Source organism: Mesobacillus maritimus (assembly GCF_019749255.1).
GTDB classification, from domain to species: Bacteria; Bacillota; Bacilli; order Bacillales; family Cytobacillaceae; genus Mesobacillus_B; species Mesobacillus_B maritimus_A.
In genome coordinates, this window is sequence record NZ_JACWFH010000005.1 from 115,343 (window position 1) to 156,840 (window position 41,498).

Consider the following 41,498-nt stretch of genomic DNA (forward strand, 5'->3'; position numbering starts at 1 on the left):
GGAACGAGGGCGGTCTGGTAAGTTTGGGCAGCGACCGTGCCTATGGGTCTCCCCTGTCCCATACTCCCATAGAAGTCTTCGTACATTCCGCTCCATCCAACGTGTCAGATAGCGCGATGTGCTTTAACACAACCCAAACTAATAGAAATAACCCAAGGATTCCTCCTTGGGCACGTTTATTTGATATCAACACAGATTCAAGATGGTGTCTTTGCTTCTGCTCTTTCAATTGATTCTACTAAATAATCAACTACATGTTTTGTTTCTATGACACTATCCATTCCTTCTCGATGAACGCCTAACTTCATTTGTAGAAAGCAGCCGGGATTAGCGGTAATTAGTACAGCTGAGTCAGTTTCTTTTACTTTCTCCATTTTTTTATCCAAGATTTCATTCGCTAACTCAGGCTGTAACATGTTATAAATCCCTGCTGATCCGCAGCAATACTTTTTCTCTGGTAGGTCTACATATTCAGCATTAGGAACCTTTTTTACTAGTTTTGCAGGAGCATCCTTAACCTTCATCACATACTGCAAATGGCAAGAAGGTTGATAGGTGACCCGCTCTCCACGCCCAGCCAATTCTGGTAGCTCCCCTTTTTCCACAACAATTTCACTGATGTCACGAATCTTTTCGGAAAACTTTTTAGCTCGCGCTAGCCAAGATGGATTATCACGGAAAAATTCTTCGTATTCAACTAAGGCTGCTCCACAACCCCCAGCATTGGTAATAATGTAATCAACATTTGCATTCTCAAATGCAGCAATATTTGCCTTTGCCAATTCAATCGCCTTGTCTGTTTTCCCACTATGATGGTGCAAGGCTCCACAGCACACCTGTGTTTGGGGAGTGACGACATCAAAACCTGCTTTAGATAACAGTTTTATTGAATTATCATTTGTCTCTCGAAACATTACGTCCATAATGCAGCCTTGGAAAAATGCGACTCGTCCTCGCGTTTCCTTTGTATCGTTTGCTCTTGGTGTAAATTCAGGGTGATGTTTTCGCTTCGAAGGTGGTAAAATCTCTGGCATTATCCTTTCCATTTGTTGCATTTGCTCAGGGAAAAACTTCATAATGCCAACCGCTCTTGTTACCTTTTGAAGACCACTTTTTTGATACATCCATAACAAATTCCCTACTTTATTAAGATTCTTTTGATCTCCTAATACCTTATCAAAGAAAAAGTCTTTTACATTGCGTACCGGTTTTGCTGTTCTCTTAATATCGTTCTGACTTGTATCAATTTTCACGCTCCGCTCATGGAATGAATTCATTTCCGTGGCTGCGGCGATTTGTTCTTTTGCGACCATCACAATATCTGGAACCTGGACATCCATTGGACAGGCATCTACACATGCAGAACAAAGAAGACAACGGTCCAATTGCTCCTTAATTTCTTGGTTTACAGGAATTTCTCCTTCCAGTACACTACGTGCCAATAATACTCTGCCTCTTGGACCATCAGCTTCACGTCCCGTAATGTTCAAGGTTGGACATACGCCGCGACAAGCACCACAACGTACGCAAGTATACATTGACTCTTCAGGCGTTAGTACTTTCAAGTTTTTCACCTCGCTTTCTATCTAGTTAGGGAGTGCCATTTTCCCAGGATTTAATATATTGTTCGGATCAAGGGTTCTTTTGATAGCGCGCATAATGTCCATCGCCGGACCATGCTCCACATCCATATACTTCGCGCGAACGATGCCTACTCCATGTTCTGCCGTGGTAGTGCCCTCCATTTTAATGGCAAGATCGTGGATATCATCAATCATTTTTTGAACGTTTTCCATTTCGACTTCGTTATTGCTATTCACAACTGGACCGGTATGCAGATTTCCATCTCCTACATGCCCATAAATCCCACAGACAATCCCATAACGATCAGCGATATTATGAATTTCACGCAAGGTTTCTGGAAGTCTGGAAATCGGAACACAAATATCTTCACCCCCGTATACACGGAAGCCTCCTGGCTTTAACAAACCTACTGCAGCACCGACAAGCTTCCTTGCCTGCCACAGCTTTTCACATTCTTCTGGTTCATCACTAAATTTAATGTAACTCGCATAGGTTTCAACAACCTTTTTTAAACGGGCTACTTGCGACGTTACTTCCTCCTTGGCCCCATCCACTTCGAATACAAGGATTGCTTCATTATCAACCGGTAAATTTAGTTCTGGTTTCATCATATTGACAGCTTTTGTACAATTAAAATCCATGATTTCAATCGCAGATGGCTGTAATCCGGAAGAAAACACTGCATTTACAGCTGCTCCAGCATCCTCCAATTGCTTAAAAGAACAAAGAATAATGCCTCTTGTTACCGGAAGTGGTAACAGTTTCAAGCGCAGACGTGTCACAATCCCCAATGTACCTTCAGAACCAATCATTAAATGAGCTAAATCATAACCTGAAACAGATTTTAATGCTTTTGATTTTGCTCCCCCGGTTACGATGATATCACCCGTTGGAAGAACCACTTCCATTCCAAGGACATAATGCCTTGTTACGCCATATTTTACCGCTCTTAACCCACTTGAGTTATTTGAAACCATTCCACCAACCGTACACATATTTGCACTTCCTGGATCTGGTGGGAAGCGCAATCCATAGGGCTTCAACGCCTCATTCAAATCATTTTGTACGACTCCTGGCTCAATAATGACCTGCATATTACGATGATCGATATCTAAAATTCGATTCATTTTAGAAAGATCAATTACAATTCCACCCTTAGTTGAAACTGCACCACCTGTTTGACCAGTGGCAGCCCCTCTTGGATAAATAGGAACGTTATGCTCATTTGCTAACTTCACACACTGGCTTACTTCTTCAGTTGATAGAGCAATGACTGCCACCTCTGGTTTTCTAGGGTTCAGTTGTGTTTCAAATGAAGCATCATAAGAATACGTAATCATATCTGTGTTCCTAGTTAATACACGTTCCTCACCAAAAATCTCCTCTAGCTTAGAGATGATTTTTTTATCTAAAGGAGGTCGTGCCATAGTCTCCGTCATAAATATTCTCCTTTATTGATTATTAATTTTCCTCCATAAAGTAGTTCGACCAATCCCTAATATTTTCGCTGCTTCCGTCTTATTCCCGTTCACCTGATTTAGGACATCAAGAATATACTCGCGTTCATATTCTTGAAGCTTCCCATTCTCTTCATTGGTCTGTTCTTTCCGCTTTGTTGTTAATTGTTGAAAGTCTTTACCGCCAGCCTGTAGGACCGTATCTTTATCAATGACCTCTCCATGTGAAAGAATCATTGACCTTTCAACAATATTCCGTAATTGACGAATATTTCCTGGCCAATGATAGCTTTGGAGTACTTCCATCGCTTCACCATCAAAGCCGATAATGTTTTTTTGAATATTCTGTTGTAATTCTTTGATAAAATGGCTACATAAAAGTGGGAGGTCTTCTCTTCTTTGTCGCAATGATGGAATCAAGATATCTAAAATATTTAAGCGATAATAAAGGTCAGCCCGAAATTTCCCTTCTTCGACCATATCCTCAAAGTCCCGGTTAGAGGCGGCAATTACTCGGATATTAATAGGAATAACCCTTTCATCTCCAATTCGCATAACCTCTCCTTCTTGAAGAACCCTCAATAGCTGTGCCTGAACAGATTCGGCTAATTCTCCGATTTCATCGAGAAAAATAGTCCCTTGATGAGCTAATTCAAAAAGACCTGTTTTCCCGCCCTTTCGTGCACCTGTAAACGCACCATCTACATAGCCAAACAATTCACTTTCTAATAAATTTTTCGGAATGGCTGCGCAGTTTACTGCAACAAAAGGACCGTCAGCACGCTTGCTTAAGCTATGAATTAAGTGGGCAAAAACTTCTTTTCCAACCCCTGTTTCTCCAGTCAACAAAACGGTAGAATCTACTTGTGAATACTTTTTCACCTTTTCTATCGCATTTTGGTAGGAACGGCTTTTTCCAACAATATTATCGAGATCATACTTCGTTACATGGCCACGATGAAGTAATTTCTTCCGAATTTCTTGTTCTTGTTGTTGGAGTTTCTGTAACTCTTGAAAGGTACAAACCGCTCCAAACACCTTGTTCTCATGAAGAATCGGGATTCGATTCGTAATGATCTTCACGCCATTTTCATCTTGAATACGATTTAGTTCCTCTTTTCCAGTACTGATAACCTTCCCCATCCTCGAGTTGAGGAGAATGTCATCAATCCGTTTACCAATCACCCTATCATACAGAATATTTAGAATCCTACGCGCAGAAGGATTGCAGACGGTAATAATCCCTTTCTCATCAACAGCAATAACCCCATCTGCTATAAAATCGAGAATTGCTTGGAGCTGTTTCGTCCGTTGCTCTTCAGTACGGCGAACCTCAAGCAAACTTTTCGCCTCTTGAATCGCTTGAATAATCGATTCTACTCCGGACCTAAGCACCACTGTCTTTACATTTGGATTAGGCACGTTCTTAATAAAAACGCTTTTCCCGATCAAAACATTTATGTTTCTTGCTAGCAAATGATGAACAGCTTCTTCAACCTCATCCACCGTTTGGATTGCATATTTTTCAATCGTGATTCCCAGTGCCGATTCAATCGCCTCGACCCCTTGAAGAATTTCCGCAGCATCAGCAATTCCAATTTTCTCTCCTAATTTCTGGGCTTCGACAATAGTGCGCAATAAATCATAGCCGGTTATGGGGATTTGAACGACAGGTATATCTAATTTGGATTCAATAATTTTTAATCCTAAGGTCCCTCGGCTAATGAGAACCTCGGTACCACTCTTTTCAAGCATCTTTGCAGTTGCAACCGCTTCATCAAAATTCACTTTTTGTACGAGGAGATTTTCCCCCATTTTCCTACATGCTTCTTTTGCAACAGGGATGATTTCATCAATTGGAGATAGAATAGCAATTTTCGACATACTCCCACACCTCTAATTTTCCTTATTTAAGACAAACCTTAATTCTATTCTAATTGATTATGTCCAAATGTTAAGAAAAATTAGATAATTATTTCGAAATATTTGCTTCAACATAGTTACACTATATACGTACCGGAAATTTGATGGGTTTTGATCTTTACTACACTTTCAACCTGGCCAAGTGGTCCTGACGGGGAAAGGACGCCAATTGCCCCGCCAAGCTCATATAAAAAGGTTGTAAGTCTTCTCTTTTCTTCTACATTAAGTTGATTAAGCGCTTCTCCACCTAAGATAACCCCATATCCAATCAAACTATCGTGAAAATAGTCATACAAGTAGTTACAAATCCGTTCTACTTTCTGACTCCCATTTAATTCGCCATTTAGTTCAATATAGATGGTCTCAGGAATCGTAAGTTCAATTGTTCCCACGCCTAAACATTTAGCCATTGCTGCTGGAGAAACCTTAAGTGGAATGGCACCAAAAGCCCCAAAGGCACCAATCTTCCCCTCTACACCAGTGATGACTTTCTCTCTAAGGGATAAATTTAGATGATGCTCTTCCTCAGGTTCTAACAACACCACACCATACTTTTCACTGAAAGTATTGATTTCAACACTGTCATCGAGTCGATTTTGTGAGATAAAGGTAGCAGATGGTTGCAGAACCTTACTAAAGTTTAATTCATAAAATTCCTCGATTATACTGAATATGCTATTACCCGATAACAACAGAATATCTGGAACTAAACTAATTCGTTCTCCTGGAAAAACATGATCCTGTTGAGCCTTTATAGCTAAGCCTTTCTCAATAATATTCACCCATTCCATCCCTCCTTAGGAAAGGAATATAACTAACAATTCGGATTTTCTAACCAATTCCTCTGTGCCCCTGATACGCCTGCCCCAAGTTCAACCTCATGACCACTTTTCTTCAATGCAAGCTCCATTGCAGCGAACATCTTCAACATATCTGCAGCATCTGTATAGCCCATATGGCCTAATCTAAGAATTTTATTTTTCACTTTTCCTAATCCTCCACCTAGAGCAATGTGAAATTCTTCTCGCATCATTTTTCGAAATGCATCTGCATTGTCTAATTTGACAGCTGTTAAGGTTGGGCTTGCTGCGGAGTCGTCAACGAGTAATTCAAGTCCAAGTGCCCGGACCCCAGCACGGGTCATATCACGGAGTGCAGCGTGGCGCTTGTATTCATTTTCAATTCCACCACCTCGTTCAATCATGTTACATGCTTCTCTTAACCCACAAACTAGGGCAATGTTTGGAGTATATGGAGTGCCCACACCAGACTCTAACCCTTTTTTATATTCCTTTAGATTAAAATAAAATGATGGACATTGATGATTCTCAATCACCTTCCAAGCTTTTTCACTCATGGTGATAAGAGCAATACCTGGAGGAAGCATTAACGCTTTTTGTCCACCAGTTGCGACTATATCAATTCCCCATTCATCCATATATAATGGTGTTCCAACAATTGAACTAACAGCATCAACCATAAATATCGCTTCTGTTTCTTTTACGATTGCAGCAATTGCTTGAATATTATTAATCGCGGATGTTGAGGTTTCACAATGTGTCGCAAATACAGCTTTGGCTTCCGGGTTCTCTTTTAACGCCTTACGCACTTCCTCTGGATCGACAATTTCTCCCCATTCTGCTTCGACCCGAACAACCTTACAACCGATATGATTTGTAATGCCTTGGAGGTATTCCCCGAAATACCCAACAACACAAAGGATGATCGTATCATTAGGACCCACGGTATTGATAATCGCCGTTTCTAACGCGGAAGCCCCGCTTGATGTAAGCGGAATAACGAGATTTTTTGTTTGGAAAATCATCTTCGATTTCTCGATTGTTTCTTGTAATACTTCTTGGAAAACAGGATTCCGATAGTCCATCATTGGATGATCAAAGCTTTGTTGCATCGCAATTTGAATCTCTTTTGGGACTTGCACAGGTCCTGGTAATCGTAGATCCATCTTTTCTTTAAACATTACATTCTCCCCTTAATGATCATTTTGAAAATTCTTTACTATTACCAATGCAATATTCATGCCAACCTTTAAATCCCCCTATTTATTACATTGTAATGATGCTTATTTTGTTTCATGTTTCATATCGAAACAATAAACGGAACAAATAAGCAGCTTATCGAAACAAAAAAGAGTACCAAGCATTATCCATTCAATGAATAATACTTGGTACTCTTCTTAATGAAAAAGAAGCATTCTTAAATCAGTTTTAAACCACTCAATAAAATCATCACAGCCATGATCGCCCTTAACGGTTTTGCAGGTATTTTCGCTGATAAAGTACTTCCGATAATAACCCCTGGAATAGAGCCAATTAAAAGATTAACGGTTAGCATATAATCAATGTTCCCTATCCCTGCATGCATGAGCCCAGCAGCTGTAACTAAAAAGAACGCATGAGCAATATCTGTTCCTACTAATTCCGTTGGACTCATTTTATATAAGTACAGCATTACTAATGCAAATAACGAACCCGATCCAATGGACGTTAATCCAACCAAAAATCCTAATACGGCTCCAATCACAATGGTCAATGTCCGTTTTTCCTCTAAAGGCTTCATTTGCATCGAATTAAATTCAAGTCTACCTTTCATGAAGGTTTTCACCAAAGTAGCCACCGCCACAAGGATTAACATATACCCTAACGCATGTTTTATGATATCCTCTTGATTGTTAAAAAAAGTATCAAAAAGCCGCAACATTCCTACTGCTAGGATTGCACTCGGTATGCTTCCTATCGCAAGGTATTTCATCAATTTGAGGTTTATCGTCTTTTGTCGCCAATGTTGCACCGATCCAAAAAATTTCGTAACCGAATTATATGCAAGATCCGTTCCCACAGCTACAGAAGGGTTGATTCCCAACAAGATTAAAATAGGAGTTAAAAGGGCCGCTCCCCCAACGCCTGTTAATCCGACCATAAATCCAACACATAAACCCATAATTATCATTCCAACACTCATTAGGCGCACACTCCCAAACCCTTTTTTACATACCACCAATTTATGTAAGGGTTATTAGCCTTGTTACCTAATGAATCGCCCAAAATAGAAAAACGAAAGGTGGTTATTCACCGAATCCGAATGGGTCGAAGCCCAACTGTATTTTAAGAAAAACAAGCCCAAAGAAGTCTGAGCTTGTTAAAAGTGATTATTCTTCTTTTTCTTTCAACTCAATTTTCTTACAACCCACATATAAGCAAGAAAGTATATCTAAACCTGGCTTAGCTTTAGATAATCCCTTAATATAAGGAGTCACTAAGTCTTTAAAATCTGCTCCCACGCCTTCTTCCTCTAAGATTCCATATACAAAGAGCTTTTTCTCATCAAATAGAAAAGCAACATTCCCAACTGCCTTATTGTCTGCATCCACCACATTAAGCACTTGATATTCTGGGGTAATAACTTCAGGTGAAAAATAGATTTGCATTGATTTCCACTCCTTTACAATCTGGCTTAGCGGTCTTTAGTTTAGGTTAACTGTAATTTTTCAAACAAGGTATCCTGGTTCTCTGAAGGTTTTGCCTTTTTCACATGGATAAGCATCATACATAATAAAGCAACCAATAACGTCAAACCCGCAGTTATTAAAAACATTCCTGTACGATTCCACGCCATTAAGGCTCCATAAATAGGAGGACCAATGGCAACTCCTAGAAAACGTACTGAACCATATAACGATGTAACAAAACCTCTCCGGTCTGTTGGTACGGAACCGGTGATAAAGCTATTAATGCATGGTAACGCTAATCCTGTTCCAATACTGCTGACAACAAGCACTGCAAAGAACGGGATAAGGTTTTTAAATAACACCAAAGTTGCAAAAGATGCCGTCATGAGAAGAAGACCAATAATAATTAACGATTTCATTAGCCCCATCTTTTTACCGATTTTGCTTCCTGTAATATAAGAAGTCGTTGTCATAAACAAAAGTGGAATTGCAAGTATTGCCCCTTTTAACACGCCATCAATCTTATAGGTAGTTTCAAGAATATCTGATATATAAAATAAAATCCCAAATAACGTAAACAAGCAAGTGGCTCCTGTTAAATACGCTGCAAATAACCATCTTCCCTCGGTTTTAAATACAGATACTAGCCCCTTTACATATTTCCCAACTGGTGGTGGCTCCATTTCTTTTTTCTTTTCTTTGATAAAAAAGATGGTTAATAGCACGGATATCCCACAGAAAATGGGGAATGCAAAAAATGCAGCGTACCAGAATAAAAGAGCTAACAATGACCCAATAATTGGACTAATGACTTTACCAAAACCATTTGAGGCTTCAACAAGCCCCAAAACTTGACTTTGTTCTCCGCCTTTAAACAAATCACCTGCTAATGCCATGGCGATAGGAGCCGTTCCTGCCGCTCCGATTCCCTGAATAATCCTCCCAGCGAGAATCCAAGGATAGGCATTGTCAAACCATGCAGCTGCTGCACCAGCCAAAATCCCACCACTTCCATATAGTATTAGTGCTGGGATAATGATAGCTTTACGCGAAAATCGATCTGACAAATACCCCAACATTGGAATGGATATGGCTGCCGCAACGGAAAAGGCAGTGATGACTAAACTCACCTGAAACTGAGTAATTCCAAGTTCTGATTTCATTTTCGGGAGCACAGGAATTAGCATCGAGTTTCCTAAAACAAGGATTAGCGGAATTGAACCGATGGCAGTTACGGTTAACCCTTTATGTTTTTGCTTTGACAATGAAAGCACACTCCTAACTGAAAGAATAAGCTTTTCTATTATTTGAAGGGTACAGTTGCTTTATACAAGGGCAATCGCCTAATTTTAATGAAAAATGCCCAATCCTTACACATTCGCCCAGTATTTGAATAATCTATCCTAGAAAAATAGAGGAGGGCACTTTCCCTATGGATTTTTTGAAATTACCGAAAAGAACCTCAGGAAACAGAACATATGGATTAACTTCGATTGCGGATTTTGGTACCCCAATAGGACGTTTAACAAATATTTTAGATGATTACAGTCATATCATTGACATCGCAAAAATTGGAATTGGTTCAGCCTATATTACCCCAAACATTAAAAAGAAAGTCGATTTATATAAGGAATATAACATCAAGCCCTACTGTGGTGGGACCTTATTCGAGAAGTGTTTTTATCAGAAAAAAATACCTGAATATCTGACGTATTTAAAAACACTAGGAATCGATTGGCTTGAGGTATCGAACGGAACATTGGATATCCCCCTCAAAGACCGCCTTAATGTGATTGAACATGCTAAAGAGGAATTCCATGTAATCGCCGAGGTTGGTTCTAAGGATTGTAATTTGGAAATGGATATTACGAAATGGAAGGAAGAGATGCAGATCTTTTTAGAAGCTGGGTGTGAATATGTCATTACCGAAGGAAGAGATTCCGGAACTTCCGGCATTTATCAATCCAATGGGCAAGTCAAGTCAGAGTTAATAGAAGAGCTTGTTAAGGGAATGGATGTGAAGAAAATTATTTTTGAAGCCCCCACTTCAAAGCATCAAATGTTCTTTATCAATCAGGTAGGTCCAAATGTGAATCTAGGAAATGTCAAGCTAGACGATGTTTTGGTTCTTGAAGCGCAACGCAATGGCTTACGGAGTGAAACCTTTTATCTGGAGGATGCAGATGCAAATTACGTTAATCAGACACCTACCCACTGAATGGAATAACAAAACATGGCTTCAAGGACGAAGAGATATAGAGATTTGCCCCCTTTCAGACGAACATAGGCAGGGTATCCTTGAAAACCAAAAGACCCTAACCATACAATCCCCTTTTGACATTGTGTTAGCAAGTTCTCTAGTTCGGACCCATCAGACAGCACACCTTTATGGACAGCAGCCTGAGACTGAGTCTTTGTTAGACGAATTAGATTTTGGCCCTTTTGAAGGACAGCCCAAAAAGAAGCTAATCGATGCAATCGGCACGGTATGGATTGAAGACCCTATGTCTTTGTCGTTGGGAGAAGATCTAGTGAAGCTTGAGGATAGGATCGTACAGTTTTTAAAGAAATATCGTCAGTACGACAATATCTTAGTATTCGGTCATGGGTCATGGATAAGAGCCATCTCATCTTATTGGAAATACGGCCATATAAACAATATGAACAAACTTACAGTAGCGAACAATGAATGCATTACACTGGAATTTATGACTGTAAGTTAGAGAGAGGAGCAATCCCATGTCAGAGATTACCTATGAGAACTGGAATGAAGAAGTTGTGAATGAGATTTTCGAGAAAAAACCTGATTACCTAGACATCTTAAAATGGGCCTATCAAGAATACAAAGACGATATTGTCTATGCCTGTAGTTTTGGTGCTGAAGGGATTGTCATGATTGATTTGATCCATAAAGTAAATAAAGAAGCCACCATTATTTTTCTTGATACAGGACTACATTTTTCAGAAACCTATGCGTTAATTGATCAGGTAAAACAAAAGTACCCAACACTCAACATCAAGATGGTCAAACCAAAATTGAATTTAGAAGAACAAGCCGAGAAATACGGTGATCAGCTATGGAAAAAGGACCCAAACTTGTGCTGTCAAATAAGAAAAGTAGCTCCTCTCAAAGAGGCGCTTTCTGGGGCAAAAGCTTGGATATCTGGGCTAAGACGTGAACAGTCCCCTCTGAGAAGCAAAACTCAATACATCAACAAAGATGATAAGTTTAAAAACATTAAAATATGCCCCCTCATCCATTGGAAATGGGATGAAATCCTAACATACATCGAATTAAACCAACTACCCTACAACCCTCTCCATGACCAAGGTTATCCTAGCATCGGCTGTGCACCATGTACTCAACCTATTTCTGACCATGCTGACTCTCGCGCTGGAAGATGGGCAGGTCAATCGAAGTCAGAATGCGGTCTTCATTTAAACAATTAAGTCTCTAAAAAACGAAGGAGGAACTTTTCGTGAGTAAAAGTGTTCCACATGGTGGGAAATTAGTGAATCGAATCAATACGAACCTAGAGATAGATTACTCCCTAAACGATATAGAGCTTGATGCATTAGAGTTAAGTGATTTGGAATTAATTGCAAACGGTGGATATAGCCCTCTAGAAGGTTTCATGGGCAAAGCGGACTATGTTTCTGTCGTTAACAGGATGAGACTTGCAAATGGGCTCCCGTGGTCGATTCCCATTACATTAGCCGTCAGTCCTGAAAAAAGGTCAGAAATTTCTATAGGAGAAGTCTTAAACCTCACGAAGGATGGTGTCATCTACGGAACTATTCTCATTGAAGAGATTTACGTTCCAAATAGATCACTCGAAGCTGAAATGGTCTATCGTACAACTGAAACGGAGCATCCAGGAGTTAAAAAGCTATATGATCGGTCTGAATTCTATATTGGAGGACCTATCACCCTGGTTAGAAGACCAGAGAAAGATCAATTTGAAGATTATTATTTAGACCCACTACAAACAAGAAAGACATTTGAAGAATTAGGCTGGAAAACGGTTGTAGGTTTTCAAACCCGAAATCCTGTTCACCGAGCACATGAATATATTCAAAAAACAGCACTTGAAACGGTTGACGGGTTATTTTTAAATCCACTTGTTGGAGAAACGAAATCTGATGATATTCCAAGCGATATTCGAATGAAAAGCTATGAAGTATTACTTAAGAATTACTACCCAAAAAACCGTGTATTTCTATCTGTGTTCCCAGCTGCGATGCGCTATGCTGGCCCTCGGGAGGCAATTTTCCATGCCCTGGTCCGCAAAAATTTTGGTTGTACGCACTTTATTGTTGGCCGAGACCATGCAGGAGTTGGGAACTATTACGGAACCTATGATGCGCAAAAAATCTTTAGTCACTTTACTGAAGAAGAATTAGGGATTAAACCGATGTTCTTTGAGCATAGCTTTTATTGTAAAAAATGTGAAAACATGGCTTCTGAAAAAACGTGCCCACACGATAAACAAGACCATGTTATTTTATCCGGAACAAAAGTAAGAGGAATGTTAAAGAAAGGGCAGCAACCACCCAAGGAGTTTAGTCGGCCTGAAGTCGTTGAGATTTTAATAAAGGGCATGCAAGAAGTTTATATCAAAAACTAAAGGATGTCGAAAATGAGAAAAAGCACAAACCTCACCTGGCATAACTCCACAATTACAAAACATGACCGACAATCCCTTAATGGGCATAAAAGCTGTGTACTTTGGTTTACGGGGTTATCAGGTTCCGGTAAATCAACCCTTGCAAACGCAGTCGACCATGCCTTGCATCATAAGCATTGCAAAAGTTATGTCTTAGATGGTGATAATATAAGACACGGATTGAATAAAGACTTAAGTTTTAAAAAAGAAGACCGTCAAGAAAATATCCGGAGAATTGGAGAAGTCGCAAAGCTTTTCGTTGACAGTGGACTTATCGTTACGACTGCTTTTATTTCTCCGTTTCGTGAAGACCGTGAGACGGTTCGAAGAATGTTCCCTGATCACGAATTTATTGAAGTATTTGTAGACTGTCCCATTGACGTATGTGAGGGACGTGATCCTAAGGGTTTATATAAGAAAGCCAGAAATGGAGAAATCCCAAACTTTACAGGGATATCCTCCCCTTATGAGGCCCCAGCCCGTCCTGAAATCACCATTCGAACAGATGAACTTTCCATTAGTCAATCGGTTGATAAAATTATCTCCTATTTACAAACGAAGAAGATCCTTTAAACAGGGTCTTTTTTATCTTTTCCGCCAATTCGCTGTCAAAAAACTTGGCCTTGTTAACCTTAGTTTATGGATAAAATCAATAATATTCGTTGAAAAAAACTGACATATAACAGCATAAATCACAATTTTATAATTAATGACGATGGAGGTTAAGAGAAAAATAAGCATATTGATCCAAAACATCACTTTGCCAGGCGGCAACCTTTTATAATTAGCAATCATCATCGCAGGAATAACCATTCCACCACTTGAAGCACCGGCCTTTATTAGCAGTCCTACTCCAATTCCAAAAAGGATACTACCCGCTGCCATATCCGGAATTAAATGCATTCTATCCAGAGTAGCAAATCCTGATACAAGACTAACCGTCGTGGATGTGATTCCTACAGCTAGAATGGTTCGAAACACCCATCTGAAACCAAAATATTGCAAGGCAAACAATAAAAAGACTGCATTTGCTAGCCATAATGCAAATCCTAGTGGGAGGTCGAGCAAATGATTCATGAGCAGGGCTAAACCTGCTCCACCACCAGAAGGGATTGAGTGCGGGAATAAAAACAAGGACATCGCTAATCCTTGCAACACAGCTCCAGACAGTAAGAGAATGTAGATCATCATTGTTCGATACATATCAAAAAAATGAATCCTTTACCTTTGTATAGCCCACTTTCATTCCCCCTGACAAGTTCCCTTGTCCATTTTATGTTTGAAGGAGAAAGAATATGAAGAAGCTTTTGAGATTCCGTTTGAAAGGATCACACAAGGGTTCATGCAAAGGATGAGTGAAATATCTTGTTGACAGTGTCATGGCAAACACATTGCTTGTAAATTCACCTTCCAGTTATGTCTTCCAACAACGACAAGAAGCGTTGATTTCGTTCAGTTAGCTGTCCGTTTTTGGTTAGTGCAAGGAATTCATCCTCTAAAAGAAGCTTAAGAAGTTGTCTGCGTATTTCGGGCTTTTCTACCCGGAGTTTTACTACATCCCGACAGTTATGTAAAAAGTCAAGATACTCAGCGTATGTCTCATCAAACTGTTGCGCTAATTCATTTTTGATTTTCTTTGCCAGACTAGGGCTAGATCCAGATGTGGAAACCGCAATTGTTAGCTTACCTTGTTGGTGAGAAGATGGGACGATAAAATTGCTTTTCTCCGGATTGTCCACAATGTTAACCAATTGATACTCGTTTACTGCTTCCGCTACTTGTTGATTGATTTCTCGTCTATTTGTTGCTGCAATCACTAAGAAGGAACTCTTTACATCATAGTGTTCGAACTCTTTTTTAACCCATTTTAGTTGGGCCGTTTGAGCCAAGGTCTGGATTTTTTCAGTCACACTAGGGCTGATCACCTCCACGACTCCTTCGGCTTGGAGCAAGGAGAGGATTTTTCGTTCTGCCACCTTTCCTCCACCAATCACGGTAATTTTTTTTCCTTTTAATCTAATCATCACCGGGTACTCATTCATTCGACATCCACCTCCTATTTTAGAGTGGCACCATCCGAAGCAAGGATGGTGCCAACGAACATAAACTACAGGTTCAAATCTTTCTTTTGATAAAAACGATACGTCAGCGTTGTAAAAGCAAGAATAAGAAACACCGATAAAAACAAGAAAACTGGCTCTAGCTTTCCATTATTTAATATTGTTGCCGCTTCAAAATATTTAAAGGGAGTGATGTACTTCAGCATTTCGATTTTCTCGGTCATATTAATAAGAATGGAGAGAATAAACAGAACAAGCATAATCCCCGTAGAAATGACAGAGGCTTTTTTGGATTTTCTATAAACAGCAGCAACTACGGAACCTAGCAATAAGAATATCAGCTGTAGGATAAACATTCCGCTCATAAGCAATAAAAGACCATCAGTCACTGTTTCAGCTTCCGCAAATCTTTCCACCATTATAATAGAAGATAAGAGTGTGACCAAGTTAAAGAGTACGATGTGAATGAGAGCAGTTAGTAGTTTCATACTAATGACTTTTGCTCTTGAAACTGGTTTAACAAGTAAAAATTCTGCCGTCTTATCCCGCTCTTCCTTCGCAATGATATTTGCACCAAGCATTACTGCGTGAATCGATGCCATCACAATTAAATAGAGATACAATAGTCCATAGAACCCAAGCGCTGTTGCTAAATCAAACCCAGATGTCCCCATGATAGCCTGCAATGATTTCGGCATTTCCGCCATAAGCTCATTCATGGTTTGACCAGTCCCCTTCATACCTGCATACTTGCCCATTCCTGCGATAACCATTGCCAAAACACCGATACTCCAAATAAGGAGTGACTTTAGATTCGCCTTCATCTCTCGTATCATAATATTCATATTCTCACATCCCCTTATACTGAATGGATATCTTTCTTACGGTAAACTAGGAAACTCGTAAGCACTGACAATATGATTATGACAGCTCCGACTAAAAGGAATGATGTCTCAAATCGTAAGTGTTCAATAATATAGTAGTCATTGACATAATTAAAGGGAGTGAAAAAGCGTAGGGCTTCATCATCAGTACTTGAACTAATCATACCAATCATAAAGAAAGCGAACACGGTGCCAAGTGATACGGCAATGACTGATTTTACTTTTGGAAGTAATACAGCAAGGAATACCCCTAAGCCTAAAAAAATCAACTGTAGAAAAAGTAGGGACCCTGAAATCATCAGCAATGCCTTCCCACTATATTCTTCTGTTTTAACCATTGAAACGGTGCCCAATACTGCCAGAATAAAAGCAAGATTTGTCAAGATCAATGAAGTGAAACAAGCTAATAGTTTCGCAGTCATCACTTGTGTTCTAGTTACAGGCTTGGTAAAGAGAAACTCTGCTGTTTTATCTCTTGATTCCTTCGAAAATATGGATAAACCTAAATTCATCGCCTGAATTGCCCCACATAATTTTATATAAAGAAAGGCATAAGAAAAGTAGCCTAAAATGGTTGCTAACGTATCAAAGGATAAGCCGATCGCCTTTTTAACTTCCTCCGGAAAACCCTCAAGAACCTTCATAAAGTCCTCAGCATCACGAGAAAAGGCAGGGAAAAGAGACATGAACAAGACAACGATGGCAATTAACGATAGTGTCCAAATAATGGTCGACTTCCGATAAGCTTTTAGCTCATGCAGGTACATGTTCATCAGGCTACGCCTCCCTTTGATAGAAATGCATAAAAATCTCTTCTAAATCCGGCTCCTCCACCCAAAGGTTCGCTATTTCAATTCCAGCTATCTTTTGCATGATATGATTGATATTGCCACGGAAAATAAAGGAGATTGTTTTTCCTTTTACCTCTAGTTGATTCACACCAGGGAGACGACTAAACAATTCATCAGGAACCTTTGAAACGGTTTCAATCTTAAACTTTTTATAATTGTTCTCTTTTAAAGTCCGAATCTTTTCGACTTGAACAATCTTGCCTTCTTTAATGATCGCTACGCGGTCACATAAACGTTGAACTTCACTTAAGATATGAGAGGAAAAGAGAATGGTTGCTCCTTTTTGGTTCTCATTCTCTAGTAATTCAAAGAACCTTTGTTGCATTAACGGATCTAAGCCACTTGTTGGCTCATCCAAGATAATGAGTTTCGGCTCGTGTAGCAACCCTTGAACAATCCCAACTTTCTTTTTGTTTCCTAATGATAAATCATCTATTTTTCTTGTTAAATCAAGTTCCATCATTTCTGCTAATTCTTTTATTTTTTTCGCACAGTCTTTTTTATAAAAACTAGCTGAATACTTGAGCAAATCAATGACCTTCATATTATCATAATAAAACACTTCAGACGGCAAATACCCAATCTCTTTTTTGATTTCAGGAGCATGCTTTACCACATCTTTTCCGAAAATAGTTGCACTCCCACTCGTGGGATAAATGAGAGAGAGTAGCAAACGAATTGTTGTGGATTTCCCCGCTCCATTCGGACCGATAAATCCGAATATCTCCCCTTCTTCTACATGAAAGCTAACCTCTGTAATTCCCCTAGCCTTTCCATACATTTTTGTCAGGTTATTAAGTTCAATTACGTTCATGATTACCCCTCCCAGATAAAACTATTGATAAAAGGCCGTTTTCAACATTTGTATATAGAGATCTACTTCCGCAAATTCTGCACTGAAATCATTGTCGCTTTGATTTGTATGTTTTACTTTCTCCATTACTTGATTGCTATAGCCTTCTAATGTCCAAAAAACAATCTGAATTGCCCTTTTCATATCGATATTTTCTTTGAACATGGTCGTATCAATGTTTTCAAAGATTTTGGCGTAACTACTTTGCATCAGTTCATGATGACTATCATCCAATTCATTTTTAATATCACTTGATGTTTCCGTATAAGCAGAAATAAAAAAGTTGAAGATTTCAGGGTATTTTTTCATCATTTGGCTTTTTAATATCATGATATTTTTCAAGCGTTCGAACACATCTGGTTCCGCGAACCGCTCTTCATTAAAGAATTCATTTTGCAATACATCAATAAAATGCTTGTGTAAAAATAAATACAATTCCTTCTTATTATTAAAGTAGTGAAAAAGCAATCCTTTTGAAATGCCTGCTAGTTTTACGATTGCATTCGTCGATGCATGATCATAGCCTTTTTGGGCAAACTCATTCAAGGCAGCATTGAGAATTCTTTGTTGCTTTTCCTCATCAATGTTTAAAAACTTAGAAGTCAATGGTTTTCATTCCCTCCTTTACCCAATTGACCAACCTGGTCAACTACATTATATTCCCGTTTGACCATATTGGTCAATAGAATAATTGTAAATAATTGGTGACCATATGTGAGGAAGATTACTTCCTATCTTTGATTAATATTAAGGTAAATGAAAAAACTGGAGGGCCTAATGATTACAAAGTGGCTGACCGTAAATTTTTTAACAATTTTTATCATTGTCCTTTGGAGCAACTTGCAAGGCTATGATTCAAATTCAATACTATTGAGCAAGATTTTTGCCCAAGTGGCTTTCATTCTCCTACTCATTAATCTCAATATGTATTTTGTTTTTCTTATAATCCGTAAAAGCAATCGAAGAGATATTAAAATTAGACTTGCAAAAATTTCAATAAGAATGATGAAATACCATGTGGCGATTGCCGTGACTGCAACTTTACTAGTTTTGCTACATTCGGGGATTATGGTGTATGCCTATTATGAAAATCTCATGAAAGGAAAAACCATTAGTGGGATCATTCTTATAGCTATTTTATCGATTCTTTTATTAAGTGGTTTCTTACGGAGAAGAAAAGCAACTGGTAAAAGAAGAAAATTTCATTATAAGATGGCTTTCTTATTCTTTGGCTTTTTGTTTTTACACATATTTTTATAGATAGCCTCCTCGGATCCTCGGGTAGAAAAAAGCCTGCCAGTAATCGGCAGGCCTACTAATATAGTTACGCTAAGAATCGACTTAAAAATGACTGAAGTCTTTCACTCTTGGGATTTTCGAGAATCTCGCTTGGTTTTCCTTGTTCTTCAATTTGTCCATTGTGGAGGAATACTACCCGATCGGCTACATCACGGGCAAAGTCCATTTCGTGCGTGACAAGAATCATCGCCATGTCTGTTTCTTCTGCCAGATCCTTAATAACTTGAAGAACTTCCCCTACCAATTCAGGGTCTAAAGCAGATGTAACCTCATCAAACAACATGACTTTCGGACGCATCACAACCGCACGCGCAATTGCAACCCTTTGCTTTTGCCCACCGGACAACTGCTCAGGATAAGCATCTAGCTTATCACCCAATCCTACCTTATTTAACATGTCCACCGCACGTTCTGTCGCTTCCTCTTTCGATAAACCAAGGACATGTATCGGTGCCTCGGTAACATTTCTTAAAATCGTCATATGTGGAAATAAGTTAAAGTGTTGAAAGACCATTCCAATATCTGTGCGCAATCTTCGCAAATGTTTTTCATCTGCTGGTACAAGCTTTTCGCCCACTTTTTTATGCCAGAGAGGCTCTCCACCAATTGTTATGACACCTGATGTCGGTTTTTCTAGCGTCATCAGCATGCGGATAATGGTCGTTTTACCGGACCCACTTGGTCCGATTAGTGCTACCTTTTCTCCTGGTTGAATAGCCAAATTCAACCCTTTTAATACTTCATTATCCCCAAATTGCTTTTTCACATTTTCATATTTTACTAGTGCTTGTTCCTGGTCAGCCACCTGCTGATTGTTTAACTGCTTCTCCATCAGTCCCAACGACACTCATCCCTTTCTGTTTCTTATTCGCACTATAGCCGAGCTTTGACCTTTTCTCTAACTTATTAATTAAGATTGCTGATGGATAACTTAACAATAAGAACAATAAACCAACAATCGTAATCGGCTCTAGGTATCTAAAGTTTGCAGCCCCTATTAACTGGGCTTCTTGTAAAAACTCACCTACACCGATGGCCATTAAAATTGGGGTCTCTTTAAATAACACGAGTAAATAATTTCCTAGCATTGGGATAACAGGAGGTATTGCTTGTGGAAGGATTACTCGGAACCATGTATGGATTTTAGTAAAATTCATTGCTCTTGATGCTTCCCATTGCCCCTTAGGCACGGCATCAATTCCAGAGCGGTATACTTCTGAAACGTAGGTTGCATAATGGATTCCCAAAGTCAATATCCCAGCAAGATACTTATTGAGGGTAATTCCAATTGCAGGTAAAGCAAAGTAGACAAAAAATAGCTGTACGAGTGGAGGTGTACTTCTTACAAACTCAATAAACCAATACGTGAGAAAAGCTAATGGTTTAAAGCTTGATCTCCGTAAAAAGGTTAGGATAAGACCAAATGTGAGCGAAACGAGGTAAGCACCAAACGTTACCCCAATGACAAGCCAAATCGCACTCGCGATATCCGGAAAGATTTCAATTGCAAACTGCCAATCCCAGGTCATGCTTTTGCCACTCCTCTCGATGCGTTTTTCTCTAATTTACGCACTCCAAAAATGAGTGGCAACGCAATGATAAAATAGAATAGTAACAAGACGACGAAAACTGGAAACGTGTAGCTTAGATTGTTGTTTTGGATAATTAATCCTTTATACGTCAGATCCGTTAACGTAATCAATGAGACGAGCGAGGTTCCCTTCAGTAATTCAATCGCATTGTTTCCAAAGCCAGGGAGCATAATTCTTAATGCTTGTGGCAAAATCACCAGTCGCATTCGTTGCCATCTTGTCATATTTAATGCAATGGAGGCTTCGGTCTGTCCATTCGGAATCGCTAAAATCGCACTACGAACCACTTCAGAACCATAAGCACCATAGTTTAATCCTAATGCCACAACTGAAGCGAGAAACGGAGAGAATTGTATCCCAAATGCTGGTAGAGCAAAGAAAATCCAAAAAAGCTGAACTAATAATGAAGTGCCTCTAAAAAGTTCAACATAAACAGCTGTTATCTTTCTTACAAGTGCAAACCTAGATAACCTGGCAAGGCCAGCAACAAAAGCAACAGAAATCGCAAGGGCTACAGATGCAACCAATACTTTTAGGGTAATTGTAAGTCCAGGTAAAATTAAAGGAATAATCTCTTTATAGGTATCCATATGATTTCGACCACTTCCTTTTTGTATTTAGTTTGAAATGTAAAAAAGCAGGCGCTGCGTGCGCCTGCTACAGAGCGCCATTCTTTGTCAAAGAATTAATTACAAAGTTGCTCTGTTGTCATTTCTCCTGGCATATCCGCCTCAGTAAAGCCAAACTCACTATTGATGTCTAATAGCTCACCAGATTCTTTTATTTTAGCTAACTCTTCGTTATATGCTGCCACTAATTCTTCATCCTCTGTGCTGAATGCGGCTGCCCCATACCCACGAATACTCTCCCCATCAATAACAGGCTGAGTAAAATCTTCAACTCGTTCAATATTTTTGGCATTTGCAGTGGCAAGTGCAGATTCAAGTGTAGGGCCTGTCATCGTAATCGCATCTACACGACCTGATTCAAGTGCCGTAATATTGGAAGGAATATCTTGAACAATTTCAAATTGATCTTCATCAATTCCCATCGAAGTTAAGTAGTCAATCTCAATTGCACCATTCATGATTGCTACTTTTACATAAGGATTATTCACGATGTCTTCATAGCTGTGCAAATTCAAAGGATTTCCTTTTTGAACGGCTAAAGCTTCTCCAATACTATATTCCGGCTCCCCAAATAGGACCTGTTCACAACGCTCTGGAGTTATGTACATTCCAGCCGTGATCACATCAAATTGTCCAGATTGCAATCCAGGAATAAGTGATCCAAACTTCGTTAAGACCCCTTCCACTTCCTCGATTCCAAGCTCCTTAAACACCGCTTTTGCAACTTCGACTGACTGACCTGTCAAGTTGCCGTTTTCATCTTCGTAAGCGTAAGGTTTTTCACCGGAGAATCCAACCACAATTTTCCCTTCTTCTCTCGCTTTATCAAGCACAGATTGAGTACCCTTATCTTTTCCATTTGAATTAGACGATGTACTTGAACAAGCGGCCAAAAATAAGACTAATAGACTAATTGTTAATACAGAATATAACTTCTTCAATTATCTTCCCCCTTAGCTATTAAGTTTACGTGAATCAAATCTACCAGACAAATCGTATTTTTCTGAATTATTAGTGATTATCCCATTTCTACTAGTACCTGTGCATTTCAGTAGCAGAATAACTCAATATTATTAGCAGATACTTCCATATCCTCTACTATGCTCCAAGCTGAGTCAAATATATGAATAGATGTACCTATTAATAGACTTTTATTCCAATAAAATAATGAAATTCCTTGTTTTGATTGTGAAGAAAATTGTACCTTGTTGAAAAATGGTACAATAGAGAATGATTTTAAGATAAAGGGTGTTCTACATGAAAAAAATCATTGTTGTAGGTGCTGGCATATTAGGAGCTTCTACTGCCTATCATCTCTCTAAAAAGAACGTTGAGGTAATTATTGTTGATCGAAAGGATAAGGGTCAAGCAACAGACGCGGCGGCCGGGATTGTCTGTCCATGGTTGTCACAGCGCCGAAATCAAGCCTGGTATCAACTCGCCAAGGCAGGTGCCCGTTTTTACCCAGAATTAATTGAAGACTTAAAAAAACATGGAGAAACAGAAACAGGTTACGCCAAAGTAGGCGCATTAAGTTTACATAAAGACAAGGAAAAATTAATCAAATTAAAAGAACGTGCCATAAAAAGAAAGCCTGATGCTCCAGAAATAGGAGATATCCTCGAGTTAAATAAAGAAGAAACACAAGCTAACTTCCCTCCCCTTGATGAGGAGTTTGAATCAGTTCAAGTAAGTGGAGCTGCACGTGTGGATGGACGTGCCCTTAGGGATGCATTGTTGCGTAGTGCTCAGCAAAATGGGGCTAAACTTGTGTACGGGGATGCTACCCTTTTATCGAACGAAAACAAGGTAATTGGAGTTATAGTTGGGAATAAAACCTTGCTAGCTGATAACGTGGTCATCTGTGCTGGGGCCTGGGCGAATCAATTGCTAAAGCCTTTAGGTATCCACTTTCAAGTTCGATTCCAAAAGGCACAAATTGTCCACCTAGAACTACCAGATACGAATACAAATGATTGGCCAGTCCTCATTCCTCCAGGTAAGCAATATTTACTAGCATTTGAAAACGGGCGTATCGTTGCTGGGGCAACTCATGAAGATATCGAGGAGTTTGATACAAGAATTACAGCTGGTGGCTTGCAGGAAGTCATTAACACGGCGATTGATATTGCTCCAGGCTTAAACGAAACCACGTTCTTGGAAGCAAGGACAGGGTTTCGGCCATTTACTCCAGGATTTCTCCCCGTCATTGGTCCACTACCTGAATGGGATGGAATTGTCATCGCAAATGGACTAGGAGCCTCTGGGTTAACAATGGGACCCTATATTGGTTCAGAACTTGCAAAGCTAGCAGTCGATGAGGAGATGGAAATGGATATCAACCTTTACTCTGTCGAAGGGGCATTGTCGGAATAAAAAGAAACAAAAAAGCAGCCAAAATTCAATCCTATCATGAATTTTGGCTGCGAAGTTTTTCTGAAGAATGAGGATTCGGGAAAATGACATGAAAAACCGAGCCTTTTCCTACGATGCTACTCACTTTAATTCTTCCTTTCATTGCTCGAATAATACTATAAGTAACCATCATTCCAAGGCCCGTTCCTTTCTTACCTTTCGTGGAATAATACGGCTCACCCAAGCGATTCAACTGTTCCTCGTTCATTCCATAGCCCGTATCTTTGATAATAATATGAACCTCTCTTGTTGATTTTACAGTTTCTACTGTCATAAACCCACCGCTAGGCATTGCCTCAAGTCCATTTTTCACAATATTGATAAATGCCTGTTGAAACTTTAGGCGGTCACCAGTGATTTTAATATTCCCACTATAAACTTGGTTAATTTCAACGGCATGCATGTTCGCAAGTGGCATAAGCACGCTAAAAACATGACTTAGTTCGTCTTGAACGTTGATTTCCTCTACCTGTTCAAGTGCCGGTCGAGCGAATGTAAGATAATCATCTATGACCTGTTCCGCACGATTTACTTCTTCCGTCGCAATTTTAAGAAACTCGTTCCTTTTCTCAACTGGGTAATCTTCTTCTCCAAGCAATTGTAGGAATCCCTTGACACTAGTAAGTGGGTTTCGAATTTCATGTGAAATTGAAGCACTTATGTTACTAACCGCTTCGATTTTTTCTGCTTTGACTAGTTGTTTCCGCATAAGTGAATTTTGGCGAATCAACTCCATCGTAGAAGATATGAATCCCGTAGCAATTGCTGGCACAACTAAAAAGCTGACCCAAGTCTCTGTTAACTGAATCGGTACTTGTTTCAACAGCACAATCATCATAAGGATAAGAGAACACATGAAAGAAAAGAGGACTGACACCCCTACCCGCTGATTAGCAGCTAGATTCATAAACCACTTACGAACCCAGCAAAAGAGAATAACCATAAACAAAAATACGAAGGTAGATACCCAAAACCCATAATTAATCCCGACTATGCCTCTTATGATAACCAAAATGATGAATAATGGAATAGAAAGACCTGCATATAAACTCCCGATAATAAAAGGAACTTGCCGGAGATCAAAATAAACCCCATTAGCGATTGTTGTAGAAAAGACGATACAAGCAATAAAACTCAAGCTATAAAATAATAAATTAATCCAGCGGATGGATTCTGATTGAACTTGTCTTTCTATCATCATTTGCAAGAAAAAGAGCAAAACCATCAAGATTGAAAAATTTAGTAGCAAGTTTTTTGTAAATTCCAAAGTCCCACTCTCCAAGTGCCGATACTAAACAGCCTGATTAAAAAACTAGATTCCAAATTACCTCAATAATTTTAACGGGCAAAAAGGCAAACATCAATACATTTTTATTACAATTTAAAGGACAAAAAAGACAGGAACCATCAAATGATAATTCCTGATTCTTTACGCATTTAGTTTTGCGTACCGCTCATTCTCTAAAAGAAGTTGTCGATGGGTCCCATTCATAATAAGCTTTCCATTATCCAGGAAAAGAATCCGATCATCTGGACTAATCCCAGCTAAGTGATGGGTAATAAACAGGATACTTTTTCCTCTAAGAACGTGGAACATGTTTTCTAGTAAGTCTCGTTCTGTGCGTGGGTCTAGACCAATGGTCGGTTCATCCAATATAACAATTGGATTGTTTTGTAATAAGATTCTCGCTAGAGCAATTCGTTGACGTTCACCGCCTGAGAATCTCATTCCTGATTCGTGTAATTGTGTACTAAAGCCTTGCGGCAAAGATTGGATATAATCATAGAGTTTCACTTGCTTCGCTGCCCAATAGACTTCCTCATCGGTAGCATTCAGATTTCCTAACCGAATATTATTCAAAATGGTTGTGTCAAATAAATGTGGGTTTTGATTTAGTACAGAGATAACCTTTGAACTATCTTTCGCAAAATGGCTTGCTGGGATGCCATTTAAGCTCACACTTCCACGATTTGGAATAAAGATTCCCAGTAGTAACTTGAGAATAGTCGATTTTCCTGATCCACTTGGACCGAGAAGAACCAATTTCTCTCCCTGATTGAGGGTAAAAGAAAGATCCTTTAATGCCATTTTTCCAGATTGATAGGTAAAAGTAACTTGTTTAAAGTCTAGCTTAACATTCTTTTCAGCAGCAATCCTTTCTATCTCTTTTGTGGAAGTGAACTCTTTAAGAGCTTGTATTTCAGATGGACGATTGTTGCCAAAACTTTCAAGTCGCTCTAATGAATTTTGATACCTCGGCAGCTGACTAACAGCGTCACTTAGTGGTAGAAAGACTTCTGTTATTGGAAAAATGATCAGCACAAAGGCCGCAATGAAAGTAACCGGTAATAATCCAAGTTCATGCTGCTCGGCAGCCCATATGATAATGATTAGTACGAGCCCCGCAACTACTAGCTGAGAAAGGACATTTCGAATTCGGTTAAAACTTCTTCGCTTTCTATCTGTTAAAATTAATTCTCTTTCTTTATGTTCATAGGCCTCAATAAACTGGAGCTGCCGACCACTGAACACCCAATCACTTATTCCCAAAACGGCATCCGTTAGTACTTGATATAGCGCTTTTTTTCCTTGTTTGTATAAGATAATTTTCCTTTTCGTTGCTACAAACGATAGCAGCGGAATTAAAACTACAATCACAAACAAATGGAGAGCCACCCATCCCGCCATTTCAAATGAAAAGAAACCTAAAGCAAGAATACTTAGCAAATATAAGCAAAAGCCAACTATATAAGGAAAAATTGTTTTTAAGTAAATATCCTGAAGATGTTCAATATCATCTGCTAGAACACCAAGCACATCTCCAGTTCGAAACTTTGACTCCATCACTAATACTTCTGGTTCAATCATCTTATACAATCGTAGCCGCATCTTAGACAAGATGTTTAGAATTACGTTATGTCCCATTAATCTTTCAATATACCTACTAACCGCTCTAAAAATACTAAGAGCTCGGACAGCGACTATTGGAACATAGACCATCAAAATCGTTTCTGGCTTTGTAGCCGATTTAGAAATCAAATATCCTGAAGTAAACATTAATAAGGTTGCAGACAGTACCGTTAGTAACCCCAGAAAAACAGTAATCATAATTAGTTTTTTATTTTCTTGAATATACGGATAGATCCATCCCTTCCCATTTTTCATAACGTCCGCCCACCTTGTATTTGTTGCAATTCATAATACTTCCCTCTTTTCTTCATCAACTCTTGATGATTTCCTTGTTCAACCACTCTCCCATCATGGAGAACGATTATCTCATCCATTTCTTTCATCCAGTGTAGTCGATGGGTCGCTAATACCACTAGTTTGTTGTTAAACAATGATAGCATTCTTTCTTTTATATCCATCTCTGTTTCAATATCTAAGTGTGCGGTTGGCTCATCTAGCAATAGAACCGGACGATCTTCTAGAAAGGCTCGAGCAAGTGCCACTCTTTGCGCTTGTCCCCCACTAAGTTCTCTACCAGATTCACCAATGTTCTCTTCCAAACCATCATTTAAATCCCATATTAATTCCGTTAAACCAGCCTGATCGGCTGCCCTTTTTACTTCAACCATCGAAGCATTCGGTTGATAGAAGCGAATATTATTTGCCAATGAATCGAAGAAGATATAAGGATGTTGTGGCAGATAAAGAATTTGTCGCTGCCATGCCCTATTTTTCAAGTGATGTACCTCTCGTCCATTGATTGCAATTGCTGGACAGTCTGATTGTAGAAAACCTCCAATTACGTCAATGAGCGTGGATTTTCCTGCGCCACTTTCGCCCACAATTCCGATTTTCTTTTTCCCTTTTATCCGTAAGCTGATATCCTTTAGAATTCGTCCTTCATTTTTATGATGAGAGACATTCAAATGATTGAATTGAAGCTCATCCTCGTTGGACCAATTAGATAGCTCCCATTCTTTTTCCTCTATTAATAATGGCTCTTCTAAGATACGCTTCATGCTTTTAGCTGCTTCTTGACCATTCAACGTTGCATGAAAATCACTTCCAAGTTCACGTACTGAAAGAAAATACTCGGGGGCGAGAATTAAAATAGTTAGTGCTGGACCGAGTAGCATTTCCCCCTCAATTAGTGCCAATCCTAAAAAAACGGCGACAATCGCTACCGAAAGCATCGTGAAAAAATCAAGGGCAAATGAAGAAAGGAATGCAACACGAAGAGTGCTCATCGTTTCTTTCTTGTATTGTTTGCTAACACCCGCAATGCTTTGTTCATGGCTTTTACTAAGACCTAAAAATTTCAGTGTTTCGAGTCCTCTTAAGGAATCAACATAATGGTTAGATAAAACACGATAAGACTTCCATTGTCGATCTGCTTTTGCCTTGGCAACTAGCCCTAGTAAAATCATAAACATAATTAGAATCGGCAATGAGGCAGCCAAAACAACGGATGATTTCACATCTAGACTCCATACATAAATCCAGATGATGATAGGCAAAACCAATACTGCCACTACTTTGGGTAGAAACAACTCTAAGTAATCTCTTACCTGTGAGACTCCTTCCATCACCAAGGTCACAAGTTCCCCTGTTCCCTGTTTCTTAGCAAAGCGTGGTCCGAGGGTAAACAGCTTTGTTAACATTTCTTTTCGCATAATGGATGTAGTTTTTTCTGCGTATTGATAAACGAGTTTATCCTTGAGCCAAACTAGTAGGTATCGGGATACAAAAGCAACGGTAAAGAACCCAAGTGACTCAACAAAAGTAGACTCTATTCCTAAATAAAAAAGGGAAGTGACCCCTTCTGCAAGATATTTTGCTTGGAGAAGGATGGCCACCCCTTGAAGGGCTGTGATAAAGAGTAAAACCACAATTAATGGCTTAATGCCGTTATAGTGTAATAGTTCCTTATTCATTAATAAATCATATCCTTACCATTTACGCGTTTTCTGAACACATAATAACTCCAAATCTGGTAGCCGATGACAAATGGCAATAAGGTTACCGCAACAATGGTCATTACCTTTAACGAGTAATCACCTGAAGCAGCCGAATAAACGGTTAAATCATTGGCGCTCGTAATGGAACTAATCATTACCCGTGGGAATAGAGCAACAAAAAGCAACCCAACTGTCATCATAATTCCTAAACCAGACATCGTGAAAGACAGGGCATCTCTCTTTTTCGCTAGTAGGATAATCACAGAGCTATAAGCTAAGACAATAAGGCCGATAAGTGGAATGGTAACCCCTGCTCTTACCGTAAATAGATTTGTTTCAAAATAGGAAAGTCCTACGAATAACACAAGTGAAGCCAACACAGCATAGATAAGCTTTTGTCCTTGCTTACTTGCTCGCTCTCGAAGTTCCCCAACTGTTTTAAGGGTGACAAACATTAGCCCATGCAGGTAGCACAAGAGCGTAACCGTAATACCTCCAATAACAGAGTATACATTCACATAATCTGTGAATCCTGCATAGATATTCATGTTCGCGTCAATTGGCATCCCTCTCAAGATACTTGTAAATAAAACCCCAAATAAGAATGGTGGTAGAACACTGCCAATGAAAATGACCCAGTCCCACGAATTCTTCCATTGTTGAGCTTTCTCTTTCCCTCTGAATTCAAAAGCTACCCCTCTCCCAATCAGAGCAAGTAAAACAAAGACAAGGGGAATATAGTACCCACTGAACATCGTTGCATACCAGTGTGGGAATGCGGCGAAAATGGCACCACCTGCTGTTAACAGCCACACTTCATTTGCGTCCCAGAAAGGGCCAATTGTATTTACCAGCATTCTTCTTTCTATATCATTCCTAGCCAGGGTCCGTGTTGCCATGCCTACCCCGAAATCAAATCCTTCTAAAAAGAAAAATCCAATGAATAATACGGCCACTAAAATAAACCAAAGCTCACTTAATTCCATCACCGGTAAGCCCCCTTATTAAATGGATCAATGGATACCTGAGGATCCTCTGCTGTGCTATAGACTACTCCTTTACGGATTTCCCTTAGGAACAGAAAAACGAGAACAATCGCAAGTATTGCATAAACCAAAGTGAAAGCAATTAAGGAAAACAGCAAAGCTTGGGTAGATACATTCGGTGATACTGCCGCAGAAGTCGTCATCAATCCGAATACGGTCCATGGTTGTCGGCCAATCTCAGTCATTACCCAACCGGCAGTATTTGCTACAAAAGGAAACGCAATGAGCCAAACCATCGTATGCAAATAAAACTTACTAGTTTCTAGTTTTTTCCGATAGGTTAAGAATAAGCCAACCGCAGACAGTAGGATCATTACCCCCCCTGCTCCCACCATGATTCGGAAACTCCAAAAAGTCGCGTTTACCGGCGGAATATAGTTTCCTTCCCCATAAGTAGCTTCATATTCTGCTTGAAGGGTATTCATGCCGCGTACATTTCCTCCAAATTTGCTATATGCTAAGAAACTTAGGGCATAAGGAAAATTTAATTCAAAAGTATTCCTTTGCGTCTCCTCATCAATAATCGCAAATGCAGACCAAGCTGCCGGATCTTCACTATCTTCCCAAAGTCCCTCGCTAGCAGCCATTTTCATTGGTTGAGATTCCATTAGATGCTGTGCTTGTGTGTGGCCAGATATTGAAATACCTAAGCCTGAAATAAGACCGATAATCAGTGCAATATTGAAAGACTTTTTGAAAATATCTACTTGGAGATTCTTCCTAATTTTAAATGCACTGACACCTGCGATAAAAAATGCACCAGTTGCTAGAGCTCCAAAAATAACGTGTGGGTATTCAACTAACAATTGCGGGTTCGTTAACAACGCAAAGAAATCGTTCATTTCCGCACGCCCGTTTTGAATAACAAAGCCCACTGGTTCTTGCATAAAAGAATTCGCGGCTAAAATCCACAACGCGGATAGCATGGTTCCAATCGCAACCAACCAAATACATGCTAAGTGAACCTTCGGTGAAAGTTTTTTCCAGCCAAAAATCCAGAGACCAATAAAAGTTGATTCCATAAAAAACGCTAATAGTGCTTCAATCGCTAGCGGTGCTCCAAATACGTCTCCAACAAAACGACTGTACTCCGACCAGTTCATACCAAACTGGAATTCTTGAATAATACCTGTAACAACCCCTACTGCAAAATTAATTAAAAATAAATGCCCCCAAAATTTCGCCATTTTTAAATAGACTTCCTGTTTTTTCACTACATAGAGGGTCTCCATCAAGGCAACAAGAAAAACAAGACCAATTGACATGGGGACAAATAAAAAGTGAAAAATCGTCGTTGTCCCAAATTGGAGCCTCGCTAATATTAATTCGCTCATCCCCCTACTCTCCTTTGCTTAAATTTTTTCTTTCTATCATTTATAAAACTTCTAAGCTTAATTCCCTTTCAGTTTAGCAACTATTTAAGAGGAATCTGTGAAGTTCTCTTATAAAATTTTGAAGACTTTACGAATTTTCAATTAAGAATTGATAGGGTGTGACATTGGTCCTTGCAAACACCTATTGGCCAGGGTTACGTCATAAAAACGTAAAAATTAACAACAAAAATACGGAGTGGTATGATATCGAAAGGGTTCAGTCACTCCCCAAAATCCACCAATGTAAATTAGATAAATTTCAACACAAGCGCACTTAAGATTGAATATGATAAATAATGCAAATACCCTAATGGGGTTATGATTCTCCCTATTACTGGACGTTAACCAAGTATATTGGAGCTGTGATATACGATGAAATTACCCGCAATTTTATCTGGTCCGATCTTAAGACGTGTTGAAAAACAACAAGTGTTTATTTGGATTGCTACAAGCCGTCCTTTTTCAATAGAAGCTCACCTTTATAAAATCAACGGAGGTTCAGGGAACGAAACCTTTCAGTACAACCTCATAAATACCCAAACAACCACAACTTCCATAAGACTTGGAAAAAGACTTCACATCAATTTAATAAAAGTTGAACCATTTGAAGGTTTATTTCCAACTGACACTCTATTAGGCTATAACCTTTTCTTTTTAGAAAAAGAAAAGGTTATAGATTTAGGGAGTCTCGGTTTATTAACTCCTGAAAATCCAGAATCACTCGTATATGGGGGATTAGAATACCCGAGTTTTTTCATCACTGGAAAGGAAAGCTCGATTCTTTATGGATCCTGTCGAAAACCACATGGAGATGGCGAAGATGCTTTAGCAGCCGGAGATGAAGCCATTTGGGAGACCTATCTTAATCTTGATAAAAGACCTGGCTCATTATTTTTAGTGGGAGATCAAATTTATGCCGATGATGTGCCTGACCCTATTGCCCCATATCTATTTGAGCTTGGAGAAAGGTTAGTCGGGAATAACGAACCCTATTTACCTACTCTTGATAAACGCTTAGAAAAGGAGCCTTATAAGTCGAATTTATATAAAGTTCATGGTAGGAAACCTATAATGGATGAGTTATGCCAATTCACATCCAGGAAAAGTGATAATCACCTTATTACTTTCGGTGAATATGCTGCCATGTATTTATTATCTTGGAATCCACAAATCTGGGAACTGTTTGAACAATCTTCATTTAACAAACTCATGCAAGATGATGATTATTATATTCAGTCTACCGTAACAGACGAAATTGACAGTATCGAGACCTATACGAAAGCTCGACAAGAATTAAAATTTAATGAACAAGAAAAGCAAATCCATAAATTCAGAAAGAATCTTCCAAAAGTCAGAAGATTGTTAGCTAATATTCCTACCTATATGATCTTCGATGACCATGACCTGACGGATGATTGGAATATCTCACATGACTGGAAAGAAGCGGTTAAAGGGTCCCCTCTTGGAAGGCATGTTATTGCCAACGGATTGGCCGCTTACTGGGCATTTCAAGGTTGGGGAAATTTTCCCGATCAATACAATCATCAATTTCTTTCAACAATGAAAAAGCAATTATCCTCCAGGAAATTCAATCGAAAAACGTATCATAAATGGATAAATCTTTTATGGGAGTTTAACTCTTGGTCCTTTACCGCTCCCACGACTCCTACAACAGTATTTCTCGATACGAGAACACAAAGAACCTTCCCTAATCCATCCAATCAACATTCAATTAGGGCAAAGATAAAAAAGACTATTGAAGGACCAGAGCTTGTAAGTAAGGAAGCATGGGTGCATGTAACAAATCAATTGAGGAAAAGTGGATGGAAACCAGGAAGTCCACTAGTCGTTGTCTCACCGGTACCTTTTTATGGAATCGATCTTATTGAGACGTTTCTGCTCCGGTTTATTGCACCTTTGAAACTAATCGGAATCCCTGTCAAAACGATTTTTGATATGGAAGCTTGGAAATATAACGGGCGCGGTTTCACCCAGTTTCTACGAACCATTGCTCACTGGGATCCAAGCACATGTATTATTTTATCAGGAGATGCTCACACCGCCTCTTCTGCCCTCTCCCATATTAAACAGGATAATGGCAAAGAAATGACACTTATTCAATTCACCAGCAGTCCACTAAACAATCCAACCTTTTCAGGATTGATAGGAGTCGTGCTAAAGAGTGCGGTATGGTTATTCAAGAAAAATACTCATTCATCGTCCATCTACCGAAGCTGCGATGCGAGTTATTCGCTTTTTCAAACATTATCCAGTTCCCCAGCTTCGAAAACCACATCCTTATGGTCCGAAGAGATTCGCTATCTCCCTATGGAGGACGGGGCTTTAATTAAAACGAAAAACAATCTAGGTTATTTGAGTTTCCATGATAAAAATAAATTAACGAATACTTTTATTGAAAACACTGACGCAAACTAGACTCCCCACATCCGCTCATTTTATGTTTTTTATCGAGTAAAAAAGTAGTAATAGCTTCCCTTCGCTCAAGAGATAATAATGTCGTTGAAGCGAAAGGGGGCTCTTTTTTTTATGAGATGGCAGAGGGAACTATTGAAAATTATGCAAAATAATAAAGACAAAAAGCTTGCATTGGTGATTGATACTTCAAGCAAGCAAACTGATCATGAGGTTGTTGAAAATGTCATTAAGTTTGTAGGGGAAATGAATCCTGAAGCGACATTGGTTCAAGCGGATTTTAAAATACGGAGCATCGATAAGATTAAAGAGGCCAAGGGAATCAAGTACTTTTCCCATGGTAAATCTTCCTATACCGAGGTTTTCGAGTGGGCAAATGAACAAGAAATTGAAACGGTTTTATACGTTACAGATGTAACTGGATTTTTATATGAAGAGCTAGAGGTTAAGCCTTATGTTTATTGGTTGATACCAGATCAGTATAAACCAAAAGTGCCATTTGGAAAGCTACTGAACGTCGTGTAAGCACGGGATTTATGAACATAAAAAAGTGCCTAACTTTTAATAGGTCAGGCACTTTCATTATTTTACACGCTTTGTTTCATGACTTCTGCGTATTCTTTTGAAGTTCTTACCTCTACTGTTAAGGTGCCATCTCCGTATACCGCGTTTAATAAAATTGGAACTCCAGTTGTATTTAGAAAGCGGAAATCCTTGCCACCGTAAGAAACGGTTGCATCTCTTCCTTCTGGAACATAGCCAACTGAAAGGGAGTGATGATGCCATTCTACATAATCAACCCCTATTTTATCTACGGCATTAAATAGGGTTGAAGACGTTTGACAAATTCCCCCGCCAATCCCCATGACCAATTTCTTATTTACAATTTCTTGTGCGGGCTGATACCCATGTTCAGCGTCACTAGGACCAACGGTATCGTTAAAGGAGAAATGGTCACCAACCCCAAGAATTACATTATCAATGGCCTTTGCGGAAAGCTCAATGTTTTTATTTCTTCCCACTACCCCTCTATTAAAATACGTTGTATAGGAGGCGACGACCACTTCATCTAATGTAGCAACATCCTCTTCCTTGTAGCCACTTTCAGTTACATAAACTGGTAGTTCAATATCCCCACCTTCTTCAGAAGCATTTAAAATGCTCTCCACTAACTCTGCTTCTTCAAGGACAACGGTTGGTTTACCTTTAATAATATTGCCATTCTCATCAATTCGATCAGGAATATTTCTTTGGTCATAACCTGGTTCCGAGTCTGTTCCCCTTGCTAACTCTTTCGCCCACTCTGCAACTTCTTTCTTATATTTTTCATCATCCGTCCCAAATCCTAGTACTTCGGGCACTATCGTTCTTAAGACTTTGTTTGTGTTAGGCTCTATCACATTCACATGGACCGGTACTGCTGCTGGTTCGTCGATTTGGACAATCTCGATGGGATTTTCTTCTTTTTCTTCCAGCTGTTCTGTCTCTTCCGGTTGCTGCTCTTCTTCTTTCACCGTTTCTGTCGCACAGCCTGTTAAACCTACTAAACTACAAATCAATAAAGCTGAAATTCCCCATGAATATTTCCCCATTTTTACCCCCATCCCGGATTTATATATAGTGAATACGTCCTTAGGATTAACCGGTATGCCCTAAGGAATTTATTTACATTCACTTATTTTATTTCGCATACCATCTAAGTATTCCTGCCTAGAAACCATTTTTTTGCAATTTTTTTACAAAATTATTGCAATTTTCGCTCTTATTATGAATAGATATTGTAGAATGGGTACAAAGACAATCAGGAACTAACCAAAGGATGTTTTACGAAAGGAGCGATTAGAATTGAATCATGTGTCAACCTTTAAAAGTGCCAACAAACTACTCACAGGGAAAGGTGCTACAGAGAAACTACTAGAAGAAACAATACGATTAGGAATGAACAACCCCTTGATTGTGACGGATGAAATCTTATTAAAAATTGGTGTTGTAGAAAAAGTAACCAAGCTTCTGAAGGATCATCACTATGGTCTTTATACCGGAGTAAAACCTGAGCCTGAAGTGTCCCTTGTATCAGAATGCAAAGAAGTGTTTTTATCTGGTCAACACGATGGGTTTATTGCCTTAGGTGGTGGAAGTGCGATTGATATTGCTAAAGCAGTATCAGCTTATGCTTCTTTTGACGGTGCGATTGACGAGTTGTTTGGAACAAACCTCGTTCCCGAAAAAGGAGCACCCATCATCGCGATTCCAACCACGGCTGGTACAGGGTCAGAAGTAACCAATATTAGCATCCTTTCCGATACAGAAGCGCAATTAAAAAAAGGCATCGTCAGTGATTATCTACTACCAGACGTGGCAATTGTGTCCCCAGAAATGACCCTTACGATGCCAAAATCCGTTACAGCAGCAAGTGGGATTGATGCACTCGTTCATGCCATCGAAGCCTATATTTCAATCAACGCATCCCCGATTACAGATGCTTTAGCGCTTGGAGCGATGAAAATGATTGCAAAGAATTTGCCAAAAGCCTATGCCAATCCTCATCATCTCGAAGCGAGAGAAAACATGGCAACAGCCAGTCTAATGGCGGGTATGGCATTCGGGAATGCCGGAGTTGGTGCTGTACATGCACTAGCCTATCCTCTTGGTGGTCGGTACCATATTCCGCACGGTGTCAGCAATGCCCTATTATTACCTTATGTGATGGAATGGAATCTTATTGCTTGCCCCGAAAGGTTCCGTGATATAGCCGAAGCTTTGGGGGAAAATACGTACGGACAGTCCGATACAGAAGCCGCAAATATAGCCCTTCAGGCGATGAAGAGATTATGCTTAGACGTCAACATTCCAAAAGGGTTAAGAAGTTTTAACATCCCGGAGGACGCTATCCGTGAAATGGCTGAAGATGCCGCCCAAATTACAAGACTGTTAAAAAATAACCCTAGAGTCTTGTCCACCGATGATATAGAGGAAATCTATCAGTCTGCTTATTAGATGACACTATGTTAAAATCTGTAGTAAGAAGTTCGTAAGGGAGGAATATCATTGCAAGAATATTTATTATACATTAATGGTCAGTGGAGAGGAAAAGAGCTTGATACCTTTGAAGTAACCAACCCGGCAACTTCAGAATGTATTGCCTCTGTACCAAACGGGGGTGCAGTTGAGGCAGAGCTAGCAACTGATGCAGCCTATGAAGCCTTCAAATCTTGGTCAGCTTATACGGCCTATGAACGCTCAGAAATTATTTGGAAATGGAATCGATTGATTGAAGAGAATAAAGAAGAGTTAGCTAGAACGATGACCATGGAACAAGGCAAGCCTTTTAAAGAAGCATTAGGTGAAATTGCCTATGCGAATGGCTTTGTTGCCTGGTATGCCGAGGAAGGCAAGCGTATCTACGGCGAAACCATTCCGGCATCTGCTAAAAATAAACGATTGTTTGTACAGAAACAGCCTGTTGGAGTCGTTGCTGCGATCACCCCATGGAATTTTCCAGCAGCGATGATTACTAGGAAAATAGCTCCTGCATTAGCTGCTGGATGTACGGTGGTCGTCAAGCCTGCTGAACAGACCCCACTAACCGCGCTTAAATTAGTTGAGTTAGCACAACAAGCAGGATTCCCTAACGGAGTGATCAATGTTGTAACCGGTGATGCTCAAGCCATTGGACAATCCTGGTTAGAAGACAAACGGGTTCGGAAATTGACTTTTACAGGGTCAACTGAAGTCGGAAAACTCTTAATGAGAGGCGCTGCAGATACCGTTAAAAAAGTCTCTCTCGAACTCGGTGGTCATGCACCTGTTATTGTGATGGAGGATGCCGACCTTGAGAAAGCAGTAAATGGTGTCATTGCTTCCAAATTTAGAAACGCCGGTCAAACATGCGTTTGCTCAAACCGTATTTATGTCCACGAATCGATTGAACAAGCGTTTACAACAAAACTGGTTGAACAAACGCAACAATTACAAGTTGGGAATGGTTTAGAAGAAGGGATTGACCTTGGTCCATTAATTGATACGGCAGCTATTTCTAAGGTTGCGCTACAAATAGAGGATGCTGTTAAAAAAGGAGCAACGGTGCAAATAGGCGGTAAAGTAATTGAGAATCTTTATTTTGAACCAACGATTTTAACAAATGTGGAAGATCATATGATGTGTATGATGGAAGAAACATTTGGACCTGTTGCACCAGTAACAACTTTTAGAACAGAAGAAGAAGCCATTTCTCGCGCCAATGATTCAGATTATGGGCTTGCTGCTTATGTATTTACAGAGAATATTACCCGTGGCATCCGGATAAGTGAAGCGTTAGAATATGGAATCGTTGGTCTTAACGATGGTCTCCCTTCTGTGCCACAAAGTCCCTTTGGAGGCTTTAAGCAAAGTGGTCTAGGCAGAGAAGGTGGGCATCACGGGATAGAAGAGTTTTTAGAGGTGAAGTACATTTCACTTGGCCTATAATAGGAAAGAGTCGAAGCAACGAAAAGCTTTGACTCTTTTTTTATGTGACTTATGGGGCATTCTTTATTCTTTCACTAGAGGAACAAACCTTATTTCTTCCTGTTCTTTTCGCTTCATATAATCCTACATCTGCTTGTTTTAAGAGTAGTTCAGGAGTGTCCACGGTTTCTAGGTAAGTTGCAACCCCAATCGAAATGGTAACCATGATTTTTGTTCCATCTGTAAGGGTGAAGGTGTTTTTTTCAACTGCTAGTCGTATCTTTTCTGCAATGTTCAATGCTAGAATATGATTACAACGCGGCAACAATACTGTAAACTCTTCCCCACCATTCCGTGAAACAATATCGATAGGCCGAAGCATTGTTTTAATTAACAACTCTCCTAACTGTTTTAGTATATCATCTCCTGCTGCATGACCATAGGTATCATTTACCTTTTTAAAGTAGTCAATATCAATCATTAAGAGACTTAGCTTCTCACTTTTTCTTTTAGCTTGTTCAAGCTTTGAATTAAACAAGAAATCAAATTGGCGTACATTGTTTAACCCTGTAAGAAAGTCCGTATTCGATAGGTGCGTCATCTCCAAGTAAGCCTTATTCATTTGGTCAATAAAATTCGCAAAAATAAAGACTAGCATCCCCAAGAAAATTGAAATGCCCAAATACGTTAGCATGACCGATATTGTATGGTTAGCAGTACCTAATAGAAGAAGATACATGAAAGTAAGGATAGAAATACTGAACAGAACCATATAGATCCATTTTTTTATTAACTTGATTTTTAGGTTGGATATGAACGCAGAAAAAATAGCTATTAACAAATAGGTAGTTACGATAATGATTAGGGTTTCAAACGTCCCTTCAATAAACAGGATACGGTTGAAACAAATAATTATCGCAGATACCATAGCTGAAATGCCACCACCATATAAGGCAGCAATAAGGATTGCCATATATTTAAAATCCAAAATCACTTCTGGTGCTAATTGGATACTGAACAACATCAATAATGAACCAAGCACTCCACTCAACAACCCAAATAACAGCTTTTGAGTAATGGTATCAATATATGGGTATCTTTTAAAAATGATCCCCCCAGAAAATAGAAATGTCATGACAATACAAACATGAATAAATAATTCTTTTAACATATGATATCCACCTATTAAGGAAAAATAGAATACAAGTAAATATTTATTATATAAGGATAGGACCTTCTTTGGAATCCTCCAATAAAAAAATATTCCCGTTACTGGTTACATTATGTCGGGATTGTGAACATACCACCTCTACACTCTACGTAAACTTAATAAGCCAGACCACTGAAGGACCTGGCTTGTTAGCAGTAGTGTAGCTTATTTATCTCGATAGATTACGCCGAATGGGTCTCTGCTAGTAGTTGCCTATTATAATGACGGTCTACTAAAAATCCATAAATTGATGCTAAAACTTGTTGAAATAACATCCCAATGACAACTGGTACAGCTACTGCAGCTGGGAAGTACGAAACCGCCAATACTGCTCCTGCACTAATATTTCTCATACCACCGGTAAAGGTTAAAGCTACAACGGTATCACGATCGCCCTTAAACAACTTACCAATCCCAAACGAAAATAAATATCCTGTAAAGGCAATAAAAAAGACGGTGACCGTAATCATCAACAGTTTACTATCAATTTCACGTAAATAAGGAGCAACCGCTGACCCATTAATCATAACAACAACCCCTAATCCTAGCTTTGAAAATGGTGCTAGCTTAGGGCTTAATTTTTGTTTGGCTTTCCCCTCTGTCATTTGATTCACCAACATCCCGAGAATAGACGGAAGAACAACCATTAAAAATAGTCCACTCATCATACTGTAGACGTCCATATCTACTCTTCCCCCTACCAAAATTGTCAATGTAAATGGAACGAGAAACGGAGAGAGGAAAGTATCTAGTAGAATAATAGATAAAGTTAACGGGATATTGCCACGGTAAATTGTCACCCAAATCATACTAGATATCCCTGTAGGGATCGCCATACCGAGAACCAGTCCTGTAATTGTTTCAACATCCCCGTTAAAGGCAAAATGACCGACGCTCCATGCCCAAACAGGCATTAAGATATGGAGGATAATAAGTATAATAAATAATGGCAGTGGATGCTTTAACGTTTCTTTAAACGAAGAAAAACTAGAGCCTAAACTTCCGGCAAACGTAATAAAAGCAAAAACCCATGGGATTAATTGGGTAAGGTTAATAAAAAAGTTCGCAAAGAGAACTCCTATAATAACACTAACAGGAGTGATGAGCGGCATTAACTTTTCTAGTCGCTTATTAAACTTATACAACAATATTCTATCACTCCTTAATAAAACAAATAGATTAACAATAAGACCATTCTATTAATATACATTATTTTCACGTATCATCGCTATGTAAATATGTGAAAAGACTTACCCAATAATTTCATCTTGAACTTTTTAATAAAAAGAGAGGTTTCCACATCTCCAAACTACTCGTGTTCAATATCAGTCCCTCGTGATGAGCGATATATGTTTTTCCTCGCTAAAGGAGATGTTGAAGAGAATGATTTCACTTAGAATTCATTCTCTTTTTTATTGTAAAACTTAAGAACCTTCCTCAACGATTTTAGCAAACTCATTAAGAGTTGTTGAATACTTGATATAAAGTCTTGGTAAAAGATATAGTTCCTTCTCTTGCCCCTTTTCAATATATTTTGCAGGAGTCGTCGTTAGCCCGAACGAATAATATTTCTTCGTTTCACTGACAACCTTGTCATTGAAATTTCCATATGGATAAGAAAGAGCGATAACAGGTTTGCCCGTTATTTGAAAAATTTTTTCCTTTGAATTTTTTAGTTCGTAAACATAGTCAGTAATTTGCGTTAAATCTGGATGTGTTGCCGTATGAGATTGGATAGAGAAAAAACCTGAATTTACCATTGCTCGCATATCCTCGTTTGACAAACGGTTCGGACGATTAACGAAATCAGATATGACAAAAATTGTCCCGACAGGCTTAAAGCTATTCGTTTGTATTTTTTCAAAGATCCTTAATGCATTAAGATTGTTTTTATAGCCATCATCAAATGTTATAAAAATCGGTTTAGGTACTTGATGAATCTTATCCCAATTCTCAAACGTTAATGGTGTAAACCCATTTTTTCGCAGATAGTTCATTTGCTCCTCGAAATTTTTTGGAGTTACAAATAATTCTTTTGATCCCTGGCCAGTATATTCGGCAATGGAATGATAAACTAAGATTGGTAGTTCTTGTTGAGCAAAAATTGAAGTGGGAGAAAAAAAGAAAAGAATACAAGTAATGATTAGAATAGCCTGTTTCATCGTTACCTCTCACTTTACTTATTGGATTGGCGATTGTTGTTCTTTTTTCCTATATGACTTATAATGTACAACTTGTAAGGATATATGTTACTTGATTGTGATTTTACAAAAACGGTTGTTGTGAATAAGTTCTGAACATAGAAAGTATATATAATTTAATATGAAGGTAAACAAAAAAACAGCTGAAAATGTCAGCTGTTTTTTTCGCCTGGCAACGTCCTACTCTCACAGGGGGAA

Annotated in this window: 38 protein-coding genes; 11 read left to right on the forward strand and 27 right to left on the reverse strand. The window is 39.1% G+C overall.

Annotation, left to right across the window (positions count from 1 at the left end; genetic code table 11):
- Positions 1–197 precede the first annotated feature (197 nt).
- The 8 genes from H0185_RS02130 to H0185_RS02165 all read right to left on the reverse strand — a co-directional run bounded on the left by H0185_RS02130 (position 198) and on the right by H0185_RS02165 (position 9,698).
- Positions 198–1,565, reverse strand: coding sequence for a (Fe-S)-binding protein (locus tag H0185_RS02130; RefSeq protein WP_221870730.1), 1,368 nt, complete (start codon positions 1,563–1,565; stop codon positions 198–200).
- 21 nt (positions 1,566–1,586) lie between these two features.
- Positions 1,587–3,023: an FAD-binding oxidoreductase gene (locus tag H0185_RS02135; protein WP_221870732.1), complete on the reverse strand. Its 1,437-nt coding sequence runs from the start codon at positions 3,021–3,023 to the stop codon at positions 1,587–1,589.
- 12 nt (positions 3,024–3,035) lie between these two features.
- Positions 3,036–4,925, reverse strand: a complete 1,890-nt coding sequence (locus tag H0185_RS02140; protein WP_221870734.1) for a sigma 54-interacting transcriptional regulator — start codon at positions 4,923–4,925, stop codon at positions 3,036–3,038.
- A gap of 116 nt (positions 4,926–5,041) precedes the next feature.
- Entirely contained in the window at positions 5,042–5,746 is a 705-nt protein-coding gene (locus H0185_RS02145; protein ID WP_221870736.1) for a hypothetical protein, read from the reverse strand.
- A gap of 32 nt (positions 5,747–5,778) precedes the next feature.
- The gene (locus H0185_RS02150; protein ID WP_221870738.1) at positions 5,779–6,945 is read right to left on the reverse strand and encodes a pyridoxal-phosphate-dependent aminotransferase family protein; all 1,167 of its coding nucleotides are present in this window, start codon (positions 6,943–6,945) and stop codon (positions 5,779–5,781) included.
- Between the two features lie 236 nt (positions 6,946–7,181).
- On the reverse strand, positions 7,182–7,946 hold the full coding sequence (locus H0185_RS02155; RefSeq protein ID WP_221870740.1) for a sulfite exporter TauE/SafE family protein: 765 nt from the start codon (positions 7,944–7,946) through the stop codon (positions 7,182–7,184).
- Between the two features lie 187 nt (positions 7,947–8,133).
- Positions 8,134–8,412, reverse strand: coding sequence for a hypothetical protein (locus H0185_RS02160; protein ID WP_221870742.1), 279 nt, complete (start codon positions 8,410–8,412; stop codon positions 8,134–8,136).
- A 41-nt stretch (positions 8,413–8,453) separates the two neighbouring features.
- Positions 8,454–9,698 carry an MFS transporter gene (locus H0185_RS02165; RefSeq protein ID WP_221870743.1) on the reverse strand — a complete coding sequence of 415 codons (1,245 nt, stop codon included), beginning with the start codon at positions 9,696–9,698 and terminating at the stop codon, positions 8,454–8,456.
- Between the two features lie 167 nt (positions 9,699–9,865).
- Here H0185_RS02165 and H0185_RS02170 point away from each other — a divergent pair, with 167 nt between their 5' ends.
- The 5 genes from H0185_RS02170 to cysC are packed head-to-tail and all read left to right on the forward strand — an operon-like array spanning position 9,866 to position 13,673.
- A complete protein-coding gene (locus H0185_RS02170; RefSeq protein WP_221870745.1) occupies positions 9,866–10,651 on the forward strand; it encodes a phosphosulfolactate synthase in 786 nt (261 codons plus the stop codon).
- Positions 10,617–11,156, forward strand: a complete 540-nt coding sequence (locus H0185_RS02175; protein WP_221870747.1) for a histidine phosphatase family protein — start codon at positions 10,617–10,619, stop codon at positions 11,154–11,156. The genes H0185_RS02170 and H0185_RS02175 overlap by 35 nt, the downstream gene beginning before the upstream one ends.
- 16 nt (positions 11,157–11,172) lie before the next feature.
- Positions 11,173–11,883 (forward strand): phosphoadenylyl-sulfate reductase, encoded by a 711-nt coding sequence (locus tag H0185_RS02180; RefSeq protein ID WP_221870748.1) that lies wholly within the window; start codon positions 11,173–11,175, stop codon positions 11,881–11,883.
- Between the two features lie 29 nt (positions 11,884–11,912).
- Positions 11,913–13,061, forward strand: a complete 1,149-nt coding sequence (sat, locus tag H0185_RS02185; protein ID WP_221870750.1) for a sulfate adenylyltransferase — start codon at positions 11,913–11,915, stop codon at positions 13,059–13,061.
- A gap of 12 nt (positions 13,062–13,073) precedes the next feature.
- A complete protein-coding gene (gene cysC, locus H0185_RS02190) occupies positions 13,074–13,673 on the forward strand; it encodes an adenylyl-sulfate kinase (RefSeq protein WP_221870752.1) in 600 nt (199 codons plus the stop codon).
- Between the two features lie 12 nt (positions 13,674–13,685).
- Here the strand turns inward: cysC and H0185_RS02195 are convergent, their stop codons facing one another.
- The 6 genes from H0185_RS02195 to H0185_RS02220 form a co-directional block, all read right to left on the reverse strand.
- A complete protein-coding gene (locus H0185_RS02195; protein ID WP_221870754.1) occupies positions 13,686–14,303 on the reverse strand; it encodes a YitT family protein in 618 nt (205 codons plus the stop codon).
- Between the two features lie 200 nt (positions 14,304–14,503).
- Positions 14,504–15,142 carry an NAD(P)-binding protein gene (locus H0185_RS02200; protein ID WP_221870756.1) on the reverse strand — a complete coding sequence of 213 codons (639 nt, stop codon included), beginning with the start codon at positions 15,140–15,142 and terminating at the stop codon, positions 14,504–14,506.
- 65 nt (positions 15,143–15,207) lie between these two features.
- Positions 15,208–16,005: an ABC transporter permease subunit gene (locus tag H0185_RS02205; RefSeq protein ID WP_221870758.1), complete on the reverse strand. Its 798-nt coding sequence runs from the start codon at positions 16,003–16,005 to the stop codon at positions 15,208–15,210.
- A gap of 14 nt (positions 16,006–16,019) precedes the next feature.
- Positions 16,020–16,817 carry an ABC transporter permease subunit gene (locus H0185_RS02210; protein WP_221870760.1) on the reverse strand — a complete coding sequence of 266 codons (798 nt, stop codon included), beginning with the start codon at positions 16,815–16,817 and terminating at the stop codon, positions 16,020–16,022.
- A gap of 4 nt (positions 16,818–16,821) precedes the next feature.
- Positions 16,822–17,709 (reverse strand): ABC transporter ATP-binding protein, encoded by an 888-nt coding sequence (locus tag H0185_RS02215; RefSeq protein ID WP_221870762.1) that lies wholly within the window; start codon positions 17,707–17,709, stop codon positions 16,822–16,824.
- Positions 17,710–17,730: 21 nt separating this feature from the next.
- Entirely contained in the window at positions 17,731–18,354 is a 624-nt protein-coding gene (locus tag H0185_RS02220; RefSeq protein ID WP_221870764.1) for a TetR/AcrR family transcriptional regulator, read from the reverse strand.
- Positions 18,355–18,525: 171 nt separating this feature from the next.
- Here H0185_RS02220 and H0185_RS02225 point away from each other — a divergent pair, with 171 nt between their 5' ends.
- On the forward strand, positions 18,526–19,008 hold the full coding sequence (locus H0185_RS02225) for a hypothetical protein (protein ID WP_221870766.1): 483 nt from the start codon (positions 18,526–18,528) through the stop codon (positions 19,006–19,008).
- Positions 19,009–19,072: 64 nt separating this feature from the next.
- Here H0185_RS02225 and ehuA read toward each other — a convergent pair whose 3' ends face one another.
- The 4 genes from ehuA to ehuB form a co-directional block, all read right to left on the reverse strand.
- Positions 19,073–19,879: an ectoine/hydroxyectoine ABC transporter ATP-binding protein EhuA gene (gene ehuA, locus H0185_RS02230; protein WP_221870827.1), complete on the reverse strand. Its 807-nt coding sequence runs from the start codon at positions 19,877–19,879 to the stop codon at positions 19,073–19,075.
- Positions 19,845–20,576, reverse strand: coding sequence for an ectoine/hydroxyectoine ABC transporter permease subunit EhuD (ehuD, locus tag H0185_RS02235; RefSeq protein WP_221870768.1), 732 nt, complete (start codon positions 20,574–20,576; stop codon positions 19,845–19,847). Before ehuD ends, ehuA begins: the two co-directional genes overlap by 35 nt.
- Entirely contained in the window at positions 20,573–21,229 is a 657-nt protein-coding gene (gene ehuC / locus H0185_RS02240) for an ectoine/hydroxyectoine ABC transporter permease subunit EhuC (RefSeq protein WP_221870770.1), read from the reverse strand. Before ehuC ends, ehuD begins: the two co-directional genes overlap by 4 nt.
- 95 nt (positions 21,230–21,324) lie before the next feature.
- Positions 21,325–22,209 carry an ectoine/hydroxyectoine ABC transporter substrate-binding protein EhuB gene (gene ehuB / locus H0185_RS02245; protein WP_221870772.1) on the reverse strand — a complete coding sequence of 295 codons (885 nt, stop codon included), beginning with the start codon at positions 22,207–22,209 and terminating at the stop codon, positions 21,325–21,327.
- Positions 22,210–22,525: 316 nt separating this feature from the next.
- Here ehuB and H0185_RS02250 point away from each other — a divergent pair, with 316 nt between their 5' ends.
- Positions 22,526–23,644: an NAD(P)/FAD-dependent oxidoreductase gene (locus tag H0185_RS02250; RefSeq protein ID WP_221870774.1), complete on the forward strand. Its 1,119-nt coding sequence runs from the start codon at positions 22,526–22,528 to the stop codon at positions 23,642–23,644.
- A 34-nt stretch (positions 23,645–23,678) separates the two neighbouring features.
- Here H0185_RS02250 and H0185_RS02255 read toward each other — a convergent pair whose 3' ends face one another.
- The 5 genes from H0185_RS02255 to H0185_RS02275 all read right to left on the reverse strand — a co-directional run bounded on the left by H0185_RS02255 (position 23,679) and on the right by H0185_RS02275 (position 30,971).
- A complete protein-coding gene (locus H0185_RS02255) occupies positions 23,679–24,950 on the reverse strand; it encodes an ATP-binding protein (protein WP_221870776.1) in 1,272 nt (423 codons plus the stop codon).
- Between the two features lie 162 nt (positions 24,951–25,112).
- A complete protein-coding gene (gene cydC / locus H0185_RS02260; protein ID WP_221870778.1) occupies positions 25,113–26,849 on the reverse strand; it encodes a thiol reductant ABC exporter subunit CydC in 1,737 nt (578 codons plus the stop codon).
- Positions 26,846–28,567, reverse strand: a complete 1,722-nt coding sequence (gene cydD, locus H0185_RS02265; protein ID WP_221870780.1) for a thiol reductant ABC exporter subunit CydD — start codon at positions 28,565–28,567, stop codon at positions 26,846–26,848. The genes cydC and cydD overlap by 4 nt, the downstream gene beginning before the upstream one ends.
- The gene (gene cydB, locus H0185_RS02270; protein ID WP_221870829.1) at positions 28,567–29,577 is read right to left on the reverse strand and encodes a cytochrome d ubiquinol oxidase subunit II; all 1,011 of its coding nucleotides are present in this window, start codon (positions 29,575–29,577) and stop codon (positions 28,567–28,569) included. Before cydB ends, cydD begins: the two co-directional genes overlap by 1 nt.
- Complete coding sequence (locus H0185_RS02275) at positions 29,577–30,971, reverse strand: cytochrome ubiquinol oxidase subunit I (RefSeq protein ID WP_221870782.1); 1,395 nt, start codon at positions 30,969–30,971, stop codon at positions 29,577–29,579. The genes cydB and H0185_RS02275 overlap by 1 nt, the downstream gene beginning before the upstream one ends.
- A gap of 411 nt (positions 30,972–31,382) precedes the next feature.
- Here H0185_RS02275 and H0185_RS02280 point away from each other — a divergent pair, with 411 nt between their 5' ends.
- Both H0185_RS02280 and H0185_RS02285 read left to right on the forward strand, forming a co-directional pair.
- Positions 31,383–33,446 carry a metallophosphoesterase family protein gene (locus H0185_RS02280; protein WP_221870784.1) on the forward strand — a complete coding sequence of 688 codons (2,064 nt, stop codon included), beginning with the start codon at positions 31,383–31,385 and terminating at the stop codon, positions 33,444–33,446.
- 111 nt (positions 33,447–33,557) lie between these two features.
- Positions 33,558–33,968, forward strand: a complete 411-nt coding sequence (locus tag H0185_RS02285; RefSeq protein WP_221870786.1) for a VWA-like domain-containing protein — start codon at positions 33,558–33,560, stop codon at positions 33,966–33,968.
- A 62-nt stretch (positions 33,969–34,030) separates the two neighbouring features.
- Here the strand turns inward: H0185_RS02285 and H0185_RS02290 are convergent, their stop codons facing one another.
- Complete coding sequence (locus H0185_RS02290; RefSeq protein ID WP_221870788.1) at positions 34,031–35,035, reverse strand: VanW family protein; 1,005 nt, start codon at positions 35,033–35,035, stop codon at positions 34,031–34,033.
- 253 nt (positions 35,036–35,288) lie between these two features.
- Here H0185_RS02290 and H0185_RS02295 point away from each other — a divergent pair, with 253 nt between their 5' ends.
- Both H0185_RS02295 and H0185_RS02300 read left to right on the forward strand, forming a co-directional pair.
- Positions 35,289–36,440: an iron-containing alcohol dehydrogenase gene (locus tag H0185_RS02295; RefSeq protein WP_221870790.1), complete on the forward strand. Its 1,152-nt coding sequence runs from the start codon at positions 35,289–35,291 to the stop codon at positions 36,438–36,440.
- A gap of 51 nt (positions 36,441–36,491) precedes the next feature.
- Positions 36,492–37,910, forward strand: a complete 1,419-nt coding sequence (locus H0185_RS02300) for an NAD-dependent succinate-semialdehyde dehydrogenase (protein WP_221870792.1) — start codon at positions 36,492–36,494, stop codon at positions 37,908–37,910.
- A gap of 49 nt (positions 37,911–37,959) precedes the next feature.
- Here H0185_RS02300 and H0185_RS02305 read toward each other — a convergent pair whose 3' ends face one another.
- The 3 genes from H0185_RS02305 to H0185_RS02315 form a co-directional block, all read right to left on the reverse strand.
- Positions 37,960–39,060 carry a GGDEF domain-containing protein gene (locus H0185_RS02305; RefSeq protein WP_221870794.1) on the reverse strand — a complete coding sequence of 367 codons (1,101 nt, stop codon included), beginning with the start codon at positions 39,058–39,060 and terminating at the stop codon, positions 37,960–37,962.
- A gap of 221 nt (positions 39,061–39,281) precedes the next feature.
- On the reverse strand, positions 39,282–40,247 hold the full coding sequence (locus tag H0185_RS02310; RefSeq protein WP_221870796.1) for a bile acid:sodium symporter family protein: 966 nt from the start codon (positions 40,245–40,247) through the stop codon (positions 39,282–39,284).
- A 276-nt stretch (positions 40,248–40,523) separates the two neighbouring features.
- Positions 40,524–41,261, reverse strand: a complete 738-nt coding sequence (locus H0185_RS02315) for a polysaccharide deacetylase family protein (protein WP_221870798.1) — start codon at positions 41,259–41,261, stop codon at positions 40,524–40,526.
- Positions 41,262–41,498 lie beyond the last annotated feature (237 nt).

What these genes read in the sequence shown, in the direction of transcription:
- H0185_RS02135 (WP_221870732.1), bottom strand. Translation starts at nt 3,023, where the DNA reads ATGACGGAGACTATGGCACGACCTCCTTTAGATAAAAAAATCATCTCT.
- H0185_RS02140 (WP_221870734.1), bottom strand. Translation starts at nt 4,925, where the DNA reads ATGTCGAAAATTGCTATTCTATCTCCAATTGATGAAATCATCCCTGTT.
- H0185_RS02150 (WP_221870738.1), bottom strand. Translation starts at nt 6,945, where the DNA reads ATGTTTAAAGAAAAGATGGATCTACGATTACCAGGACCTGTGCAAGTC.
- H0185_RS02155 (WP_221870740.1), bottom strand. Translation starts at nt 7,946, where the DNA reads ATGAGTGTTGGAATGATAATTATGGGTTTATGTGTTGGATTTATGGTC.
- H0185_RS02160 (WP_221870742.1), bottom strand. Translation starts at nt 8,412, where the DNA reads ATGCAAATCTATTTTTCACCTGAAGTTATTACCCCAGAATATCAAGTG.
- H0185_RS02170 (WP_221870745.1), top strand. Translation starts at nt 9,866, where the DNA reads ATGGATTTTTTGAAATTACCGAAAAGAACCTCAGGAAACAGAACATAT.
- H0185_RS02175 (WP_221870747.1), top strand. Translation starts at nt 10,617, where the DNA reads ATGCAAATTACGTTAATCAGACACCTACCCACTGAATGGAATAACAAA.
- H0185_RS02180 (WP_221870748.1), top strand. Translation starts at nt 11,173, where the DNA reads ATGTCAGAGATTACCTATGAGAACTGGAATGAAGAAGTTGTGAATGAG.
- cysC (WP_221870752.1), top strand. Translation starts at nt 13,074, where the DNA reads ATGAGAAAAAGCACAAACCTCACCTGGCATAACTCCACAATTACAAAA.
- H0185_RS02195 (WP_221870754.1), bottom strand. Translation starts at nt 14,303, where the DNA reads ATGTATCGAACAATGATGATCTACATTCTCTTACTGTCTGGAGCTGTG.
- H0185_RS02200 (WP_221870756.1), bottom strand. Translation starts at nt 15,142, where the DNA reads ATGAATGAGTACCCGGTGATGATTAGATTAAAAGGAAAAAAAATTACC.
- H0185_RS02205 (WP_221870758.1), bottom strand. Translation starts at nt 16,005, where the DNA reads ATGAATATTATGATACGAGAGATGAAGGCGAATCTAAAGTCACTCCTT.
- H0185_RS02210 (WP_221870760.1), bottom strand. Translation starts at nt 16,817, where the DNA reads ATGAACATGTACCTGCATGAGCTAAAAGCTTATCGGAAGTCGACCATT.
- H0185_RS02215 (WP_221870762.1), bottom strand. Translation starts at nt 17,709, where the DNA reads ATGAACGTAATTGAACTTAATAACCTGACAAAAATGTATGGAAAGGCT.
- H0185_RS02225 (WP_221870766.1), top strand. Translation starts at nt 18,526, where the DNA reads ATGATTACAAAGTGGCTGACCGTAAATTTTTTAACAATTTTTATCATT.
- ehuA (WP_221870827.1), bottom strand. Translation starts at nt 19,879, where the DNA reads ATGGAGAAGCAGTTAAACAATCAGCAGGTGGCTGACCAGGAACAAGCA.
- ehuD (WP_221870768.1), bottom strand. Translation starts at nt 20,576, where the DNA reads ATGACCTGGGATTGGCAGTTTGCAATTGAAATCTTTCCGGATATCGCG.
- ehuC (WP_221870770.1), bottom strand. Translation starts at nt 21,229, where the DNA reads ATGGATACCTATAAAGAGATTATTCCTTTAATTTTACCTGGACTTACA.
- H0185_RS02250 (WP_221870774.1), top strand. Translation starts at nt 22,526, where the DNA reads ATGAAAAAAATCATTGTTGTAGGTGCTGGCATATTAGGAGCTTCTACT.
- cydC (WP_221870778.1), bottom strand. Translation starts at nt 26,849, where the DNA reads ATGAAAAATGGGAAGGGATGGATCTATCCGTATATTCAAGAAAATAAA.
- cydD (WP_221870780.1), bottom strand. Translation starts at nt 28,567, where the DNA reads ATGAATAAGGAACTATTACACTATAACGGCATTAAGCCATTAATTGTG.
- cydB (WP_221870829.1), bottom strand. Translation starts at nt 29,577, where the DNA reads ATGGAATTAAGTGAGCTTTGGTTTATTTTAGTGGCCGTATTATTCATT.
- H0185_RS02275 (WP_221870782.1), bottom strand. Translation starts at nt 30,971, where the DNA reads ATGAGCGAATTAATATTAGCGAGGCTCCAATTTGGGACAACGACGATT.
- H0185_RS02280 (WP_221870784.1), top strand. Translation starts at nt 31,383, where the DNA reads ATGAAATTACCCGCAATTTTATCTGGTCCGATCTTAAGACGTGTTGAA.
- H0185_RS02285 (WP_221870786.1), top strand. Translation starts at nt 33,558, where the DNA reads ATGAGATGGCAGAGGGAACTATTGAAAATTATGCAAAATAATAAAGAC.
- H0185_RS02290 (WP_221870788.1), bottom strand. Translation starts at nt 35,035, where the DNA reads ATGGGGAAATATTCATGGGGAATTTCAGCTTTATTGATTTGTAGTTTA.
- H0185_RS02305 (WP_221870794.1), bottom strand. Translation starts at nt 39,060, where the DNA reads ATGTTAAAAGAATTATTTATTCATGTTTGTATTGTCATGACATTTCTA.
- H0185_RS02315 (WP_221870798.1), bottom strand. Translation starts at nt 41,261, where the DNA reads ATGAAACAGGCTATTCTAATCATTACTTGTATTCTTTTCTTTTTTTCT.